The sequence below is a fragment of the Bacillus sp. MN7755 genome (assembly GCF_054771475.1).
Window position 1 is genome coordinate 254,703 of the sequence record NZ_BTRL01000017.1, and the last position, 42,120, is coordinate 296,822.

Consider the following 42,120-nt stretch of genomic DNA (forward strand, 5'->3'; position numbering starts at 1 on the left):
AACTCGTTGTTCTTCCGCAATCGGTGCTTCTTCTACAACTCGTTGTTCTTCCACAATCGGCGCTTCTTCTACAACTGATTGTTCTTCCGTAATCGGTGCTTCTTCTACAACTCGTTGTTCTTCCACAATCGGCGCTTCTTCTACAACTCGTTGTTCTTCTGCAATCGACGCTTCTTCTACAACTGATTGTTCTTCTGCAATCGGTGCTTCTTCTACAACTCGTTGTTCTTCCGCAATTAAAGTATTCGCAAAGCTTTGAACATCTTTCTTCGTTTGTTCATCAGCTTCAGCAACAGGTATGAACTCATTCTTTTGTTCAATTTCTTCATTTAACAACATTTCTTGCTGGGTTGCCTCAAGTGCTGTAGGTTCTGAACCTTTTGTTTCCGTAATTACTTCCACTTCTTCTGGCGCTTCTGCTTCCACAATTACTTCCGCTTCTTCTGGCGCTTCTGTTTCTGCAATTACTTCCACTTCTTCAAGCTGTTCTGTTTCTGCAATTACTTCCACTTCTTCTGGCGCTTCTGCTTCTGCAATTACTTCTACTTCTTCTGGCGCTTCTGTTTCTGCAATTACTTCCACTTCTTCTGGCGCTTCTGTTTCCATAACTACTTTTTCAAGCTGTTCTGTTTCTACAATTACTTCCGGTATTTCCACAATGATTGTTTCTTCAAGTTTTTCTTCTGCTTTGACAATCACTGATTCTTCTGGAGCTTGCTTTTCTACTTCAATAGTAGGTTGTTCTATTTCTGTATTACGTTTAATTTCTTCTGATAATATTGTATCCTCGTGCTCTACTTTAGAAGCTACTAATTCTTCTTGTAGATTGTTTTCGTTTAACACCACTACATCTTTTTCTAGCTTAGCACTTTCCATCTGCTCAGCTACTGTTTTATGAAGTAATTCATCCGCTGAAACTTCCTGCGGTGTACTCATTTCTTGAACCACTTCATTTTCTTCTACTATAGGCTCTTGGCGTTCAATTTCATAACCGTTTTTCTCTAGCCATTGATCAACAACTGATTTTTCTTCCTTTTTATCCTGTTGACCAACTGGTTCATGACTAGGCGAAGAAGACGTTGCTTGTCCTTCTGAGAAATCTGATAATGTATACCCTTTTTTCTCTAACCATGCATCAACAACTGCTTTGCCCTCTACAGATATTTCAAGATCTTCTCTTTCCTTTACTTCCTCCTGCTTTTCTTCCTTTTTCTCTACAGAAGGACGATTATATCCGTAAATTGGTGAAATCATTTCTGTTGGACGAAATGGTCTACGGTTACTTTCTTGCGACGATACAGGTGCCTTTTTAACGACAGACTCTCGCTCCGGTTCATATTGCACTTCCGGTTCTTCATATGTAGAAACTACCTTTTCCACATACTGTCGTCTACTTCTTTCCACTTTGATTCCTCTTTGAATAGGCTGATTTTCATATGTTACAGCTTGAACAGGTTGTTCTTCAAAATGCCCTGTTTCTATAACATCCTCTTCATCGAACCCATTATCCGGTACTAATGGAAAACGGCATTTACCTGCATTCCTACTTGCCATTTGTGCTTCTCTTGCTTCAGTGTAGTGGTTTACACGAGGAATTTTCGGCTGACTTTCAATTCGTTCTGGTACTTCTTTATTCATCGCTGTTTGTTCTTCCTCTTTGTTAAACAGCTTTTTCATCCAATCTAACATGCTTACCACTCTTTCTACTAAATAGTAACATCCTTTATTGTATCAGCATTCGGCAAAAAGTGCAGGTAAAATTAAGCATGTCATATTTATCCATAATATTCTAATTTACGAGTGTTTTCATATGGAAAAACGCACCCTTACATGTAAGACTGCGTTTAAGCTTTACTCTTCCGATATTCATCTACACTATCCGTTACACTTTGCAATAAAGAATTTATATACTGCGGGTCAGATAATTTCTTATCTTCTTCAGAATTTGACATAAACCCAAGTTCTAATAGTACACCAGGTACTTTAGACCAATTTAATCCAGAAAGATCGTCCCTGAATTTAATTCCATTTACTTTCACTTGATGATTTTCTCTCATTTTATTTACTATCGTTTGAGAGATTTGAAGACTTTCCTTATAAATCTCTTTCGTATACGGACTTCCTTCTGACGGTGTTAATACAGCAAACCCACTTTGATTCGGATTTTCAGAACCATCTGCATGAAGACGTAAAAATAAATTCGCTTTATGATCATTCGCAAATGTTGCCCGTTCTTTATTACTCATATCAACATCTTGTGACGTTCTCGTCATTAATACTTGTATTCCCTTTGTTTCTAACTTTTCCTTTAATACGAAAGCCATTTCTAATACAAGGACAGCCTCTCTTTTTTTCGTCACAACACCAGTTGTACCATCTGTCACTTTATATTTTTGTGTTGTTGCTCCTGGCCCAATCGGCTCTAAATTTAAATTTGCTTTTTGTTGATGCCCTGGATCAATAACAACGAGAAACTTTCCTTGCTTTTCATTACTCTCTATTTTTTGTTCATTATTTTGTACTGGTTGCTCAGTTGGCTGCACTGGCGTAGCTTCCTCTTTCTTTTCCTCGGTCGGCACTTCCTCCTGCTTTTGCTCCACTTGCTCATTCGTTTGAACTGCTTGCGGTTCTTCTTTCTTTTCTTGTTCTTCTTGCTGTTTTTCTACCGGTGCGTCTTTCTTTTTATCTTCGCTTGTTTCTTTTATAGAAGATGTTGTCTCTTTTTTCGGTTGTTCTTGTGAGCAACCTCCCATATATATGCCAATGAATGCAATCATGCTCATTATTTTTATATACTTCATGTTTTTCTCCCATCACTTTGCACCGGTCTCAAAGTTTTTCTTATAATTGTTTTATAATCTCATCCATATTTCCAATATGAACGGGTTGCCACGTTTCTGTACCACGCTCTGCAGTATAAACTAGATAAGCATCATCAGCCACATTTACAAAAACTGGATCTCCCATATCTGTTTCATATCCGATAACAATCCATTTCTCTTTCCATTTTCCGTGTTCTTCACTTATTAATGAGTTTTTATGTTTATCATATCGATAACCGATTTGTCCTTTTTCTAATTCATTTTCACTAAACAAATAGATTTCATAAGAACCTAACTCGATATCTTGCTGTTTTGAAGTTTCAATTCGTTTCAGAAGTTCTGCGATTTTTAGTTGTTGTTTCATACGTCTATCCCCTTCTATTTTTCTAAATTTTAACTAGATTGTTTATAAAATACAATATAGATTTTGTGAAAAAAGGTGACATCCTCATAATATTAACGATTTTTCAAATTTATCTATCGTAACTCTAAATATATTAACGATTCGACATAGAATATCGATTTACAAAAAATAAAAAACAAAAAGAGAGGCCACCCAAAAGGACAGCCTCTCTTTTCTTAACATCAATTAAAATTTAAACTCTTGTCCAACTTCAAAGCTATCTTCTAATACAAGAATACCTTTTTCTTGTGGAGCATCTGGAAGCTCTAATTCACGTGCAGAGCAGATCATTCCAGAAGAAGGAACACCGCGAAGCTCAGCTGGCTTGATTAACATACCGTTTGGCATTACAGCGCCGATCTTTGCAACGACAACTTTTTGTCCTGCATCAACGTTCGGTGCGCCACATACGATTTGTAATGTTTCTGTACCGATTTCTACTTTACAAATGTTTAGCTTATCAGCATTTGGATGTTTTTCTTTTTCCGCTACATAACCTACAACAAATTTTGGAGAAAGATCTGCTTCTACTGTTTCTTCAAAGCCGTTCTTCGCTAAAATTTCGTTGATTTTTTCTACAAGTTCTTTCGTTAATGTAAGGTTACCTGTTTCTGTTACTTCTAAGTAAGAAGATGCATTAAAGATGTTGAATCCTGCTGTTTCGTTGCTTTCACGATCGTATACGCGAGCAACATCTCCTTTGCGATCAAAAGTACGGTTCTCTAAAGTAATATCTTGTAAGGCAACAATTAAAGTGTCACCAATTCCTTCAAGGTTGTAAAAAACGTTCACTTCGTTCATCCTTTCTCTTTTCCATCTGTCTTCTTCCGATTCTTCGCTAAAATAAAGATTGGTTCAAAGTCCCCATCTTCATATACGAATGAAAGTGATGTAATCGGAACATGCCCTTCGGCAAAAAATTTCATTGTCATTTGTGCAATAATATCATAACCGATTTCGTTGACGATATCAGCAATAATTAATACATCTTGGTGAGGAACAGCAACAACCATGTCACCAGAAATCTTTTCACGCATCGATTGTAGTAACGATTCGTTTAAAATACGAGTCGCATCATACCCATCATTTGTGTTTAAAAAGTAGAATGTATTACCTGCTACTGTGTCCTGCTTAAATTCATAACCTAATGAGCGAGCATTGAATAATGCCATTTCACGTACTTGTTGTTCTGTAAGCTCTAACTTTTGTAATAAACGCTCATCAATTAGTCGATACGTTTTATTAGAATCTAGCGCGTAGTAAATACGTGTTTCCGCCGTATGATCCGTCATAATAAACGGATTTCCTTCTTCTGCTTGTTTCGGGAAAGAAGTAGAGCGAATAACAGGTAAAATTTTTGCTGCGCTATTTTCTTCTTTATGCATCGCAATTAACGCTTCTTGTACGTAATAGGCAACCTCTTCAATTGCTTTTTCTTTATTCACTTCCCATTTTGCCACAACGCCTGGAAGCGATACGTTAATACCTTTTTTTGAGTCTTTCTGTTCTATACGTAGAACCTCTTTCTCGCTATCATACTGAAAGTCCCATTCCGGACGAGATAATTTCTTCATTAACTCGTCTTTCATCTTTTTACTTGTCATCTTCATCTCTTTTTCCTCCCTTCCAAAAAAATAACCTCCCCCGCGAAGGTAGAGGTTGTTTTACAATTCAATTGGCAAATTGCCTTATTTTAAACCTTCAATGAACTCTTCGATTTGTTCTTGTGTTTTACGATCTTTGTTTACATAGCGACCTGTTTCTTCACCTTTATTGTACGCTACAAAGCTCGGAATGCCAAATACATCTAATTTGACGCATAGATCAATAAACTCATCACGATCTACATAGTAAAATGAGAAATCACTATATTTCTCTTCTACTTCTGGCATAAATGGGTCTACAAAACGGCAGTCTGGGCACCATTCTGCTGAGAACATAAAGACTACATTCTCTTCATTTTTTAATTGTTGGAATTGCTCCATGCTTTCTAATGATTTCATCTATATTTCCTCCTCTAACGAGTGCATTTTTTCATGTTATAATCTTTCTTTTATACTACCATACATCGCGCACGGTGCAAGGTTTATGCTTGCTTTTCGTCATACTTATATTGCCCAACAAGTAACTTAACAACGTGTACAAATAATTCCGTGCGATCAACATAATCATCTGTAAAAATACCGATTGCACCTTCGTGACTACGAATATCTTTTCTCTGTACAAACTCTTCCATCACTTCACTTAACTCCTTGCCCTCTTCAAGAGGTGCTAAAAAATCATCCGGTAACGTAATACGTGCCCCGCCGGCAACAAATATTTTACCATCACTTGTTGCTAGCGCGCCCCAATTACACATAAATAAACCGTACTCCGTTTTCATCACGCCGCCTTCTAGCCCAATACCAATTTGAGCTTCTCCTTCTTGAAGCGCTTGCTTCGCTCTATTAACAGCTCCTTGCATCGTCTCTTCATCTGAAAACGGCTGGTTTGCTACCCCTGAAGGAACAGAAAGAGACGTAATTTCGGCATCACTCCAAACCTTCTCCACAGCTCCAACTTTCGTTTTATTCTTCGATCCAACTACTACCTTCATTTCGTTCACCTCTATAAAAATTTATCATTTTGTTCTAACATCCGCTTCGGGTACGAATTAGGCACCAACCACTATCACACACCACCGGGGAATCCCTTCTACCTATAAAAGAAGGTGAATTTCCACAATATTACTGGTTCTAAACACAAAAACAGACTTCTTCTTTCTTCCTACCCGCGGTCTTAACACATCATTCGAGCACACGTTAGGCACTGACCACCACCACACGCCGATGGGTTATCTCTTCAATCCAAAAAAAGAAAGGCTCTTCAGCCCTTCTTCCTTACGCGTTATTCTTAATTGTCTCTAACGTCGTTTTATCCGTTGCTCTTACAAGCTTCGTAATTAGTTCTTTTGCTGCTGCATAATCATCAACATGTAAAATAGAAGCATGTGTATGAATGTAACGTGCGCAAACACCAATTACTGCTGATGGGATACCTGAGTTACTTGTATGTACACGTCCCGCATCTGTACCGCCTTGTGAAATAAAGTATTGGTACGGAATGTTGTGTGTTTCTGCTGTATCTAAAATGAATTCACGCATTCCTCTATGTGTTACCATCGTACGATCGTAAATACGAAGAAGAGCACCTTTTCCTAATTGACCGAACTGCGTTTTATCACCAGATGCATCGTTTGCTGGACTTGCATCAAGCGCATAGAAAATATCTGGTTGAATCATATTTGCAGCAGTTTGTGCACCGCGAAGACCAACTTCTTCTTGTACAGTCGCTCCAGAGTATAATGTGTTTGGTAATGTTTCGTCTTTTAATTCTTTTAGTAATTCGATTGCAAGGCCACATCCGTAACGGTTGTCCCAAGCTTTCGCCATAATTTTCTTTTCGTTTGCCATCGGCGTAAACGGGCAGATTGGCACGATTTGTTGTCCTGGTTTTACACCAATTTCAATCGCATCTTCATAGCTATCTGCACCTATATCAATTAACATGTTTTTTATATCCATCGGTTTTGCACGTTGCGCGTCACTTAATAAATGAGGAGGGATAGACCCAACAACCCCAATAACAGGACCATTCTTCGTCATCACTTGTACGCGCTGCGCTAATAGAACTTGGCTCCACCAGCCGCCTAATGGTTGAAAACGAAGCATTCCGTTTTTCGTAATTTGCGTAATCATGAAACCTACTTCATCCATATGACCTGCTACAAGAACACGTGGGCCAGTTTCGTCCCCTTTTTTCAGACCAAATACGCTACCTAAACCGTCTTGTACAATTTCATCAGCATATTTGCTTAATTCTTGCTTCATAAAACGGCGTACATCATGTTCAAAACCTGACGCACCTTGTAATTCTGTTAACGTACGAAATAATTGTAATGTCTCTTTATTCACGAAGTCCCCTTCTTTCAAACCTTAGTAGAATACCTCTTTTATTGTAACGAAATTTTCGAAATGTTTCTAGTTTCTTCTTTTTTAACTGTATTTGCTTTATAATTATTATCGGTACACTATTTTTATTTTATAGAATTGAGGTGAATATATGAGCTGGAAAGGTTTAGTAGCAGGTCTTGGCGTTGGGTTCGCAGCTGGTTATTTCGTTGCAAACAAAGTACAAGAACAATCCCATATTTCTTCAGAAAAAGCATTGAAAATGGTGAAACAAGCATTAAGTCATAAAGGTGAAATTACTGGCTCTTGGGTACATATGGTTCCAGAGACATTTGAAAAATATGATGTCGCATACGAAGTTTATCGCGGCGGTCTTACAACAATGTTAGATGATATACAAGAACGATTTGAATTTTTAGTTGATGCTAAAACAGGTACTGTTTTAGAGGTTATAGCAGCATAAAAAGGAGGGTTCCCATTAGGTGAACCTCTTATTTTTTAATTGTAGATAGTGATTGAAATTTATCGGTGATTTTTCAAATATATTAGCGCAACTCATTTTATATCGGCGATTTTCTAATTTTATCGGCGTAACTCGATTTATATCAGCGATTACCCCATTTTATCGAATTACCGGCAAAAGCCGACATTAAAAAAGAGGCTGCTCCAACAAATATTCTGGAACAACCTCCTATTTTTATGCTTCTATACTCGTTTTTCTCTCTATCTTTTCTACAATATGCCCTTCCTCATTCCACTTTACTGCACGGTAATATGCGTCATGGTAAAACGTAAACCATGCATCTTTTTCAGCGCCGTACTTCATCCACTTTTGCTTATTCTCAATGGATGTCATCGGATAATCATCATAAGCCATTACCCATAATACATTTTGATGTGCGTGCGTCGGCAATAGGTCTGCTAAATGCAGCATCGTTTCCCCTTTGCTTTCTAAAGCAATAACTGCATGTCCATCACTGTGACCGCCTGTATGCGCCATTTTTATTTCATTCGTAATTTCTATTTCTTGCTGAAACGTAACAACTTGATCTACAATCGGCTCCCAATTTTCCTTCCAATACGTATTACGGGATCTAATATTTGGGTGCCTCATTTCATTCCACTCTATTTCACTTACATAAACTTTCGCATTCGGAAACGTTGGTACAAGTTGATCACCTTCCCATTTCGTTAAACCAGATGCATGATCAAAATGAAGATGCGTCATTAAAACGTAGCGAATATCTTCAGGCTTTAATCCTAGTTTTTCTAATGATTCATAAACCGTTGATTCTTCCGTTACACCTTGATTTCGTTTCATCTTCTCATTCAATTTACCGTTTCCTATTCCAGAATCAATGAGCATATTACCGTCTTTCGTTTGCAAAAGTAACGGATCTGTTCGTAAATAAATATGATTTGTATCATTATGTTTATATTTACGTGACCAAAGTACTTTCGGTACAACGCCAAACATTGCTCCTCCATCTAAATGTGTGTTCCCGCCCTTTAGCCACGTCACTTTTATATCTCCAATTTGTAACTGTTCCATTTTTCATCCCCCTTTTCTTTCAATACTAACATAAAATTCTGATTATTTTAGATACAAAAAAACCTACGCATTACTGCATAGGCTCTGTGCGATATTTTGCTTCTACTCGGTAAATACGATGACCTTTACTAGAGAATTTCTCTTCGTATTCAGTCATGATGTTACCTTCAAAGTCGCTGTTATGAAGATCTAAGCTTAAGTAAGTTAGTAACATACCGTACTCAGCCATACTCATAATAGAATATTCAAATAAACCTTGGTTATCTGTTTTGAAATGAATTTCTCCGCCTTCTACTAACACTTCTTCATAATTGCGTAAAAACGTTTTATACGTTAAACGACGCTTCGTATGACGTTTCTTTGGCCATGGATCTGAGAAGTTTAAATAAACGCGATCAATTTCACCTTTTGCAAAGAAAACTGTTAAATCTTCAGCATCTTTATTAATTAACTTTAAGTTCGGTACTTCTTCTTCAATTAATTTATCAAGTGCATCTACAACAACACTTGTGAATTTTTCAATTCCAATATAATTAATATGTGGATTCGCTTTTGCCATATCATACATAAAGCGGCCACGACCTGTACCTACTTCAATATGAATTGGTTGTTCATTTCCAAATACTTCTTTCCAGTTACCAGCGCGCTCCTCTGGGTTTCCAATTACGATGTGAGAATACTCATTAATTCGATCCATTGCATACGGTTTATGTCTTAAACGCATAGATGTCTCCCTCTCTTTACAAAACTATTTTAAAGGAATAATTCCTTCTTTCTGTTTTAATCAATCTATCAAACAAAAAACCAAGTACGTACGAGCACTCGGTCCGTTTCTTTCAAGTATAAGATGTACCATTTTGATAAAAACTACATACAGCATTAAACATTCCATGACGAAGCAGCTTTTTCTCTTACATTCCGAGAAGAGAAAAACAATCGAAAGGATGATCCGTTCATGCCAATTAATCAACAACATCAATTAGAAGTGCTGAAAGATATTTTAGTCAATCACCAAAGTGATTGTTGCGGGACAGTTTCTGAATGCGAGCAATTAGAGCGTCTCATTCAATCGTTACTCGCAAACGATAATATAAGTAGTGACGCTAAAACAATGCTAAACGATGTATATTCTTATAGTCAATCGGGTAAATCTTCCTCTAATTTGGACAACCACATTTCCAATAATCAAGAACAACTTACTCAGTGGATTGCTGGAATGGACAATTTTTCTTAAGTATTACTCTGAAGCAAGTAGTTGCTGTAAATATTGATGCCAATATTCAGCTTCTGCTTGCTGCTTTTTTGTTGTATGCCATTGAATAGACAAAATCGTTTGTGCTATCACATACCATCTCATACGCCTAAGCAGCGATTCATCCATTTCAATATCATAATAACCGAGCCACTCACTCCATTCATGGCGCGGAATGTACCAATATAATAACATACCAAGGTCTAAAGCTGGGTCAGCAATTACAGCTCCATCCCAATCAATTAAAAACAACTCATCTTCATTCGACAATAGCCAGTTGTTATGGTTTACATCACAATGGCATACAACGAATTCATTGTATTCAATATCTTTTAATGAACCCATTAAATATTGAAGCCCTTGCTGAATTGTTTCATCATCCCTTATATCTCCTCTTAAAACGAGTTGCAGTTGTTGTAATAACTCTTGTGCGTGAAGCGGCTGCTTCCCAAGTCTTTGAATCATCTGTACAAGTGCTTTAGAGGAGTGTATTTTCTTCAAAAGTTTTGCAACACGTTCTAGTTTCATATCCTCTGGCTCTAGCTTCTGTCCCGGAAGCCATTTTTGAGCAGAAATTACATCACCGTTTGTTACCCTTCTTGTCCAAAGTAATTTTGGAACAATTCCTTCTGCTGACAATACCGCTAAAAAGGGCGATGTATTCCGCTTTAAAAATAACTTCTGTTGTCCGTTTTGCGCAATATATGCATCGCCCGTTACTCCACCAGCCGGTACAAGACTCCACTCTTTTCCTAATAATTGTTCCAACCATTCCATATTCATTACCCGTTAACAAATCCTTATCTTTTATAGTTATGAAAAGAAAAACCGCAACATTTCTACACATGTTGTGGATTCATATATATTTTACTGTAAATGAAAAGAAAATTTGGCATAAGCCAAAAACTCTCTATTATTTTACAAAACCAGTCCTAGAATGACAACTTATCAAAATCGTCACCTTTGTCAATTCTACATTTATTACATTCTCATCGTCAAGTAGCGATTTGTCACATTATCGTCAATATATACGTGCTAATTGGAGCCAGCCTAAGTTCCTTTCCTCTAAATGAAGAAATTGGCTCTATTTTCGCTTGCTTTTCGTTTACTAACACATGCCATGTTTCTTCTTTCGGAAGTTGCACCGTTTTAGCTTCTAAACCGCTATTAAATAAAACTACAATCTCTTTCCACGGTCCAAACGTTTCTGCATGCTCTAGATGGTATGCCAGTACTTCTGGAGATGTTTGCAAAAAAGTCATGTACTTTTTTATAAGGTCTGCGTTTTGTAATCGGAATGCTCCATGCTCTTTACGAATCGCAATTAAACCTTTTATATAGTTAACGGTCTCTATCTCTTTCTCTTTTCGATCCCAATCTAATTGATTAATTTCATCATTTGCATTATAACTATTTTCATTTCCTTGCTTCGTACGATAAAACTCTTGCCCAGCATGTAAGAAAGGGATACCTTGCGACAGAATCACCATTGCAGTTGCTAGCAGGTGACGTTTTTTCAAAATCTCTTCTGACTCTTCATTACTGCGCATTAATTTATCCCACATCGTCATATTGTCATGACATTCTACATAGTTAATGCTTTGCACAGGCTCTAGAAACAAACCTGTTTCTTTCATACTCAAAAGGCTTCCTGATGCTATATACTGCAAATGATTACAGTCTACATGCCCACCAAATGCAAAACCACGTTTATTTATATGAAAGGTACTCCCTTTTATCCCATCACGAAATTGATCATTAAATTGCGCAATATACGGCATTTTCTTTGCATTATTTAACGTTGCTTTTTCTTCGCCAGGAAGTGGTGTTTGTAAATCCCACCCTTCTCCTAATAACAATGCATCTTTCTTTATGTTTCGCACTTCTTTTTCTATTATATTTATTGTATCAACATCTAAAATCCCCATTAAATCGAACCGGAATCCATCAACATTGTATTCCGTAAGCCAATATAAAATAGACTCTACAATGAATTTCCTCATCATTTTCCGTTCAGATGCTACATCATTTCCGACTCCCGTCCCATTAGAAGGCATACCATTTTCACCATGACGAAAATAATATCCTGGGACAAGCTTTTCAAATGATGATAACTCTCTTTCATACACATGATTATATACAACATCTATAATCACCCTAATGCCGTGCTCATGAAATGTTTCAATCAACTGTTTACACTCTATGATCCTGTTATACGGGTCGGAAGGGTTTGTAGCATAAAATCCCGTAGGCGCATTGTAATATAATGGATTGTAACCCCAATTATATGCAGAGGAAGGATTCGCCTCATCTACACCACCGAAACAAAATAAAGGCAATAGTTCAACATGTGTAACACCCAAATCTTTTATATGAGACAAACCTGTTAACGTCCCATTTCGCCCTATTGTTCCTTCTTCCATTAGCCCTTTATATGTTCCTTTTTTACTCACTCCACTGCCCTGATGAATAGTAGCATCACGAATATGCAGTTCATACAATATGACATCTGTCATTGCTTGTAATGGTGGTAATTGCTCTCTTTTTGTTACATTTGTCTTTTCCAAATCGATAACAACGCCGTACTTCCCATTTACAGTCACTGATTTTGTGTAAGGGTCCACTGCTTCATTCCATATTAAATTAATACAAACAAGAAATGTATACTTTGCTTCGGCTAAATCGCCTTGTAACGTATGAGCCCATACCCCATTTTCCCCTCTGTACATTTCATAATCGTTATATTCTTTATCACTTTTATAAATCCTTACTTTCGCAAGCCTCGCAGTTGGGGCCCATACTTTAAATGTAGTTGCTTCTTTTTGATACACGGACCCTAAATCTGTACCTTCGTAATAATACTTTTCATCAAAAATCGCTGTTCTTATGACAGCACCTATTTGTAAATCTGTCTCTTCATTCCGTTCATCTCGTACTGTATAATACTTCCCCACATCTAGCGGCTCTTCTATAAAGCACTCATACTTTGTTGCATCCGGAAGCGCAATCGTATGAGCAATCGGTAAATCTTTCACGTTACTTCCTTCTTGTAAACGAAATGTCCGACTTGTTCCATACGCATGTGGGAGCAAAATTGTAATTTTATTCATTTCATCTAAATAGGCCTCAAATGGACGTTTTACTTTCAACATAAAAAAATCACCATCATTCTTAAAGTTAAAATGAAACGAGCTGCAAATGATAAGGCTTTTCTTACCAGCGAAGCCCTATACAGTAACACATTATTCTCTATAGTATATTCACCTGTATAAAAAACGTTTTCATACATTCTATTTTTGTAATTTTATTTCAGCAATCGCTTTATACTTCGGTGTCTCCTTCACGTGAGATTCGTATAAAGTAATCGTATCCGCTTGAAATGATATTTCAGGCATTTCCTTTATATGTTCTAAATCATACTTTTCTTCTCCTACCCATTTACGAGCAACAGTAATATGTGGATGATACGGGCGCGTTTCTAAAGAAAATCCATTCCCTTCACAAATAGCGTGCACTTGCTTTTGTAATAGAAACAAATTTTGATTCTCGCTTACCTTTGCCCAAAAAATACGCGGCCTATCTTCCATACCGAACGTTGAAAATCCTTGTAACGTGAACGATAGTTCCTCTGTTTCTGCAAGTGTTTGTAATCCATTCTTTATTCCTTCTAATTGTTCCTCTGTCGCACTACCTAAAAATGAAAGGGTAATATGATAGTCTTCTTTATGTACCCACGAACGAAATGGTAATTCCTCCTGCATTTCCTCTCTATAGTTAGACAGCGCTTCTTTTATATGATTTGGTAACGTAATCGCGACAAAATAATGTGGCTCCATGTACATCTTCTCCTTCTTTCTATTGTTGCTTTTCTTTCTTATCTCATTCAGGTAAAAAGAAGCCGCCCTCCAAAATAGAGAGCGGTCATTATTTATATATCCATTATTTCGCTAATTCATGAATTGCTTGCGCGTAAATTGCTGTTGCTTTTAATAAGTCTTCAATTTCAATATACTCATCTTTTTGGTGAGCAAGTTCTTCTTTTCCAGGGAATAGCGGGCCAAATGCAACACCAGCTTTTAATGAACGAGCGTAAGTACCACCGCCGATTGCTAATAGTTCCGCTTTCTCGCCTGTTTGTTCTTCGTATACACGTTGCAGCGTACGAATTAACACGTGATCTTTATCGACGTGATGCGGGCGAGAGTTTGAATAATCCGCCACTTCAAATCCATGAGTACCAACATATTCTTTTAAATTCGTAATCATTTCTTCAAAGTTAGTTGTAACCGGGTAACGTACATTTAATCCTAAATTACCACCGTTCTCTTCCGTATAAGAAAGGCGACCGACATTCACTGTTAACGGACCGCTAATATCATCTTTATAAGAAATACCAGCTTTCTCTCCTAAAATATCTCCTGTAAATGTTTCTGTTACAAACGATGCAAACGAAGCACCTTTTCCATCAAGAGCAACTTTCGTTAAGAAGTTTGCCAGTAATAAACCTGCATTCTCACCCTTCTCCGGAGTAGATCCGTGAGCAGAAATCCCTTTAATTTGCAATGTTACTGTATTACCTTCTACAATTGCTTCACCTATTTTTTTAGCAGTTTGTAAATACTCTTCATATGCTATTGTAAGTGCATTTACATCTTCTCCTGTAATAATCGCTTCTGCAAAATCAGGAACCATATTTAAACGGCGACCTGATTCAAATGAAACAAGTTCATATGTACCTTTCTTCTCTTCACTATCATTTTGCACAACTTGTATATCAGAAATTCCTTTTTCTGCATTAATAATTGGAAAGTCCGCGTCTGGCGCAAAACCGATTGTTGGCATTTCTTCGTTTTTAAAGTAATGATCTACACATTTCCAATTGCTTTCCTCATCTGTTCCTAAAATCATACGAACACGTTTTGAAAGAGGTAAACCTAATTCTTTCACAATTTTCATCGCATAATAGGCTGCCATTGTTGGGCCTTTATCGTCAATTGCACCACGTGCAAAAATCTTTCCGTCGCGAATATCTGCACTATATGCAGGAGTTGTCCAGCCATCTCCTTCTGGTACAACGTCAACGTGACAAAGAATACCTACTAACTCTTCTCCTTGTCCCATTTCAAGATGACCTGCATACCCTTCTAAATTTTTAGAAGCAAAACCTTCAGCTTCTCCTTTATGTAACATGAAAGATAACGCTTTTTCTACACCTTCACCGAATGGTGCGCCCTCTTTCGCCGATTCTTCTTCCCATACACTTTTAATTTGTAAAAATTGTTGTGTATCACTAATTAAATCATCTTTTCGTTTTGCAACTTCTTCTGTCCAATTAATTGCTGACATCACGCATCCATCCTTCACTATATCGTTTCTTTCATCATAACAAACCGAAATCTCTTATGCCATACACGAAAATCAAATACCGAACAATTGTAATATTTCAGATATTTCTCATTAGTTTTTCTTTTATTTTTTCAAAAAAATTTGCAGGAATTTGGCGTTTTGCGTAGAATTTTATGTGTTAGTTGACTGACCATATATACAATGTCAACTACCAATATTTTTCTATATGAATATTTGTTAAACTTTTGTAAAATTTAAGTAGATTAAAGCATGAATTTTATCATGTAGAGTACAATGGTAGTAACGACCTTCTTTCCTGAATGGGGTCAAAAAAACTAGTAGAGGAGTGGTTTTCTCTTGAAACCTACAACTACTCGTATGCTAACACGCATTAAATCAATTTATATGTACATCAATGAAAACGGAACGGTAACGACGAAAGACCTTGTAGATGAGTTCGGGATCACACCGCGAACGATACAACGTGATCTAAATGTGTTGCAGTTTAATGAACTCGTGTATAGCCCTTGCCGCGGTAAGTGGACAACAACAGGAAAGAAAGTGAGAATGACCTCATAACGAAAAATAATTGTATGTAAATAAATACATACCCCTTTCTAACTCATTAGAAAGGGGTCTTTTCTGCGCCTAAAAACAGCACTATTTCTCAGTATCTACTTGATATGTTTTTAACATCTCTACTTCTTCATCTGATAGCTCTCGGTATTCTCCAAGTTCTAGCTCTTCATCTAACACTAACGGTCCCATCTCTGTTCTCTTTAGATAGACTACTTTTTTCCCTACAGCTTCAAACATACGCTTCACTTGATGGAACTTTCCTTCTGTAATAACAAGCTCGATTTCAGAAACATCATCGCTTTTTAATATAGTAAGTGCACCAGGCTTTGTTTCATAGCCATCATCTAAAATAACACCTTTAGCAAACTCTTTTACATCCTCTTCAGTTACTACCCCTGCAACATGTGCATAATATTTTTTCGGCACATGCTTTTTCGGAGATAACAATTGATGCGATAACTTCCCGTCATTTGTTATCAATAAGAAACCTTCCGTATCAATATCAAGTCGTCCAACTGGGAACGGATCAAAGATTGCATCTTCTAACTCTAATAAATCTATTACCGTTTCATGATTATCATCTTCTGTCGCTGAAATAACGCCCTGTGGTTTATGCATCATTAAGTAAACAAACTCTTTATATTCCACAACTTCACCGTGAATCATAACCTCTTGTTCTTCTACATTTACATGAACCTTTGCATCTTTCACTGGCGTTCCATCAATTTTCACAACGCCGTCTTTCAATAATTTCTTTACTTCTTTTCTACTTCCATATCCCATATTCGCTAATAATTTATCTAATCTCACGTTTTTCACCTTCTTTATTTATCATAGAAAAGGGGACGTAATTACGCCCCTTTTGATTTCAACTTTATTTTGAATCTATTGCCAAGTTTACGTTGGATTTTCTCTAACGCTTCTCCGCCAAATACTCTTTCAAGTACTCCTGTGCGAATTGCTAACACTCCGTAAACAAGACCACCAATACCGGCACAAATCGCAACTGTTATAAGAGCACCCATACGGCCATCAGGCGAAATCATGAAGGATAGAATCCATTGTGATAGTTTTACCGCCACGACCATTACAAGTGTTAATATTGCAATTTGGAATGTTCTTTTATATACAACACCGAATGAATAGTGTGCATGCTTTTTAATTTGTCGATTTGTGTACCAAACAGAAGCTAAGAAACCAACTGCGGTCGCTAAAATCGCTCCTACTGTACCGAAATAACGAATAAAGATTACGTTACATACAAATTTCAAAATAACACCCATAACAAGCGCGACAATCGCATGTTTTTGCTGATTAATCCCTTGTAGAATTGCCGCTGTTACTGTAAATAAAGCGAATAACAACGCAACCGGTGCATACCACATTAATACTTGTCCACCTAATGGATCTGAGTCGTAAAACGCAGTATAAATCGGATATGCAAGTGTTGAAATACCGACAACTGCTGGCAATGTTAAGAACATATTTGCCTGGAATGTTTGTGTAATTTGTAACTTTAAATAACGATATTGTTTTTCAGTAAATGATTTTGTAATTGCTGGTACAAGCGTTAAACTAAACGCAGTCGCAAGTGATACAGGAATCATAATTAATTTATGCGTCCACATTGTGAAAATACCAAGTGCTCGCTCTGCGATATCACCTTGACCAATCGCTTGCATAATTGAGTTAAATGTCAATGTATCAATTTGTTGATATAAAGGAATTGTTAACCCAATTACAACGTAAGGAATCGCATATGCAAATAATTCTTTAAACAATTGAACGGTACTCACTGTCGACTCTGGTACAGTTTGTTCAATTAAATATTGATCCAAATGTTTTTTACGTTTTAACCAGTACCAAATTAATACGCCGAGTGCTCCAACCGCTGAAACGAACGCAGCAAATGTCGCTACTCCAACTGCTGTTGCAACTGTACCGCCAAGTACTTTAATAACGATAAAACTACCGGCTAATAAAAAGACGATACGAATAATTTGTTCAATAATTTGCGAAACAGTAGTCGGTCCCATCGATTGGTGACCTTGGAAATAACCACGAATTAAACTCGCTGCCGGTACAACAATAAGCGCAAAACTTACAAGGCGAATAATCGTCGTAACTTCTCCTATATTACTGTGTACACTTTGTTTACCAAGCATTGCTTCTGCAAACAACGGCGCCGTCATGTACAGTACTAGGAATGAAAGAACTCCTGTTACTATCATCATAACCATTCCCGAGCGGAACATTCTCCGGCTCGTTTTATAATCGCCAAGCGCATTATATTTGGAAACGAATTTTGAAACAGCAAGCGGCACCCCTGCCGTTGCAATACTTAAAAAGATCGTATATGGAATGTATCCATATGTATAGAGCGTTCCGCCTTCTGTCCCTACTAATGCATGAAACGGAAAGACGTAAATCATGCCTAAGAACTTCACTAAAAATGTCCCTAGCGTAACGATGAGCGTTCCGCGCAGAAATTTCGAATCGGACATACAAAAATCCTCCTACATCTACATAAAGTGAAACTATAATTAATTGAACTATTCGAGCATTCGAGAACTATTAGACTTCCCCTAACTCTTAAGGTTTTAGTCTTACAGCCCACAAATCGCAGGATAGTGCTGAACTCTAACTTTTGTATTGTACCACAATTCTCTCCTTAAGCAGTACTTCACTCTATTTTTCTTTTAAGGGAAAACATGCTATTCTTTTAGGCAGGAAATGTAGAAAATGAGGTCGATATATTATGCATTATGATGTTATTGTCATCGGCGGCGGGCCTTCTGGGCTAATGGCTGCAATCGGTGCTGCAGAAGAAGGCGCAAGCGTCTTACTTCTTGATAAAGGAAATAAACTAGGGCGTAAACTTGCGATTTCTGGTGGTGGCCGTTGTAACGTAACGAACCGTCTACCACTTGATGAGATCGTTAAACATATACCAGGAAACGGTCGCTTCTTATACAGCGCTTTTTCTATTTTTAATAATGAAGATATTATTACATTCTTCGAAAAGCTCGGTGTAAAACTGAAAGAAGAGGATCATGGCCGCATGTTCCCTGTTTCAAATAAAGCGCAATCGGTAGTAGACGCACTTTTAACACGATTAAACGACTTAGGTGTAAAAATCCGTACGAATACACCTGTTGAAACAATTGAATATGAGAACGGTCAAACGAAAGCAGTTGTACTAAAGACTGGCGAAGTGTTAGAAACAAATCACGTCGTTATCGCTGTTGGCGGAAAATCAGTTCCTCAAACTGGTTCTACTGGAGACGGATATGCTTGGGCTGAAAAAGGTGGTCATACGATTACAGAATTATTCCCAACAGAAGTACCAATCCTTTCAAACGAACCATTTATTCGAGACCGTTCATTGCAAGGACTCGCTTTACGAGACGTAAACTTAAGTGTATTAAACCCGAAAGGAAAAGCTATCATTTCTCACAAAATGGACATGCTCTTCACTCATTTCGGCTTATCTGGTCCTGCTGCCCTTCGCTGTAGTCAATTCGTTGTGAAAGCACTGAAAAAGTTCAAAACGAATACAGTGCAAATGAGCATCGATGCATTGCCAGAAGAAAATAGCGAACAACTATTCCAGCGCATGCTGAAACAAATGAAGGAAGATCCGAAAAAGGGAATTAAAAACGTGTTAAAAGGTTATGTTCCTGAGCGTTACTTCCTATTCTTATTAGAAAAAAATGAAATTGACGGTAGCGAACAAGCTGGACAAGTTTCCCACGAAAAGATTCGTGCACTTGTGAAAGACTTTAAAGAATTTACTGTGAATGTAAATGGTACGCAGTCAATTGAAAAAGCATTCGTTACTGGCGGCGGTGTGTCCGTTAAAGAAATTAACCCGAAAGAAATGTCTTCTAAATTTACGAATGGCCTATACTTCTGCGGGGAAGTTCTTGATATTCACGGTTATACTGGTGGCTATAATATTACATCTGCTCTCGTTACTGGTAGAATTGCCGGAACAACAGCTGGAGAAAACGCGAAAATGCAGTATTAAAAAAAGAAACAGGGATTCCTGTTTCTTTTTTTATAGGTATATCAGCGATTCCACAACAACATATATCGACTTACCGACAAATGCTCATTCTCCTTAAATTCCTAGTGCTTTTTTATTGCTTTATATACCTTAGTACCTTTATATTTTATATTGTTGAATATTTGAAAAAGGGTAAGGGGAAAACATATGAGAAAAAAAGTCATGATGTCTTTAATGCTAATGACGTTTCTTTCTGCGGTAGAAGGAACGATTGTTAGTACAGCAATCCCTCGTATAACGAGTGATTTGTCAGGCGTCGAACTTGTTAGTTGGGTATATGCAATTTATATGCTTGCAACAGCTGTTTCGACTCCAATATACGGAAAGCTCGCTGATTTATTCGGTCGTAAAAAAGTTTTACTAATCGGGGCTACAATCTTTTTAGTCGGTTCTGCACTTTGCGGAGTCGTTACATCGATGGAACAATTAATTTTCTTCCGCGCTCTTCAAGGTATAGGTGCTGGTGCTGTTATGCCGATCACAATGACAATTATTGGAGACTTATATAGCGAAGCGAAAGACCGCGCGAAAGCACAAGGCTGGATGAGTGCCGTTTGGGGTGTATCTGGTGTTATCGGACCGTTAGTAGGCGGATTTTTAGTGGATTCTCTTTCTTGGCGTTATATTTTCTTCTTAAACGTTCCATTCGGAATTATCGCTTGCTTAATGATTGCCATTTACTACAAAGAATCTATTAAGCCCGCTAAACACCATATCGATTATCTTGGTGCAACAGTCTTCTCACTGAGTACAATCGCTCTACTATATGCATTATTAACAGGTAGCAGCAAGCAAAACTGGGGAGACATAACAATTATCGGCCTATTAATCTTTGCCGTCGTTTCATTCATTATTTTCTTATTCATCGAGAAAAAATCTCCGGAACCATTAATTCCGTTATCACTTTTCTCTAACCGTACATTATCTACGATAAACATATTAACGCTTATTGCTGGTGCAATGATTATTAGTATTACAATGTACCTTCCAATTTGGAGCCAAGGTGTATTAGGAAAAAATGCGACAGAAGCCGGACTTATTTTAATGCCAATCCCGGTTATGTGGACATTTGGCGCTATTTTCTCTGGTAACTTAGTAGGCAAATTAAAAACAAAACAAATTATTTTACTTGGAGCTAGCATTTTATCAGTCGCTACGTTCTTATTATTTATACTATCAACAAATTCACCATCGTTCCTTATTTATGTAGCAGTCGGATTATTCGGCTTAGGAATGGGGCTTGTGACACCGATTTACATGGTAACAATTCAAGCAGCCGTACCAGCTCATACACGCGGAACAGCCGTTGGTTTAAACACATTTATTAATACATTTAGTCAAACGTTAGGTGCTGCAATATTCGGTACAATTTTCAATACCATGATTCACGCACGTGGTATTAAAAATCTTGATCTTGTATCTGGCGGACACGGCGGAACTACGGCAAACGTAGTAACCGAATCGCAATCCGCATTAGCATCAAGTGTACACGTCATTTATATGAGCACTTTCGTATTAGCAGTATTTACATTAATTATCGCTTGGCTTTTATTAAAGCCAGCTACACAAACAAGTGAGCAATAATAAAGAGGATGACCATTTTGGTCATCCTCTTTTATTCTTCATTCTCCACAATATGTTTCAGCATGGACAATTTATTATCCCAAAAACGTTCATAATATGAGAGCCACTGTTGTAATTCCTCTAATGGTTCTGGATGCAAACGATATATCTTCTCTCTTCCGCTTTTTCTTCCGCTTACTAAATTCGCTTCTGAAAGAATATGAAGGTGCTTTACAACTGCAGTACGACTCATCGGAAAATGATCCGTTATTTTGGAAATCGGTAACTCTTTGTCACTTAATAACCGTATTACTTCTCGGCGGGTTGGATCAGCAATCGCTTGAAATACATCATATTTCGCTGCTGATGATGACATTTAGCCTTCGACAACCTTTTTCAGTTTTTCATTTACAATCGTTACCCAGCCGCCGCTCATTCTATCGCGAATAATAGAGCTCTTCGCATTCGCTTTCGGAAGAATTTCATTAGGATGTTTCCAGCCGCCGTGAATTAACGTAAATTCTGTTTTGTTATCTCCTAAGTCTTTCAGATTAAATGAAACGACCCAGCCATCTGTATCCCATGAGAAAGATAGGTGGTTTGGCTCATCAATTTCTAATACTTTACATGGTGATGGTCCGAACGGTGATTGCACATGAAATTCATGTCCTACCTCTAATTTAAAATCATTTGGCATAAACCATGATGAAATCCCTTCTGCAGTTGATACTACATTCCATACTTTTTGAATAGACGCGTTAAAAACGATCGTTTGTTTAATATCATTTAATGTATGTTGTTGTTCCATTTTCATTCTCCTTTATTCGGCACTCAAATATAACACCTTTTGGTTGTATTTAGATGATATAACACCTTTTGGTTTCATGTCAATGTTGATTCTTTTTTACTGTTGAGAAATTCTCAACATTTTTTCAACAGGACAAACACCCTCTGAGCATTTCTTCATAATATACTCACAAAGGCAACAAAAAATAAAAAATTCTCTCAACATGAAACTCCATCATTCATCTTGAAAGAAGTGCCTTACGTATATCATGCGTATTTCGTCTCTCCTCCTTCCCTCAGGGACAATACGCGAGATATGAAAAATCAGAAGGAATATGCCCACCGTTTGAGTAGGTAGTTATTTCTCTTCTCCTCAACATTTCCTTAGGAGCGAAATGACTACCGACGCACTTTTTTCAAACAAAAATAAAAAGGGGATGAAAGCTATGTTCTATTGCATTAACTGCTCTGACATTCACCATGAAAAACATCCGAATGATAAAGTATTCAAAAACGGTTTTTATATTGATCCGTTTTTAGGTGATCGTTATCACCTTGGTATGTGTAAAGATGCCCAAAATCATGAAACAGGGGAGCCGCTTTTAACGACAAAGAAATTAGGCACAACCCAATCTATTATGAGCGTATTACCGACACATGTTGTCCCAACATAAAACATAAAAAAGAGCTGGCTCACCCAGCTCTTTTTTATGCTTTATAAACGATCATTGCTGAAAAACAATAAATTTGGTTTTCGTCATCGTTAATGGAAACACCGACTTGGTACTTAATATCTACAAAGTTACTATCATCAATCTTTTTCAAAAAAACATTTACAGCGTCTTCTAAGTCTTTTTCGTGACTTTCATCAAACACTTTTACACGAATCATGTTAACACCATCCTAGATCGCAGCCCTCCGCCGCTTGATTATTGCCACGGTGCGTATCTATGATGCGATAAAATTTTCCGTTTTCATATATATATCCGTCTTCTAACACATATTGTTTACCTTCAGTATAGACATAAAACTTACCTATCATAAATTTACTCGTATATAATTCCAAATAATCTGGTCTAAATTTAGCTACCACTTTATTTGTAATATCAATTTTTATTGTGTGCCCCACCTTCTCTCCCTCCTTTGCAAAGAACGGATTTAGGTATATTGTATTAGCGATTTTACATTTTATGCTTAAAAATAAGTGGATATGCCTTCTTTCTTCACCTGCACTATTTTTCTAAAAAATCATCAATAAGTCAGGACAAAAAATATAAATAAAAAAGACCTTTTACTTATTGACTATAACATTAACATTATGGTATTATATAAAATTTGACATTTTTATTCACTTGTGCTATCATTAAAGATGGTTACCACATATGGAGGTGGATGATTTGTTTCAAATTGGTGATAAAATCGTTTATCCAATGAACGGCGCAGGAGTCATCGAAGCCATTGAAGAGAAAGAAATATTAGGGACTACCCGTCAATATTGTGTGATACGTATCATTAGTAAAGATATGCAAGTAATGCTTCCTATGGATCAATTACAAAAATCAGGTATTCGTTTTATCGTAGATAAATGTACGTTAGATGATATACTTCTTGAATTTCAAAACGGGGAATCAGATACATCACTTTCCTGGAAACAAAGATATACAATGAATATGGAAAAAATGAAAAACGGCAATCTGCAAGATAGTGCAGAAGTTGTTCGAGATTTACTTCGCCGCAATAAAGAAAGAGCTTTAAATGCGAGCGAAAAACAAATGCTAGATAATGCACGTAAAATGATGATTAGCGAAGTTGCGCTCGTACAAAACGTTTCTGAACATCAAGCGACAGAATTTCTTCAAGAAACAATTAATCATTAAATTTAAAATAGCTAATCGCTATTTTTTTTTGCAAAAAAAAGGACAAAGAGATCAAATTCTTTGTCCTTTTCATATTATCCACGCCCAGCTTGGAACGATGGGTATAAAGTCATTCCACCATCTGCAAATAACGTAATTCCAGTCACGTAACTCGCCTCTGATGAAGCGAGCCAAGTTGCTACTGCCGCGATTTCTTCTGGCTTTCCAATGTAGCCCATCGGTATCATACTTTCTACGTCAGCACGTTTTTTAGGATCAGCAAACTTTTCGGCATTAATTGGTGTATTTATTGCACCTGGACCAATATTATTTACTCGAATACCTTTCGGTGCATATTCTAACGCTAACGTTTCTGTCATCAGTTTAATACCGCCCTTACTCGCTGCATAGTGCACAAATAATGGCCATGGAATTTTCTCATGAACACTAGACATATTAATGACAGATCCTTTAATATCGTGTTCCACAAAATATTTAATCGCTTCACGACTTCCTAAAAAAGCGCCTGTTAAATTCGTATTGATTACTTTATTCCAATCTTCAAGCGGCATTTCATGCGATGGTACCGCGTTTTCTATCCCTGCATTATTAATCATAACGTCGAGCGTACCAAACTCTTTTACTGCAGATTGAATGAGATTCGCAACATCCGATTCACTCGTGACATCACCTTTTACAGCAATCGCTTCTCCGCCTACTTTTTTAATTTCTTCTAGTACATCATGCGCTTCTGACTCTCGTGAGCGATAGTTAATCACTACTTTCGCCTTCTCCTCAGCAAACCTTACTCCCATCGCTCTCCCAAGACCAGTTGCTGATCCTGTAATAACGACAACCTTCCCTGCTAAATCACTATACATTCCAATACCTCCTTTAACTTTTTGCAATACCTAACATAATTCCGGCTGCAATAATAAAAACGATACCGACAACAATCCCCGTTAATTGACGTTTCGTTTTTCTTTCACCTAATATAAGAATCCCGCCAAGCGTTGAAATAATAATTCCCATTTGTGATAGAGAAAAACTTGTTGCCACTCCGACACGCGGCTGAGAAATGAATAAAAACATATTTCCAGCTGCCCAAATTAATCCCGGAATAATATTTCGTAGCGCATATTTATTAAATGGATGATGTTTAAAAGTAAGCAAAATCCCTCCTAACACCATACCAACTGCTTGTGGCAATAAAGCTGACCAACCATCTACATGAAATAGTCTAATCACTACTACATAAACTAAGTAACCGACTGTTGAAATCAATAAAATGATAATGCCCTTTTTAAAATTCCCCGCTTGCTCTGCACTTTTTTCTTCTTCACTTTGAAGGGATGTTAAAATAACACCGATAATAATACAAATAAGAGCCAAAACACCAAGGACAACTGATATTGTCGTAGACCACTCATGAAATACGATAACTCCAAATAAAGTCGTCGCAACTAATTGAAGTCCTGTTGAAATGGGCATGGTCCTCGAAACGCCCATTAAATCAATACTTTTTAATTGATTCGCCTGACCAAGTGCCCAAAATAAACCTGACACAATCCCAACTCCAATAACAGTAGGAGTTAATACTGGCTTCATAAAAATATAAACAACAATCGAGAAAATAAGTGCGCCAAGTGTTGTACCAAGCGTTTGACTATACGGTCCCCCGCCCAGTTTCACGTTAAATAGCACAATACTTCCCCAAAATATAGCTGGTAAAATCGCTAAAAGTATGTCCATCGCTCATTACCTTTCTTTACGAAATGTCTTCAGTTACCGTTCTACACCATTAGAATGTGCTTTCATTTTTGCCTTCGCCCGTGCACAAACCTTTTCTGCGATCGCACTAGACACATTTTTTTGTCGCTCAACTTCCTTTATCTTTATGTGATCTAAATTGTCTTCCAAGGTAAGTGTAACTTTGTCATTAGGCGGGTTATGTGCACCTTGAAATGTGAGAAATTGTAAGGTCACTTCAAATCTAGGAACGAACTCATCTTTCTTACCGAGACGCTTTATATTTATAACGGAATCACATTCATATTGATCTTCTGTCGCTTGCCTTATCACAGAGTAATATCGATTTAATAGCGCACTTTCTAAAAGTTGTTCATCCGATTCTTTTGCCAAAGAATAGCTTGGCAAAAAGGAAAAGATAGAACATATCATTGTTAGCATTACACATAGTTTTTTCATAACGCCCTCCTTGTTCTATACATTAGTGTTCTCAAAACTGCCATAAAAAAACGACTTTCCCCATTCAGGAAAGTCGTTTTAATGAATCCAATATTAACCACCGCTCACTGGTGGGATTAGTGCAACAACATCACCAGATTGGATCTTATCATCTTCATTTGCATATTCTTCATTAATCGCAACCATAATTGGCGCTGTTACTGGTACATTATATTCTTTCGCAACAATATCTTTTAACTCTGCAACCGTAATATTTTCTTTCTCTATTTGTAATTCACTTCTTCCTGCTTCCTCTTGCAAGTTCGCAAATAACAATACTCGAATCATACTTATAGCTCCTTCCCAGGCTCTCCCGCCGGATATGGCGTTTTTTCTAATTGATCACCAATCCAAGAGTCACCATCTTCCCAAAATTCCTTTTTCCAAATTGGAACAATTTGTTTTATACGTTCCATAATATATTCATTCGCTTCATAGGCCGCTTTACGATGCGGTGTTGAAACAGCAACAACAACCGCGATATCAGAAATTTGCAGTGTACCGATGCGATGTGTAATTGCAACGTATGTACCTGGCCATTTTTCTTTCACTTCTGAACCAATTTTCTCTAGCATCTTTTCTGCCATCGTTTTATAAGCGACATATTCTAAGTATAATGTACGACGCCCTTTCGTAAACTCTCTAACCGTTCCAATAAATGTTGTAACAGCACCACATTCGCGGCGAATAACCTTATTCGCTACCTCTTCAATTGAAATTTCTGTATCAATTACTTCATAATACGTATGTGTCATTTCGCACTCCTTACCGTTTGTAAAAACCAGTCTATATACAACTCTTCTTCTGTTATATGAAATACTTTATATTCTTCTCGTAAGTTTGCCGGAGCATCATGCCACGTAATAACCGCTACTATATTTTCTACTTTATGTAAAAGTTCAACGTCTTCTTCAGAACGAAGTAACACCACTTTCGAATAGCTCTCTTTTTTATAGCCCTCAATTAAAATTGTATCCACTTCAAAAAACTCGTATAAGCGAATAATTTCTTGCAAGGACCATTCCTCTCTTAATGACGATAGTGAAAGTAATCCAGCGCCTTCTACACTACTTACGACAGCACCGGCCTTTCGATGCCTTTCACTATCTTTTTGCGCTACTTCTGGAAACCCTCCATGCCCGTGATGTTTAATTGTAGCAACTTTCATTTTCCGTTCAGCTAATGCATGCACAATTTTCTCTACAAGTGTTGTTTTCCCGCTATTTTGATACCCTACTATTTGTAAGATTGAAGGGGCTTTGCCCATGGCCAATCACTTCCCTCAGCGTGCTCTAGCAATAATACAGACACTTTCATCCCTGCCTCAAATCCTCTCGTTCCTCCAGGCAACACAATAAAAGCATTTGCATCCGCAAGTGAAGATACAGCACTCGATTTATCTAAACCGACCGGCATCGCTTGTAATGCCCCGTCCACGATTGTCACCTTTGCTCTCACAAAACGAGTAAACGGATTTGGCTTTGGAAAATCTTTTTGTAAAATAGCATCAGCTCTATATACGTGAGGCTCATTCTCATACAAATATGTTTTTATAACCGGATGCACAAATAGCTCAAAGCCTACGTAGCAAGCTGATGGATTTCCTGATAAACCGAAAAGTAACTTTCCATCAACTTCAGCTACTGTCGTAACACTTCCTGGTCTCATTGCTATTTTATTAAAAAGTACATTCGCCTGTAATCTTTCATAAATAGCTGGCAAGTAGTCATAGTCTCCTACCGACACCCCGCCTGTCGTAATTAAAATATCAACCTCATTCATCGCCGATTGAACAGCTGTAAAACAAGCCTCTAACTCGTCGGCAAGTTGGCCATAATAACGAACTTTCCCTCCAGCTTTCCTAATTTGAGCTGCAATCATATAAGAGTTACTATTCCTAATTTTCCCCGGCTGTAACGACTCATGTACTTCTAGTAATTCACTTCCTGTCGTGACAATCCCAACAACAGGCTGTTTTACCACCTTCACAGTACTATATCCAAACGTCGCTAATAAGGCGGCAACACCTGGATTGATTACAGCACCTTTCTTAATAAGAACTTGATTTTGTTTTATATCTTCTCCTTTAAATGACACATTGTCACCACTATTAAAAGGACGCTTTAACTTCATATATGTTTTTCCGTTCTGCTCAAAACCTTCCGTCAGTTCTAGCATTACGACTGCATTACAATCCGCTGGAATAGCTGCCCCAGTCATAATACGAACCGCTTTAAAAGGCCCTACTTCATCTAAAAAAACAGATCCCGCTCCGATTTCTCCTATTACTTCAAATTCAACTGGATTTTCTTGCTTTGCTTCTTTCGTATCTTCTGCTCGAATTGCAAAACCATCGTAAGGAGAACGATTAAAATGAGGGACATCATGATCAGAGACAACATCCTCCCCAAGAATCCTCCCGTAACTTTCCGTAATAGAAACCTCTTCTACTTCACCATTCTTCGCATATTCCATTACCCTCTCTACTGCCTCAGCAACTTGAATTGGAATTCGTTTTTCTACCATCGTTTCTCACCTCATATTTGCAATTTTTTTTATCTCGATTAAACTTTATATATTAAATAGAAATTACTTCAAGGAGGAATTCCATGTCTTCATTTACACACTTTAATGACCAAGGACGCGCGAAGATGGTTGATATAAGCGACAAAAAAACAACCGTTCGAACAGCAATCGCATGCTCTAGCATTATCGTTACAAAAGAAATTTACGATAAAATCTCTCACAATGAAATTGGGAAAGGTGATGTATTAGCAGTTGCACAAATCGCAGGTATTATGGCTGCGAAACGCACTTCTGATATTATTCCAATGTGCCATCCTTTATTATTAAAAGGTGTTGACGTTTCTTTCGATTGGAAACAATCTGAAGAACAATATCGATTACTTATTGAAGTAAAAGTTAAAACAGAAGGTAGCACCGGTGTTGAAATGGAAGCTTTAACAGCTGCTTCCGCTACCGCTCTTACCGTGTACGATATGTGTAAAGCTGTTGATAAAGGTATGATTATTGGCGAAACGTACTTACTTGAAAAAACCGGTGGAAAAAGTGGAGATTATACGAGAAAGCCTTAATCTTCTCTCTGTTGAACCTAAAGGGTTTCCCTTTAGGTTCAACCTATATATCTTGCATATAAACGTTTTGCTACATTTATATCATTCGTCCCATGAATAAACGCCCTGCCATCTGTAAATAAAACAAAACGAAATTCCTCTACCGGAAATGATAATAAATACGGAGTAGCTTTTACATCCACACTTCTTTGTAAGCGCTTTTTAATTTCTTCTAAATTAACTTCATTCCGTACACCTGGACGGATTTGTACTGTATTCCGGCCACATAACACTTCTGTTTTCGTTTGTGCTTCAAATGTTAAACTCGGATATGTACGTAATCTTCCGCAAGATAAACACGTATCTTTTTTCTGTCTATTCACTTTAAATGCCATCTGTTGATTATTCCAAAGATCAAACGATAGCATCGTTTCGCGAAGCGCCCCAAAGTCTTCTACTAATATTTTCAGCGCCTCCGTTATTTGGTGCGCAACTACTAATTGCACTGCCGGCTGTATAATACCAGCCGTATCACATGTTGCCCCGCTCGCCGGATGCTCCATTAAACAGCGAAAACACGGTGTTTTTCCTGGTAAAATTGTATACGTTACTCCGTAACTTCCGACACAACCACCATATATCCACGGAATATTATACTTTTGTGAAATATCATTAATAAGAAGACGCGTTTCAAAATTATCTGTCGCATCTAATATTAAATCTACATCATTCACTAACTCTTCCATTTCTTGCACCGTTACATCCGTTACAACCGGATTTATTTCCACCTCAGAATTAATTGCTTTTAAATGTTCTGCCGCTGCTACCGCCTTCGGTTTATACTGCTTTGCGTCTTCTTCTGTATATAATTGTTGTCTTTGTAAATTGCTCCATTCTACATAATCACGATCCGCAATTGTTATTTTTCCAACCCCTGCTCTAACAATCGCTTCTGCATTCGCTGCACCGAGAGCACCAGCACCAATAATAAGCACATGCTTCTCTCTAATTTTTCTCTGTCCTTCTTCTCCAACACCAGAAAATAATATTTGTCTTGAATATCGCTCCTGCATACGATATCCCCCTTTCTTATCCTCCTATATAAGACATTTCAATTTTCGGACGATTCTTCGCACTTTCTTCTGTCCGTTCATCCGAATACCTATCTTTTCTATTCATCCATACATCTTGTATAACGCTTATTAACTCATCATCCGAAAGATTCCCTCTAAGAAGTTCCCTTATATCGAGTCCTTCTGTCGCAAATAAGCAAGTATAAAACTTTCCATCTGCCGAAATTCTCGCTCTCGTACAAGAGGAACAAAATGACTCAGAAACAGAAGTAATAAAACCGACTTCGACGTTTGTTCCAACGTAACGATATCGCTTCGCAACTTCACCGAAATAATGTGCTTCAGCTGGCTCAAGCGGATACACGCTATGAATCATCTCAATTAACTCTCGCTTCGTAACGACTTGATCAAAATTCCATCCATTTGTACTACCAACATCCATGAACTCAATAAACCTAAGCGTGATTCCTTGCTCTTTAAAATATGCAGCCATTGGAAGCACTTGATGATCGTTCATCCCTTTTTTCACAACCATGTTTACCTTTACATCAAGACCGGCCTCTTTTGCAGCCATTATTCCCTTTATAACAGGTTTCGTATTGATATTCCGGCCATTAATATCCTTAAATATATCGTCATCTATTGCATCCAAACTAACATTTACTCTATGTAATCCAGCTTCTTTTAATGCTTTTGCTTGTTTCGTTAAATGAATCGCATTTGTCGTTAACCCTATATCTACTAATCCATCAATTTTCACGAGACGCGCAATAAGCTTTGTTAAATCTTTACGAAGTAGTGGCTCGCCACCAGTAAGTCTAATTTTTCGTACACCGATACTAACAAATAGTTTTGCTAAACGCTCAATTTCATCAAACGTCAGTAAAAACTCATCTTTCAAAAAAGCATAATCTGGCCCAAAAACTTCCGCTGGCATACAATATGTACATCTAAAATTGCAACGATCAATGACAGATATGCGCAAATCTTGAAGTGGGCGTCCAAAAAAATCTGTAACCATCTCCTGCATCGCCACCCTCCCTTTCTGCCAAATTTCTCTCTTTTCATTCTATTATAATATATTTTCGAACTGCGATGTTTTTGCTCAAGTGAATAAAGTGAAACTTTCCTAACCAATTAAACTACCTACAAATAACGAGATAAAGTGAAACTTTAATCAGTGGGGGTTTTGTTCATCCCCCACTGATTATTAGTTGAACCAATCGGGCTTTTACGGGCAGTTGATCCCCCACCTAACTTCTTTGCTTCCGCTGAATTTTGAGGTGGGGGGCTTACTGCCCATTAATGCGGGATAAAAAACCTTGAAGCATAAAAGCCCAAGGTTTTCTTCTTATTAACTTAATCTAATAATCGTTAGAGTAGCTCCTGGCGTTGCCGTAGATAATGTAGCTATTGCAATTAATCCAAATAATTGCAGACTAATGGCAGCTCCAGCAGGCAAGCTAGTAATTATTGTTGCACTAAATGAACCAGTAGCCAAAGTCGGAGCGTTTATCGTTCCAGCAAGCGGACTACCATTTACAGTTATACGTGAACTTACGAGTAAAGAGGCTGTTAAATTTATTGTATAAGCTATATAGTAATTTCCTGCATTCGCAACTGTGAATACAGTATTCGTACCATTCACAGTGATTCCTGGACCAATATTTTGATTGTTCGGCAACGGTACATTCGTACCACCTAACAGAACAGAAATAGCACTTCCTGAAGTATTATTCGCAAATGCATACGTTGCAGTTGTACTAACTCCGGTCACACCAGTTGCTCCCGTAGACCCAGTTGCTCCAGCTCCGGTTGGACCGGTTGGACCTTGGATTCCTTGTGAACCGGTTGGACCCGTGTCCCCTGTTGGGCCTTGTGCACCCGTTGCTCCCGTGGCTCCGGTTGAACCTTGTGCACCCTGTATGCCCTGCGGACCTTGAATTCCTTCGGGACCTGTCGCTCCAGTCGCTCCCGTTGAACCTTGGATTCCTTGCACTCCTTGGGGACCTTGTGCTCCGGTTGCTCCTGTATCCCCTGTTGGACCTTGGGGACCTTGTAACCCTTGCACTCCTTGGGGACCAGTTGGACCTATTTCGCCTTGCACTCCTTGAATTCCTGTTGGGCCTTGTGGACCGGTCGGACCCTGTATACCTTGTATCCCTTGAATCCCCTGTGGACCTTGTGCTCCGGTTGCTCCCGTTTCTCCTGTCGCTCCTGTCACTCCAGTTGAGCCCATAACTCCGGTTGCTCCCGTTTCTCCTGTCGCTCCTGTCACTCCAGTTGAGCCCGTCGCTCCGGTATCTCCTGTTACTCCTGTCGAACCGGTTGCTCCTGTCGGGCCAGGTGGTCCGCCTGATGGACCTGTCACTCCCGTCGGACCTGATGGACCTGTTGGACCAGTCGGTCCGGCGGGTCCTCCAGAAGGACCAGTTACCCCTATTGGACCGGTATCCCCAGTTACTCCTGTTGGACCTTGGACTCCTTGAATTCCCTGCGGACCCTGTACTCCTTGCGCACCCGTCGGTCCTTGTATCCCTTGAATACCTTGAACTCCCTGTGTTCCCATTGGACCTGTTGGACCTATGTCACCTTGCACTCCTTGAACCCCTTGCGGACCCTCTGGACCTGTTGCTCCTATATTCCCTTGAACACCTTGAATTCCAGTTGCTCCTTGTGCCCCGGTTGCTCCTGTTACACCTTGAATCCCTTGTATTCCCTGTATTCCTTGCTGGCCTTCTGGTCCTGTCGCTCCTACCGGCCCTTGTACTCCCTGTATTCCTTGCTGGCCCTCTGGACCTGTTGCTCCAGCTGGTCCTGGCACTCCTTGTATTCCTTGCGGACCCTGAAGTCCTTCTGGCCCTTCTGGACCTGTTGGTCCTATCTCACCCATCGGACCTTGGATTCCTTGAACTCCTTGTGGTCCCGTTTCTCCTGATGGACCCGGTACTCCTTGGATTCCTTGAGGTCCCTCAGGTCCAGTAGCTCCAATTGGCCCCTGTAATCCCTGTATCCCCTGTATACCTTGTGCCCCAGTCGCTCCGGTTGGACCAATCGGACCTTGTAACCCTTGCACCCCTTGAGGGCCTGTCGCTCCTGTTGCTCCTTCTGGTCCCCTCAATCCTTGTGGCCCCTGCTGTCCTTCTGGACCAGTTGCACCCATTTGTCCAACTGGTCCTTGAATCCCTTGGACACCTTGAGGACCTGTCGGACCCATCTCCCCCATCGTACCTTGCAATCCTCTTGGTCCTTGTGGGCCAGTCGGACCTTGTGGACCGGTTGGACCAGTAATCCCAATGCCAGTAAATCCCGTTGGAACAGGAGGAAAAGTAGGTCCAATAAGATTTGGTGAAATTCTGAAATTAGAGTTTAATGAATTTTGTTTATCGCGCTCTTTCACACTTCCACCACCTACACACCATCTTTTTTACATAAAACAAACCTCTTCTTAATATGTATTTATAAAAACAATTTCAAAGACTATTTTTATTTCATATAAATAAAAACCCCCTTAATTTCTTAAGGGAGTCCTGCAGTTGAATCCATATTATCTGTATTCGGAACAGCTTGCGCTATACCCGATGTATTTACACTTTGCCCCATATTTGTTCCTGGTACAGTACCAGCAGGAGTACCCCTTGTATATGTTGTCGTCACAGAATCTCCCGGCTGTAAACAAAGCTTCGTCTCCGTCCCTATTACTGTAACAACGTCGATCCAAGTGCACCCCATCGAACCACTATACGATTTCGTAGCAGTAAATGAAGTATCACTCAAATTATCACCGGTAAATATATTTCCAGTGTTATTCACAATAACAAACTCTTTTATATGAGCAGGCATAATCACACTCTACCTTTCCTCTATGAACCTAATGTACGTGTACTCGTTGCTAATGGCGGAAGAAACACTGATGTTCTAATCACTGCTTCTGACTGTCTTTTCCCATTTAAAAAAATAGCCGCACTCGACCCTCCAGCACCTGCATATACCTTTGCTACAGCTAAAGGTGAGATATCATAACAGTCACCAACATTAACAGCCCCTGTATTATTTATAATTTTTACTTTCCGCAAGTTAATCCCCATTTACCTATCCCCCTTTTGTACACTGTATGCAAAAGAAAAAAACTTGAAACAGACTCGTTTCAAGTTTTTAACTATTAACTATTTCGTTTCACCTTCATATTGAAGCATACCGCCAACCATGTTCACTGTTTTAAAGCCTTGCTCATTTAAATAATGACATACATTTTCACTACGCATTCCCGAACGGCAAATAAAGATATATTCATTCTCTTTATCAAAGAAATCTACTCTATTTGGGATATCGCCCATTTTAATATGTACAGCTTCTGGAATCTTTCCTGCCGCCACTTCTTCATCTTCCCTCACGTCTACTAAAAATAACGTTTCTCCATTTTCTAAACGCTCTTGCACTTCTTCTGTAGTAATTGTTTTAACTTCTGTCATATGTCGTTCCTCCTTATATACAATAAAACCTTTAGTTTCTTCTTTAAATAATCATTCCTCATCAATTTTAGCATGCGAAAGAAAGAACGCAAAGAACTGAGAATTTATTTCTCAATTTTCTCGCAAAACTTATTCTTTACAAACATAACTCTTGCATTGTATCCTCAATATACTTGTTTTATGAAAGGAGCCAATGAAAATGACACTTTTTCTTTTCATTATGGGCATCATTTTCTTAATCATTGCAATTATTGCTCTTAGTATGAAAAATAATAAAAAGATAAAATCACCACAAGAAATGTCATTCTTATTTCTATTACTCAGTATCGCATTCTTCGGTATAGCAATTGCCACATATATTTTCCGCCTACAAATCATGTAAAAAAGGTGCCTACTACATACATTGCACCTTTTTCACATCATTTATTTTCTACGCAAAACTAGATACTTTCCGATTTAAAAACTCATGCAATTTCTTTTCAAATAAATGAATATCAAATGCTCCCGCCATATGCCCATTTATACTTTCTATCTCATACACTTCCGCATATTTCCCCTGTTTTTGCAAAATGTCTACCATTTTATAATTATAACGTGACGGCTGAAGCAAATCTTGTTTACACGGAATCATAAGTACATTTGCTTCTATATTAGAAAGAGCCTCTTCTAATGAAGAAAATCCATGCGCAATATCATGTAATAAAACTGCCTTCGCAGTGTACATCCACGAATTTGCATCTACTAACTCTATACTTCTATATGTCAGTTTGTTTATCTCTTTCTCAAATGTTGTTAATGCAGAAAACTCTTGATAGTGCGCCATTTCTATACTATTACGCGAGAATGCCGTTTCATAAAAATTCTCATCAAATGCGTTCATGAACATCATTCTATTCGCTAAATGAAGCCCCTTCATTGGCTGCTCTTCTCCATATTTTCCGCCCTTCCAACTTGGATCCAGTTGAATAGCCTCAATTGCATTTTGTGCTACATTTACTGACGTAATAATTGGATTTTGCGGATTCGTAATAACACCAATCATCCGCTCTACCATATGAGGATAGTGAATAGCCCATTGCTGCGCAATCATCCCGCCAGCTGACGGTCCCGTTACAGCATATAACCTTGGGATTCCCATATCTTTTATTAACTCGTACTGCATACGAGCTACATCAAGAAATGTAAAAACCGGAAAATCCATCGCATATTCATCTCCAGTTTTCGGATTAATCGATTTCGGTCCTGTCGTAATCACATATGGGTTCTTCACCTGTACATTACAAAGATTATCAGTGCATATAACATAGTATTTATTTGTATCAATTGCTTTTCCAGGTCCAATTAAACCATCCCACCAGCCAGATTCCTCATCATGCGCTGTATATTTACCTGCCGCATGACTAGTTGCACTAAAATAATGACAAACCAAAATCGCATTTGACCTTTCTCTATTTAAAGTACCATACGTCTCATACCCCATTTGAACAGGAATTGTCCTACCATTTTCAAATGTAAACTCCTTTAAAACAAACTTCTCTTTTTTTACAAATTGCACAGACTCGCCCTCTTCCCGTCATAGTATGTACTGCTTACTAAAGGATTTTTTCTATGCAAACTAATCTCCTCCTTCTTTTCATAAATAAATGAATAATATACAAAATTAGCCACAAAATAGCACTATATTACACAATCAAAGAGGGCATACATATGATTTGGAATTGGCTACGTAAGAAGAAAAAATCAAATACAACAGAGAAAAACGAAACAGGTAACTCGGAGCAACAACCTAGTAATCAAGAGGATGATAACAAAGAACAGACTAGAAGTATGAAACATAATAAAGATAGCAATGACGAGCAACAAAAAGAGGAAAGCAAGGAATCTTCCCAGGATAAACAAGGTGACTCGACTCAAAATAAACAGCAACACTCTAAACAAAACAACTCGGCTCAGGATCAGCAACAACACTCTAAACAAGACGAATCTTCTCAAGGGCAACAGCAACACTCTAAGCAAGACGAACCGGCTCAAGATCAACAGCAACACTCTAAACATGAAAACTTGGCTCACGATAAACAACAACACTCTAAACAAAATAACTCGGATCAAGGGCAACAGCAAAACTCTGGAAGTAATAGTATTTATGATTTTTCGAAGCCAGAGAAAGACCGTATTCATTCTCTACAAGATTTATTAGAGAAGCTGAAAAAGTCTAGTGATTTTGTTAATTATCACACATCTGATGATGATACGATGCCTTATTGGATTTCTTACTACCGTCCTTCACTTGATGGAGAAAAGCTTCAAAATTATTTAATGCCTACACTTTTAGAACACTCTTGTTCTTCTCTTGAGGAGCTAAAAGAACATATTCCAATGAGCGGTATTACAATTACGAATGACTTACAAAAAATTGAGGATATGGTTTTAAAGGGACATGCGATTATTCAATTGAACCAACAAGAGCAAAAGTGTATGCTTGCAAACATTGCAATTGATACTTACCGGGCACCAAGCCCTCCTTTAAATGAATCAACAGTTATCGGTCCGCAAGAAGGTTTTGTAGAGGCTATTGATACGAATATTAATTTAGTACGAAAACGCCTTCCTGTTTTAGATTTACAAACAAAAGAAATGATTATCGGTGAGTTTTCAAAAACAAAGGTTGTCATAATGTATTTAGATAATCTTGCCGAAAAAGAGAATGTAGATTTTCTAGAAGAATCATTGCGAGCTCTTGAATATGATCAAATTAATGATAGTGCTTATTTACAGGAATTAATGGGTGAAAAATCAATTTTCCCACTCTATATCAACACAGAACGCACTGATAGAGTCACAAAAGCCCTTATTGATGGCAAAATTGCAATTTTTGTTGATGGTTCACCAAACGTTCTATTAACTCCTGTATCCTATTTCGATTTCTTTATTTCACCAGAAGATTATAATGTCTCTTGGCTTTATGCTACATTTTCAAGAGTTTTACGACTTATCGCTGTCCTTTTCTCAATTTGTGCAGCCCCATTATATGTTGCCGTTTTAAATTATCATTATGAACTCATTCCAAGCGATTTGCTCGAAACATTGATTTTATCGAGAGCACAAGTCCCATTCCCACCTTTAATTGAAGCACTATTTTTGGAATTAGTTATCGATTTATTAAGAGAAGCTGGTGCAAGGTTACCGATGAAAGTCGGTCAAACACTCGGTATTGTAGGTGGTATCGTAATCGGGCAAGCATCAGTACAAGCTGGATTAACGAGTAATATTTTATTAATTATCGTTGCCTTATCAGCACTTGCTTCCTTTATTACACCTATTTATAAGATGGGTAATGCCGTTCGCTTACTACGTTTCCCATTTCTCTTCTTTGCAGAAATAGGAGGACTCTTCGGTATCTCTCTTGGATTTATCTTTTTATTTACTCATCTATTTAGACTAACGTCTTTACGCAAGCCATATGCTCTTTTTTATCCAACTAGGCAACAGTCCGTAAAAGATTCATGGATTCGTTTTCCATTAACAATGATTGATACAAGAGATGTACAAGCAAGACCACAACATGTAAAAAAATCAACAAAAGGGATTTCAACAAAACATAGATCGGATTTTGATGATTAAGGAATGAGGTGCATTGATGAGTAAAGTTCAAGAAAGATATCAAATATCCCCTATCTTTGTTTTCTTCTTAATTCACAGTGCACAGTTTGGTGCTGGCGTTCTCGGATTCGCTCGAATTATAGCAAAAGTTGCTGGATATGATGGCTGGATCGGGGTTCTAATCACAGGAATCTGTATCCATATTCTTATATGGATGATGTATTATTCACTAAAAAATACAGAAGGGAATTTAATTGATTTACACAAACAGCTTTTTGGAAAGTGGATTGGAAATGGTATTAGTCTCATTTTTATGGCTTATTTTTTTATTGTAAGCATTTCTGTTGTTAGAACATATGTCGAAATTATTCAAGTATGGATGTTTCCTAGTGCATCCACCTGGATGCTCACATTCTTTTTATGTTTAATAAGTTATTACATTATTTCATCAGGATTCCGCGTCATTACAGGAATTTGTGTTATTTCCGTTGGTGGAACATTAGGTTATCTTTTTCTAAGTCTTTTCATTTTGAAATTCTCACATTGGGATAATTTACTTCCAATGTTTTCACATTCTTTTACAGATATTTTGAAAGCAGCTCAACTATCCATTTATAGTATGACAGGATTTGAAATTTTCCTTATGGTTTATCCTTTTGTTAAAGAACCAGAAAAATCCCATAAATTTGCACAATATGGTGCATTATTCTCTAACTTCTTATATTTATTTAGTACGATTCTCGCTTTTACATTCTTTAGCGAAAAACAACTACTCAAAACAATTTGGTCTCAACTGTCCATGACACAAGTTATTAAGCTTCCTTTTATCGAGCGACTTGAGTATATTGCTATTTCCGGTTATGCTCTCGTTATTATTACAAGCTTTATTCTACCTTTATGGGCCGCTACTCGAGGAACGCATGAAATCTTTCGTGTAAAACAACGAGGTATTTTAATTGCATTTATGCTTATCACCTTAGTTGTTTCACAACTTTTAACAAATAGGCATGATATTAATGATTTTATTAGTAATACATCTAAAGTTAGTTTTTGGCTTATATATATATATATCCCAATTCTATTTATTATTGTGTGGGTGAAAAAAAAATGGACAAAACCAAAAGAAAATTAATACTTCTTATTTGCATCAGTGTCTTCAGTCTAACTGGTTGTTTACAAAAAAATATTATTGATGATGTTCAGCTCATTCAAGGAGCTGCCTTCGATACAGCAAAAGATAATAAAGTAAAAGTTACATTTGTTTGTCCCATACAAAAAAAGGGAAATAAAGTTCAAGTTTACGAAGGAACAGGAAACGCAGTAAAACAAGTAAAGGCAGATACATCTTTGGAATCTTCGCAACCGTTCGCAAGCGGGCAAATGCGTGTTGCCTTATTCACAACAAAGATTGCTAAAAAAGGATTATCAACTTCCTTTGACACATTAATTCGTGATGTGAATATTGGTAACTCACTGTATGTTGGACTATTAGAAGGCAGTGGTACTGAACTATTTAAAGGAAAATATAGTACCTCTTACAATGTTGCGATTTATATAAAAAAAATGTTAGAACATAATATGGACACTGGGCCATTGCCAACTGACAATTTATATTTAGGTGCCTTCAGGTACTACCGTGAAGGACAAGATTCTTATATGCCTATCCTAAAAAAACATGGAGATAAAATAAAAATTACTGGTATCGGTCTTTTGAAAAAGGATAAGTTGGTCGGAACAATTAAGTATCACGATATGTTTGTTTTCAAAGGACTGCTAGAAAAACACCGCTTGGACTCACATGAATTTAAAACCAATCCTGGCTATGCAATGATTAATAACATCCATTCCGTTCCTACCTACGAAGTAACTATAAAAAATGGAAAACCTTCTTTCTATATTCATGTAAAAATGCAAGCTCGTATTCAAGAATTATCTCGAAAATTCAACTTAGAAAATAAAAAGAACACGCAAAAAATAGCGAAAGCGGTTGAGAAACAGTTAGATGCGAAAGCTACAAAACTAATTAAACAGTTTAAATCCTTAAATGTTGATCCTCTTGGACTCGGAGCAAAATATAGACAACATTATCGCCCATTTAAATTAGAAGAATGGCGAAAGATGTATAAAGATGTACCAATTAAAGTGAAATACACTGTAAACATTACAAATTCTGGTGTAATTGAATGAGAAATGATTGAACTCCTCTCTCCAGCATGATACAACGGAAAGAGGAGTTTTTATTTTAGATAGAGAGAGAAGATATTTATGGGGGAGCTTATGTCTAAAAAATTAGTAAAGCCTATTTTAAATGGTATTTTATTTCTCGGCGTCTTTTTATTTGCTCATACATACTTAAAAAATGTTTCCTTTACACGTTATATACTTGTCGTTATACCAATGTTGCTCGTTGGTATGTTTGGCATCGATCTTCTTTTATCGATTTTTATAAAAGAAGAAAAATAACGAGCAGGGCCGTCCCAAAAGTATTCCGGGATGGCTTTCTTTTATTAATGGGTTATGTTTTATCGTTTAGTCGATATAATATTTCCCTACCTTAACTAAAAGATGGAACTTTTGAACAGTCCCTTTTCATTTCATAATCACCTTATGTTACAATGAGATTCGGCACAAAGCGAGAAAGGATGAAACAACATGACAAACGAAAAAGGTTTAGATAAAGGATACGAACTTGTTGCAAAAATGCATGAAGAGTTCGGACATCCTGTGACAAATACTCCAACAAAATTAACAGAAGAACGTGCAAAAATCCGTGCAAGTTTTATGCAAGAAGAGCTAGAAGAATTTCTAGAAGCAACGACTGTTGAAGATCAATATGATGCACTAATTGACCTTATTTACTTTGCATTCGGAACATTTGCCGAAATGGGCGTTCGTCCTGATAAAGGATTCGAAATTGTAAATAACGCAAACATGGCAAAATTATTCCCGGACGGGAAACCTCGATTCCGCGAAGGCGACGGAAAAATTCTAAAACCTGAAGGCTGGCAAGCACCAGAACCACAACTTCGTGCTGAAATCGAACGTCAGCGTCAAGAAGCTGAAAAAAACTGCTAGGATTTCCTAGCAGTTTTTTATTATGTCTTTTTTCTGCCATTCATTAATGACCCACGTGTCCCGCATGCCCTGCTGCTCCGGCAATACTAGCTGCTCCTGCTGCTACCCCTGCTGCTCCTGCTCCAATTCCACCGGCCCAAGGAGAAGATTGTTGTTGTTGATATTGTTGGTGGTGACCTTGATGACCTTGGTAACCGTGCTGACCTTGGTGACCTTGGTGGTGATGACCATGATGACCTTGGTGACCTTGGTGACCTTGATGAGTTTGATAAAGAACAGCCTGTGGATGTATATGATGGTGTCCGTGGTGATGTACTTGTTGTTGATGTCCTTGGTGGTGATGGTGACCTTGGTGACCTTGGTGGTGATGATGACCTTGGTGACCTTGGTGGTGATGATGA

Annotated in this window: 47 protein-coding genes and 2 pseudogenes; 14 read left to right on the plus strand and 35 right to left on the minus strand. The window is 37.9% G+C overall.

Features of this window, described 5'->3' with window-relative positions:
- The 8 genes and pseudogenes from ACYVEC_RS20570 to ACYVEC_RS20605 all read right to left on the minus strand — a co-directional run.
- Positions 1-1,689: pseudogene (locus ACYVEC_RS20570) on the minus strand (DNA translocase FtsK); the annotation flags it as partial.
- Positions 1,690-1,844: 155 nt separating this feature from the next.
- Positions 1,845-2,801, minus strand: coding sequence for an N-acetylmuramoyl-L-alanine amidase (locus tag ACYVEC_RS20575; protein ID WP_460508096.1), 957 nt, complete (start codon positions 2,799-2,801; stop codon positions 1,845-1,847).
- Positions 2,802-2,841: 40 nt separating this feature from the next.
- Entirely contained in the window at positions 2,842-3,186 is a 345-nt protein-coding gene (locus tag ACYVEC_RS20580; RefSeq protein WP_063222451.1) for a hypothetical protein, read from the minus strand.
- Positions 3,187-3,411: 225 nt separating this feature from the next.
- A complete protein-coding gene (gene ytpR / locus ACYVEC_RS20585; RefSeq protein WP_063222450.1) occupies positions 3,412-4,026 on the minus strand; it encodes a YtpR family tRNA-binding protein in 615 nt (204 codons plus the stop codon).
- On the minus strand, positions 4,023-4,835 hold the full coding sequence (locus tag ACYVEC_RS20590) for a DUF1444 domain-containing protein (protein ID WP_000784600.1): 813 nt from the start codon (positions 4,833-4,835) through the stop codon (positions 4,023-4,025). The genes ytpR and ACYVEC_RS20590 overlap by 4 nt, the downstream gene beginning before the upstream one ends.
- A gap of 78 nt (positions 4,836-4,913) precedes the next feature.
- The gene (locus ACYVEC_RS20595; protein WP_000838193.1) at positions 4,914-5,228 is read right to left on the minus strand and encodes a thioredoxin family protein; all 315 of its coding nucleotides are present in this window, start codon (positions 5,226-5,228) and stop codon (positions 4,914-4,916) included.
- Positions 5,229-5,311: 83 nt separating this feature from the next.
- Positions 5,312-5,821 carry a DUF84 family protein gene (locus ACYVEC_RS20600; protein ID WP_063222449.1) on the minus strand — a complete coding sequence of 170 codons (510 nt, stop codon included), beginning with the start codon at positions 5,819-5,821 and terminating at the stop codon, positions 5,312-5,314.
- A gap of 283 nt (positions 5,822-6,104) precedes the next feature.
- A complete protein-coding gene (locus ACYVEC_RS20605) occupies positions 6,105-7,178 on the minus strand; it encodes a M42 family metallopeptidase (protein WP_002170155.1) in 1,074 nt (357 codons plus the stop codon).
- A 148-nt stretch (positions 7,179-7,326) separates the two neighbouring features.
- On the opposite strand from ACYVEC_RS20605, the gene ACYVEC_RS20610 reads away from it, so the two are divergent.
- Complete coding sequence (locus ACYVEC_RS20610; protein WP_000118537.1) at positions 7,327-7,638, plus strand: PepSY domain-containing protein; 312 nt, start codon at positions 7,327-7,329, stop codon at positions 7,636-7,638.
- A gap of 234 nt (positions 7,639-7,872) precedes the next feature.
- Here ACYVEC_RS20610 and ACYVEC_RS20615 read toward each other — a convergent pair whose 3' ends face one another.
- Both ACYVEC_RS20615 and trmB read right to left on the minus strand, forming a co-directional pair.
- Positions 7,873-8,727 (minus strand): YtnP family quorum-quenching lactonase, encoded by an 855-nt coding sequence (locus ACYVEC_RS20615; protein WP_063222447.1) that lies wholly within the window; start codon positions 8,725-8,727, stop codon positions 7,873-7,875.
- A 70-nt stretch (positions 8,728-8,797) separates the two neighbouring features.
- Positions 8,798-9,451 carry a tRNA (guanosine(46)-N7)-methyltransferase TrmB gene (gene trmB / locus ACYVEC_RS20620; protein ID WP_060632584.1) on the minus strand — a complete coding sequence of 218 codons (654 nt, stop codon included), beginning with the start codon at positions 9,449-9,451 and terminating at the stop codon, positions 8,798-8,800.
- A gap of 231 nt (positions 9,452-9,682) precedes the next feature.
- On the opposite strand from trmB, the gene ACYVEC_RS20625 reads away from it, so the two are divergent.
- Positions 9,683-9,961: a YtzH-like family protein gene (locus tag ACYVEC_RS20625; RefSeq protein ID WP_001122235.1), complete on the plus strand. Its 279-nt coding sequence runs from the start codon at positions 9,683-9,685 to the stop codon at positions 9,959-9,961.
- A gap of 3 nt (positions 9,962-9,964) precedes the next feature.
- Here ACYVEC_RS20625 and ACYVEC_RS20630 read toward each other — a convergent pair whose 3' ends face one another.
- The 4 genes from ACYVEC_RS20630 to pepV all read right to left on the minus strand — a co-directional run bounded on the left by ACYVEC_RS20630 (position 9,965) and on the right by pepV (position 15,325).
- A complete protein-coding gene (locus ACYVEC_RS20630) occupies positions 9,965-10,762 on the minus strand; it encodes a phosphotransferase family protein (RefSeq protein ID WP_063222445.1) in 798 nt (265 codons plus the stop codon).
- 227 nt (positions 10,763-10,989) lie between these two features.
- Positions 10,990-13,131, minus strand: a complete 2,142-nt coding sequence (gene pulA, locus ACYVEC_RS20635; RefSeq protein WP_063222444.1) for a type I pullulanase — start codon at positions 13,129-13,131, stop codon at positions 10,990-10,992.
- Positions 13,132-13,269: 138 nt separating this feature from the next.
- Complete coding sequence (thpR, locus tag ACYVEC_RS20640) at positions 13,270-13,815, minus strand: RNA 2',3'-cyclic phosphodiesterase (protein ID WP_098556296.1); 546 nt, start codon at positions 13,813-13,815, stop codon at positions 13,270-13,272.
- Positions 13,816-13,918: 103 nt separating this feature from the next.
- Positions 13,919-15,325, minus strand: a complete 1,407-nt coding sequence (gene pepV, locus ACYVEC_RS20645) for a dipeptidase PepV (RefSeq protein WP_460508104.1) — start codon at positions 15,323-15,325, stop codon at positions 13,919-13,921.
- A 357-nt stretch (positions 15,326-15,682) separates the two neighbouring features.
- Between pepV and ACYVEC_RS20650 the strand changes: the two genes are divergently transcribed.
- The gene (locus ACYVEC_RS20650; RefSeq protein WP_000805512.1) at positions 15,683-15,904 is read left to right on the plus strand and encodes a DeoR family transcriptional regulator; all 222 of its coding nucleotides are present in this window, start codon (positions 15,683-15,685) and stop codon (positions 15,902-15,904) included.
- A gap of 81 nt (positions 15,905-15,985) precedes the next feature.
- Here ACYVEC_RS20650 and ACYVEC_RS20655 read toward each other — a convergent pair whose 3' ends face one another.
- Together ACYVEC_RS20655 and ACYVEC_RS20660 are read right to left on the minus strand one after the other, a co-directional pair.
- Entirely contained in the window at positions 15,986-16,714 is a 729-nt protein-coding gene (locus ACYVEC_RS20655) for a pseudouridine synthase (protein ID WP_060632590.1), read from the minus strand.
- 41 nt (positions 16,715-16,755) lie between these two features.
- A complete protein-coding gene (locus ACYVEC_RS20660) occupies positions 16,756-18,408 on the minus strand; it encodes a putative polysaccharide biosynthesis protein (protein WP_063222441.1) in 1,653 nt (550 codons plus the stop codon).
- A gap of 254 nt (positions 18,409-18,662) precedes the next feature.
- Between ACYVEC_RS20660 and ACYVEC_RS20665 the strand changes: the two genes are divergently transcribed.
- Both ACYVEC_RS20665 and ACYVEC_RS20670 read left to right on the plus strand, forming a co-directional pair.
- The gene (locus ACYVEC_RS20665) at positions 18,663-19,934 is read left to right on the plus strand and encodes a BaiN/RdsA family NAD(P)/FAD-dependent oxidoreductase (protein ID WP_098556292.1); all 1,272 of its coding nucleotides are present in this window, start codon (positions 18,663-18,665) and stop codon (positions 19,932-19,934) included.
- 186 nt (positions 19,935-20,120) lie between these two features.
- Positions 20,121-21,557, plus strand: a complete 1,437-nt coding sequence (locus tag ACYVEC_RS20670) for an MDR family MFS transporter (protein ID WP_460508107.1) — start codon at positions 20,121-20,123, stop codon at positions 21,555-21,557.
- Between the two features lie 31 nt (positions 21,558-21,588).
- Here ACYVEC_RS20670 and ACYVEC_RS20675 read toward each other — a convergent pair whose 3' ends face one another.
- Positions 21,589-21,912 (minus strand): ArsR/SmtB family transcription factor, encoded by a 324-nt coding sequence (locus tag ACYVEC_RS20675; RefSeq protein WP_000098837.1) that lies wholly within the window; start codon positions 21,910-21,912, stop codon positions 21,589-21,591.
- Positions 21,913-22,344 carry an SRPBCC family protein gene (locus tag ACYVEC_RS20680; protein WP_063222438.1) on the minus strand — a complete coding sequence of 144 codons (432 nt, stop codon included), beginning with the start codon at positions 22,342-22,344 and terminating at the stop codon, positions 21,913-21,915.
- A 424-nt stretch (positions 22,345-22,768) separates the two neighbouring features.
- On the opposite strand from ACYVEC_RS20680, the gene ACYVEC_RS20685 reads away from it, so the two are divergent.
- Positions 22,769-22,996 (plus strand): DUF3973 domain-containing protein, encoded by a 228-nt coding sequence (locus ACYVEC_RS20685; RefSeq protein ID WP_063222437.1) that lies wholly within the window; start codon positions 22,769-22,771, stop codon positions 22,994-22,996.
- 34 nt (positions 22,997-23,030) lie between these two features.
- Here ACYVEC_RS20685 and ACYVEC_RS20690 read toward each other — a convergent pair whose 3' ends face one another.
- Both ACYVEC_RS20690 and ACYVEC_RS20695 read right to left on the minus strand, forming a co-directional pair.
- Entirely contained in the window at positions 23,031-23,213 is a 183-nt protein-coding gene (locus ACYVEC_RS20690; protein WP_000621751.1) for a sporulation protein Cse60, read from the minus strand.
- 1 nt (position 23,214) lies between these two features.
- Positions 23,215-23,451, minus strand: coding sequence for a DUF2553 family protein (locus ACYVEC_RS20695; RefSeq protein WP_063222436.1), 237 nt, complete (start codon positions 23,449-23,451; stop codon positions 23,215-23,217).
- 253 nt (positions 23,452-23,704) lie between these two features.
- Here ACYVEC_RS20695 and ACYVEC_RS20700 point away from each other — a divergent pair, with 253 nt between their 5' ends.
- On the plus strand, positions 23,705-24,199 hold the full coding sequence (locus tag ACYVEC_RS20700) for a CarD family transcriptional regulator (protein ID WP_080468432.1): 495 nt from the start codon (positions 23,705-23,707) through the stop codon (positions 24,197-24,199).
- Between the two features lie 74 nt (positions 24,200-24,273).
- On the opposite strand, the gene ACYVEC_RS20705 is transcribed toward ACYVEC_RS20700, so the two are convergent.
- From ACYVEC_RS20705 to moeA, 7 genes are all read right to left on the minus strand, one after another.
- Entirely contained in the window at positions 24,274-25,059 is a 786-nt protein-coding gene (locus tag ACYVEC_RS20705; RefSeq protein WP_063222434.1) for a glucose 1-dehydrogenase, read from the minus strand.
- Between the two features lie 13 nt (positions 25,060-25,072).
- Positions 25,073-25,930, minus strand: coding sequence for a glucose uptake protein GlcU (glcU, locus tag ACYVEC_RS20710; RefSeq protein ID WP_063222433.1), 858 nt, complete (start codon positions 25,928-25,930; stop codon positions 25,073-25,075).
- A 33-nt stretch (positions 25,931-25,963) separates the two neighbouring features.
- Positions 25,964-26,386 (minus strand): DUF3888 domain-containing protein, encoded by a 423-nt coding sequence (locus tag ACYVEC_RS20715; protein ID WP_063222432.1) that lies wholly within the window; start codon positions 26,384-26,386, stop codon positions 25,964-25,966.
- A gap of 93 nt (positions 26,387-26,479) precedes the next feature.
- Complete coding sequence (moaD, locus tag ACYVEC_RS20720) at positions 26,480-26,713, minus strand: molybdopterin converting factor subunit 1 (protein ID WP_063222431.1); 234 nt, start codon at positions 26,711-26,713, stop codon at positions 26,480-26,482.
- Between the two features lie 2 nt (positions 26,714-26,715).
- Positions 26,716-27,180 carry a molybdopterin synthase catalytic subunit MoaE gene (gene moaE / locus ACYVEC_RS20725; RefSeq protein WP_063222430.1) on the minus strand — a complete coding sequence of 155 codons (465 nt, stop codon included), beginning with the start codon at positions 27,178-27,180 and terminating at the stop codon, positions 26,716-26,718.
- The gene (gene mobB / locus ACYVEC_RS20730; RefSeq protein ID WP_063222429.1) at positions 27,177-27,692 is read right to left on the minus strand and encodes a molybdopterin-guanine dinucleotide biosynthesis protein B; all 516 of its coding nucleotides are present in this window, start codon (positions 27,690-27,692) and stop codon (positions 27,177-27,179) included. The genes moaE and mobB overlap by 4 nt, the downstream gene beginning before the upstream one ends.
- The gene (gene moeA / locus ACYVEC_RS20735) at positions 27,662-28,951 is read right to left on the minus strand and encodes a molybdopterin molybdotransferase MoeA (protein WP_063222428.1); all 1,290 of its coding nucleotides are present in this window, start codon (positions 28,949-28,951) and stop codon (positions 27,662-27,664) included. Before moeA ends, mobB begins: the two co-directional genes overlap by 31 nt.
- A gap of 83 nt (positions 28,952-29,034) precedes the next feature.
- Here moeA and moaC point away from each other — a divergent pair, with 83 nt between their 5' ends.
- Positions 29,035-29,520 (plus strand): cyclic pyranopterin monophosphate synthase MoaC, encoded by a 486-nt coding sequence (moaC, locus tag ACYVEC_RS20740; protein ID WP_063222427.1) that lies wholly within the window; start codon positions 29,035-29,037, stop codon positions 29,518-29,520.
- Positions 29,521-29,558: 38 nt separating this feature from the next.
- Here moaC and ACYVEC_RS20745 read toward each other — a convergent pair whose 3' ends face one another.
- The 6 genes from ACYVEC_RS20745 to ACYVEC_RS20770 all read right to left on the minus strand — a co-directional run bounded on the left by ACYVEC_RS20745 (position 29,559) and on the right by ACYVEC_RS20770 (position 35,044).
- Positions 29,559-30,572 (minus strand): molybdopterin-synthase adenylyltransferase MoeB, encoded by a 1,014-nt coding sequence (locus ACYVEC_RS20745; RefSeq protein WP_460508116.1) that lies wholly within the window; start codon positions 30,570-30,572, stop codon positions 29,559-29,561.
- 16 nt (positions 30,573-30,588) lie between these two features.
- Positions 30,589-31,602 (minus strand): GTP 3',8-cyclase MoaA, encoded by a 1,014-nt coding sequence (moaA, locus tag ACYVEC_RS20750; protein WP_063222425.1) that lies wholly within the window; start codon positions 31,600-31,602, stop codon positions 30,589-30,591.
- A gap of 324 nt (positions 31,603-31,926) precedes the next feature.
- Complete coding sequence (locus ACYVEC_RS20755; protein ID WP_460508119.1) at positions 31,927-33,972, minus strand: BclA C-terminal domain-containing protein; 2,046 nt, start codon at positions 33,970-33,972, stop codon at positions 31,927-31,929.
- Positions 33,973-34,091: 119 nt separating this feature from the next.
- The gene (locus ACYVEC_RS20760) at positions 34,092-34,415 is read right to left on the minus strand and encodes a hypothetical protein (protein ID WP_063222423.1); all 324 of its coding nucleotides are present in this window, start codon (positions 34,413-34,415) and stop codon (positions 34,092-34,094) included.
- 20 nt (positions 34,416-34,435) lie between these two features.
- Positions 34,436-34,660: a spore germination protein gene (locus ACYVEC_RS20765; protein WP_000512464.1), complete on the minus strand. Its 225-nt coding sequence runs from the start codon at positions 34,658-34,660 to the stop codon at positions 34,436-34,438.
- A gap of 78 nt (positions 34,661-34,738) precedes the next feature.
- Positions 34,739-35,044 carry a rhodanese-like domain-containing protein gene (locus ACYVEC_RS20770; protein ID WP_063222422.1) on the minus strand — a complete coding sequence of 102 codons (306 nt, stop codon included), beginning with the start codon at positions 35,042-35,044 and terminating at the stop codon, positions 34,739-34,741.
- Positions 35,045-35,243: 199 nt separating this feature from the next.
- On the opposite strand from ACYVEC_RS20770, the gene ACYVEC_RS20775 reads away from it, so the two are divergent.
- Entirely contained in the window at positions 35,244-35,426 is a 183-nt protein-coding gene (locus ACYVEC_RS20775; protein ID WP_063222421.1) for a hypothetical protein, read from the plus strand.
- A gap of 48 nt (positions 35,427-35,474) precedes the next feature.
- Here the strand turns inward: ACYVEC_RS20775 and ACYVEC_RS20780 are convergent, their stop codons facing one another.
- Entirely contained in the window at positions 35,475-36,599 is a 1,125-nt protein-coding gene (locus ACYVEC_RS20780; RefSeq protein ID WP_063222420.1) for a homoserine O-acetyltransferase family protein, read from the minus strand.
- A gap of 152 nt (positions 36,600-36,751) precedes the next feature.
- On the opposite strand from ACYVEC_RS20780, the gene ACYVEC_RS20785 reads away from it, so the two are divergent.
- From ACYVEC_RS20785 to ACYVEC_RS20805, 5 genes are all read left to right on the plus strand, one after another.
- Positions 36,752-38,665, plus strand: coding sequence for a spore germination protein (locus ACYVEC_RS20785; protein ID WP_460508124.1), 1,914 nt, complete (start codon positions 36,752-36,754; stop codon positions 38,663-38,665).
- Positions 38,666-38,681: 16 nt separating this feature from the next.
- Positions 38,682-39,776 (plus strand): spore germination protein, encoded by a 1,095-nt coding sequence (locus ACYVEC_RS20790; protein ID WP_063223598.1) that lies wholly within the window; start codon positions 38,682-38,684, stop codon positions 39,774-39,776.
- The gene (locus ACYVEC_RS20795; protein WP_098555214.1) at positions 39,752-40,831 is read left to right on the plus strand and encodes a Ger(x)C family spore germination protein; all 1,080 of its coding nucleotides are present in this window, start codon (positions 39,752-39,754) and stop codon (positions 40,829-40,831) included. Before ACYVEC_RS20790 ends, ACYVEC_RS20795 begins: the two co-directional genes overlap by 25 nt.
- 90 nt (positions 40,832-40,921) lie before the next feature.
- Positions 40,922-41,107 carry a hypothetical protein gene (locus ACYVEC_RS20800; protein WP_063223656.1) on the plus strand — a complete coding sequence of 62 codons (186 nt, stop codon included), beginning with the start codon at positions 40,922-40,924 and terminating at the stop codon, positions 41,105-41,107.
- Between the two features lie 189 nt (positions 41,108-41,296).
- Entirely contained in the window at positions 41,297-41,719 is a 423-nt protein-coding gene (locus ACYVEC_RS20805) for a pyrophosphohydrolase domain-containing protein (protein WP_000180547.1), read from the plus strand.
- Between the two features lie 43 nt (positions 41,720-41,762).
- On the opposite strand, the pseudogene ACYVEC_RS20810 reads toward ACYVEC_RS20805, so the two are convergent.
- Positions 41,763-42,120: pseudogene (locus ACYVEC_RS20810) on the minus strand (hypothetical protein); the annotation flags it as partial.

Bases quoted from the DNA above. Each gene is read 5' to 3' on its own strand.
- ACYVEC_RS20615 (WP_063222447.1), bottom strand. From the start codon at position 8,727: ATGGAACAGTTACAAATTGGAGATATAAAAGTGACGTGGCTAAAGGGC.
- ACYVEC_RS20795 (WP_098555214.1), top strand. From the start codon at position 39,752: ATGGACAAAACCAAAAGAAAATTAATACTTCTTATTTGCATCAGTGTC.
- ACYVEC_RS20700 (WP_080468432.1), top strand. From the start codon at position 23,705: ATGGAGGTGGATGATTTGTTTCAAATTGGTGATAAAATCGTTTATCCA.
- trmB (WP_060632584.1), bottom strand. From the start codon at position 9,451: ATGCGTTTAAGACATAAACCGTATGCAATGGATCGAATTAATGAGTAT.
- ACYVEC_RS20690 (WP_000621751.1), bottom strand. From the start codon at position 23,213: ATGATTCGTGTAAAAGTGTTTGATGAAAGTCACGAAAAAGACTTAGAA.
- ACYVEC_RS20595 (WP_000838193.1), bottom strand. From the start codon at position 5,228: ATGAAATCATTAGAAAGCATGGAGCAATTCCAACAATTAAAAAATGAA.
- pulA (WP_063222444.1), bottom strand. From the start codon at position 13,131: ATGTTGAAAGTAAAACGTCCATTTGAGGCCTATTTAGATGAAATGAAT.
- ACYVEC_RS20670 (WP_460508107.1), top strand. From the start codon at position 20,121: ATGAGAAAAAAAGTCATGATGTCTTTAATGCTAATGACGTTTCTTTCT.
- ACYVEC_RS20705 (WP_063222434.1), bottom strand. From the start codon at position 25,059: ATGTATAGTGATTTAGCAGGGAAGGTTGTCGTTATTACAGGATCAGCA.
- moaA (WP_063222425.1), bottom strand. From the start codon at position 31,602: ATGCAGGAGATGGTTACAGATTTTTTTGGACGCCCACTTCAAGATTTG.
- thpR (WP_098556296.1), bottom strand. From the start codon at position 13,815: ATGGAGCCACATTATTTTGTCGCGATTACGTTACCAAATCATATAAAA.
- moaD (WP_063222431.1), bottom strand. From the start codon at position 26,713: ATGATTCGAGTATTGTTATTTGCGAACTTGCAAGAGGAAGCAGGAAGA.
- ACYVEC_RS20770 (WP_063222422.1), bottom strand. From the start codon at position 35,044: ATGACAGAAGTTAAAACAATTACTACAGAAGAAGTGCAAGAGCGTTTA.
- moaC (WP_063222427.1), top strand. From the start codon at position 29,035: ATGTCTTCATTTACACACTTTAATGACCAAGGACGCGCGAAGATGGTT.
- ACYVEC_RS20675 (WP_000098837.1), bottom strand. From the start codon at position 21,912: ATGTCATCATCAGCAGCGAAATATGATGTATTTCAAGCGATTGCTGAT.
- ACYVEC_RS20685 (WP_063222437.1), top strand. From the start codon at position 22,769: ATGTTCTATTGCATTAACTGCTCTGACATTCACCATGAAAAACATCCG.
- ACYVEC_RS20715 (WP_063222432.1), bottom strand. From the start codon at position 26,386: ATGAAAAAACTATGTGTAATGCTAACAATGATATGTTCTATCTTTTCC.
- ACYVEC_RS20630 (WP_063222445.1), bottom strand. From the start codon at position 10,762: ATGAATATGGAATGGTTGGAACAATTATTAGGAAAAGAGTGGAGTCTT.
- mobB (WP_063222429.1), bottom strand. From the start codon at position 27,692: ATGGGCAAAGCCCCTTCAATCTTACAAATAGTAGGGTATCAAAATAGC.
- ACYVEC_RS20590 (WP_000784600.1), bottom strand. From the start codon at position 4,835: ATGAAGATGACAAGTAAAAAGATGAAAGACGAGTTAATGAAGAAATTA.
- ACYVEC_RS20625 (WP_001122235.1), top strand. From the start codon at position 9,683: ATGCCAATTAATCAACAACATCAATTAGAAGTGCTGAAAGATATTTTA.
- ytpR (WP_063222450.1), bottom strand. From the start codon at position 4,026: ATGAACGAAGTGAACGTTTTTTACAACCTTGAAGGAATTGGTGACACT.
- ACYVEC_RS20775 (WP_063222421.1), top strand. From the start codon at position 35,244: ATGACACTTTTTCTTTTCATTATGGGCATCATTTTCTTAATCATTGCA.
- glcU (WP_063222433.1), bottom strand. From the start codon at position 25,930: ATGGACATACTTTTAGCGATTTTACCAGCTATATTTTGGGGAAGTATT.
- ACYVEC_RS20580 (WP_063222451.1), bottom strand. From the start codon at position 3,186: ATGAAACAACAACTAAAAATCGCAGAACTTCTGAAACGAATTGAAACT.
- ACYVEC_RS20610 (WP_000118537.1), top strand. From the start codon at position 7,327: ATGAGCTGGAAAGGTTTAGTAGCAGGTCTTGGCGTTGGGTTCGCAGCT.
- ACYVEC_RS20805 (WP_000180547.1), top strand. From the start codon at position 41,297: ATGACAAACGAAAAAGGTTTAGATAAAGGATACGAACTTGTTGCAAAA.
- ACYVEC_RS20765 (WP_000512464.1), bottom strand. From the start codon at position 34,660: ATGGGGATTAACTTGCGGAAAGTAAAAATTATAAATAATACAGGGGCT.
- moaE (WP_063222430.1), bottom strand. From the start codon at position 27,180: ATGACACATACGTATTATGAAGTAATTGATACAGAAATTTCAATTGAA.
- ACYVEC_RS20680 (WP_063222438.1), bottom strand. From the start codon at position 22,344: ATGGAACAACAACATACATTAAATGATATTAAACAAACGATCGTTTTT.
- ACYVEC_RS20800 (WP_063223656.1), top strand. From the start codon at position 40,922: ATGTCTAAAAAATTAGTAAAGCCTATTTTAAATGGTATTTTATTTCTC.
- ACYVEC_RS20745 (WP_460508116.1), bottom strand. From the start codon at position 30,572: ATGCAGGAGCGATATTCAAGACAAATATTATTTTCTGGTGTTGGAGAA.
- ACYVEC_RS20790 (WP_063223598.1), top strand. From the start codon at position 38,682: ATGAGTAAAGTTCAAGAAAGATATCAAATATCCCCTATCTTTGTTTTC.
- pepV (WP_460508104.1), bottom strand. From the start codon at position 15,325: ATGTCAGCAATTAATTGGACAGAAGAAGTTGCAAAACGAAAAGATGAT.
- ACYVEC_RS20575 (WP_460508096.1), bottom strand. From the start codon at position 2,801: ATGAAGTATATAAAAATAATGAGCATGATTGCATTCATTGGCATATAT.
- ACYVEC_RS20785 (WP_460508124.1), top strand. From the start codon at position 36,752: ATGATTTGGAATTGGCTACGTAAGAAGAAAAAATCAAATACAACAGAG.
- ACYVEC_RS20660 (WP_063222441.1), bottom strand. From the start codon at position 18,408: ATGTCCGATTCGAAATTTCTGCGCGGAACGCTCATCGTTACGCTAGGG.
- ACYVEC_RS20600 (WP_063222449.1), bottom strand. From the start codon at position 5,821: ATGAAGGTAGTAGTTGGATCGAAGAATAAAACGAAAGTTGGAGCTGTG.
- ACYVEC_RS20760 (WP_063222423.1), bottom strand. From the start codon at position 34,415: ATGCCTGCTCATATAAAAGAGTTTGTTATTGTGAATAACACTGGAAAT.
- moeA (WP_063222428.1), bottom strand. From the start codon at position 28,951: ATGGTAGAAAAACGAATTCCAATTCAAGTTGCTGAGGCAGTAGAGAGG.
- ACYVEC_RS20665 (WP_098556292.1), top strand. From the start codon at position 18,663: ATGCATTATGATGTTATTGTCATCGGCGGCGGGCCTTCTGGGCTAATG.